Origin of the sequence: Cobetia crustatorum (genome assembly GCF_000591415.1) — a bacterium.
Classification (GTDB): Bacteria; Pseudomonadota; Gammaproteobacteria; order Pseudomonadales; family Halomonadaceae; genus Cobetia; species Cobetia crustatorum.
Map to the genome: position 1 here is coordinate 57,005 of NZ_JEMF01000021.1, position 57,671 is coordinate 114,675.

50 protein-coding genes, 1 other RNA gene and 6 pseudogenes (2 of these 57 running past the window's edge) are annotated in these 57,671 nt (G+C 58.3%); 19 read left to right on the plus strand and 38 right to left on the minus strand.

The features are described from left to right. Positions 1-72 carry the end of an Lnb N-terminal periplasmic domain-containing protein gene (locus BF12_RS0106090; protein ID WP_024951501.1) on the plus strand. Its footprint begins 1,002 nt before the window's first position, so only the last 72 of its 1,074 coding nucleotides appear in the window; its start codon lies off the left edge, out of view; it ends in the stop codon at positions 70-72. An 18-nt stretch (positions 73-90) separates the two neighbouring features. On the opposite strand, the gene BF12_RS0106095 is transcribed toward BF12_RS0106090, so the two are convergent. Beyond that, on the minus strand, positions 91-1,635 hold the full coding sequence (locus BF12_RS0106095; protein ID WP_024951502.1) for a YifB family Mg chelatase-like AAA ATPase: 1,545 nt from the start codon (positions 1,633-1,635) through the stop codon (positions 91-93). A gap of 934 nt (positions 1,636-2,569) precedes the next feature. Between BF12_RS0106095 and BF12_RS0106100 the strand changes: the two genes are divergently transcribed. After that, positions 2,570-2,848, plus strand: coding sequence for a CBU_0592 family membrane protein (locus BF12_RS0106100; RefSeq protein WP_035159267.1), 279 nt, complete (start codon positions 2,570-2,572; stop codon positions 2,846-2,848). Between the two features lie 95 nt (positions 2,849-2,943). Here BF12_RS0106100 and BF12_RS18945 read toward each other — a convergent pair whose 3' ends face one another. Beyond that, positions 2,944-3,297 carry an accessory factor UbiK family protein gene (locus BF12_RS18945; RefSeq protein WP_024951504.1) on the minus strand — a complete coding sequence of 118 codons (354 nt, stop codon included), beginning with the start codon at positions 3,295-3,297 and terminating at the stop codon, positions 2,944-2,946. 436 nt (positions 3,298-3,733) lie between these two features. On the opposite strand from BF12_RS18945, the gene BF12_RS0106110 reads away from it, so the two are divergent. From BF12_RS0106110 to glnK, 3 genes are all read left to right on the plus strand, one after another. After that, the gene (locus BF12_RS0106110; protein ID WP_024951505.1) at positions 3,734-4,072 is read left to right on the plus strand and encodes a P-II family nitrogen regulator; all 339 of its coding nucleotides are present in this window, start codon (positions 3,734-3,736) and stop codon (positions 4,070-4,072) included. Between the two features lie 32 nt (positions 4,073-4,104). After that, positions 4,105-5,352: an ammonium transporter gene (locus tag BF12_RS0106115; protein WP_024951506.1), complete on the plus strand. Its 1,248-nt coding sequence runs from the start codon at positions 4,105-4,107 to the stop codon at positions 5,350-5,352. A 150-nt stretch (positions 5,353-5,502) separates the two neighbouring features. After that, positions 5,503-5,841: a P-II family nitrogen regulator gene (glnK, locus tag BF12_RS0106120; protein WP_024951507.1), complete on the plus strand. Its 339-nt coding sequence runs from the start codon at positions 5,503-5,505 to the stop codon at positions 5,839-5,841. A gap of 142 nt (positions 5,842-5,983) precedes the next feature. Here glnK and BF12_RS0106125 read toward each other — a convergent pair whose 3' ends face one another. Further along, a complete protein-coding gene (locus BF12_RS0106125) occupies positions 5,984-6,760 on the minus strand; it encodes a ferredoxin--NADP reductase (RefSeq protein WP_024951508.1) in 777 nt (258 codons plus the stop codon). Positions 6,761-7,034: 274 nt separating this feature from the next. On the opposite strand from BF12_RS0106125, the gene BF12_RS0106130 reads away from it, so the two are divergent. Next, positions 7,035-8,006, plus strand: a complete 972-nt coding sequence (locus BF12_RS0106130) for a LysR substrate-binding domain-containing protein (RefSeq protein WP_024951509.1) — start codon at positions 7,035-7,037, stop codon at positions 8,004-8,006. 150 nt (positions 8,007-8,156) lie between these two features. On the opposite strand, the gene BF12_RS0106135 is transcribed toward BF12_RS0106130, so the two are convergent. Further along, entirely contained in the window at positions 8,157-8,585 is a 429-nt protein-coding gene (locus tag BF12_RS0106135) for a host attachment protein (protein ID WP_024951510.1), read from the minus strand. A 315-nt stretch (positions 8,586-8,900) separates the two neighbouring features. On the opposite strand from BF12_RS0106135, the gene BF12_RS18950 reads away from it, so the two are divergent. Beyond that, positions 8,901-9,434 carry a hypothetical protein gene (locus BF12_RS18950; protein WP_024951511.1) on the plus strand — a complete coding sequence of 178 codons (534 nt, stop codon included), beginning with the start codon at positions 8,901-8,903 and terminating at the stop codon, positions 9,432-9,434. A 148-nt stretch (positions 9,435-9,582) separates the two neighbouring features. Here BF12_RS18950 and BF12_RS0106145 read toward each other — a convergent pair whose 3' ends face one another. From BF12_RS0106145 to hemE, 7 genes and pseudogenes are all read right to left on the minus strand, one after another. After that, the gene (locus tag BF12_RS0106145) at positions 9,583-10,311 is read right to left on the minus strand and encodes an amino acid ABC transporter ATP-binding protein (protein WP_035159270.1); all 729 of its coding nucleotides are present in this window, start codon (positions 10,309-10,311) and stop codon (positions 9,583-9,585) included. 76 nt (positions 10,312-10,387) lie between these two features. Then, the gene (locus BF12_RS0106150) at positions 10,388-11,512 is read right to left on the minus strand and encodes an amino acid ABC transporter permease (protein ID WP_035159272.1); all 1,125 of its coding nucleotides are present in this window, start codon (positions 11,510-11,512) and stop codon (positions 10,388-10,390) included. A 10-nt stretch (positions 11,513-11,522) separates the two neighbouring features. Continuing rightward, the gene (locus tag BF12_RS0106155) at positions 11,523-12,713 is read right to left on the minus strand and encodes an amino acid ABC transporter permease (protein WP_024951514.1); all 1,191 of its coding nucleotides are present in this window, start codon (positions 12,711-12,713) and stop codon (positions 11,523-11,525) included. Positions 12,714-12,953: 240 nt separating this feature from the next. Continuing rightward, positions 12,954-13,979, minus strand: coding sequence for an amino acid ABC transporter substrate-binding protein (locus BF12_RS0106160; RefSeq protein ID WP_024951515.1), 1,026 nt, complete (start codon positions 13,977-13,979; stop codon positions 12,954-12,956). A gap of 404 nt (positions 13,980-14,383) precedes the next feature. Beyond that, positions 14,384-15,248, minus strand: a pseudogene (gene speE, locus BF12_RS18955) (polyamine aminopropyltransferase). A gap of 272 nt (positions 15,249-15,520) precedes the next feature. Then, entirely contained in the window at positions 15,521-15,859 is a 339-nt protein-coding gene (locus BF12_RS22170; protein WP_024951516.1) for a VanZ family protein, read from the minus strand. A 32-nt stretch (positions 15,860-15,891) separates the two neighbouring features. After that, on the minus strand, positions 15,892-16,989 hold the full coding sequence (hemE, locus tag BF12_RS0106175) for a uroporphyrinogen decarboxylase (protein WP_035159314.1): 1,098 nt from the start codon (positions 16,987-16,989) through the stop codon (positions 15,892-15,894). A 340-nt stretch (positions 16,990-17,329) separates the two neighbouring features. Between hemE and ribA the strand changes: the two genes are divergently transcribed. Both ribA and trhA read left to right on the plus strand, forming a co-directional pair. Further along, the gene (gene ribA, locus BF12_RS0106180; protein WP_024951518.1) at positions 17,330-17,965 is read left to right on the plus strand and encodes a GTP cyclohydrolase II; all 636 of its coding nucleotides are present in this window, start codon (positions 17,330-17,332) and stop codon (positions 17,963-17,965) included. Between the two features lie 123 nt (positions 17,966-18,088). Continuing rightward, entirely contained in the window at positions 18,089-18,820 is a 732-nt protein-coding gene (gene trhA / locus BF12_RS0106185) for a PAQR family membrane homeostasis protein TrhA (RefSeq protein WP_024951519.1), read from the plus strand. Between the two features lie 14 nt (positions 18,821-18,834). Here the strand turns inward: trhA and BF12_RS0106190 are convergent, their stop codons facing one another. The 6 genes from BF12_RS0106190 to xseB all read right to left on the minus strand — a co-directional run bounded on the left by BF12_RS0106190 (position 18,835) and on the right by xseB (position 24,709). Continuing rightward, the gene (locus BF12_RS0106190) at positions 18,835-20,112 is read right to left on the minus strand and encodes a DUF4172 domain-containing protein (protein ID WP_024951520.1); all 1,278 of its coding nucleotides are present in this window, start codon (positions 20,110-20,112) and stop codon (positions 18,835-18,837) included. Positions 20,113-20,710: 598 nt separating this feature from the next. Continuing rightward, positions 20,711-21,166 (minus strand): glutathione S-transferase family protein, encoded by a 456-nt coding sequence (locus BF12_RS18960; protein WP_248623630.1) that lies wholly within the window; start codon positions 21,164-21,166, stop codon positions 20,711-20,713. After that, the gene (locus BF12_RS22695; RefSeq protein WP_282705484.1) at positions 21,151-21,330 is read right to left on the minus strand and encodes a thioredoxin domain-containing protein; all 180 of its coding nucleotides are present in this window, start codon (positions 21,328-21,330) and stop codon (positions 21,151-21,153) included. Before BF12_RS22695 ends, BF12_RS18960 begins: the two co-directional genes overlap by 16 nt. A gap of 227 nt (positions 21,331-21,557) precedes the next feature. After that, entirely contained in the window at positions 21,558-23,480 is a 1,923-nt protein-coding gene (gene dxs / locus BF12_RS0106200) for a 1-deoxy-D-xylulose-5-phosphate synthase (protein WP_024951521.1), read from the minus strand. Between the two features lie 12 nt (positions 23,481-23,492). Next, a complete protein-coding gene (locus BF12_RS0106205) occupies positions 23,493-24,368 on the minus strand; it encodes a polyprenyl synthetase family protein (RefSeq protein WP_084488001.1) in 876 nt (291 codons plus the stop codon). A 56-nt stretch (positions 24,369-24,424) separates the two neighbouring features. Continuing rightward, a complete protein-coding gene (xseB, locus tag BF12_RS0106210) occupies positions 24,425-24,709 on the minus strand; it encodes an exodeoxyribonuclease VII small subunit (protein WP_024951523.1) in 285 nt (94 codons plus the stop codon). 319 nt (positions 24,710-25,028) lie between these two features. Here xseB and serA point away from each other — a divergent pair. Continuing rightward, a pseudogene (gene serA / locus BF12_RS18965) lies at positions 25,029-26,278 on the plus strand (phosphoglycerate dehydrogenase). 190 nt (positions 26,279-26,468) lie between these two features. Here the strand turns inward: serA and BF12_RS22310 are convergent. The 11 genes from BF12_RS22310 to BF12_RS0106270 all read right to left on the minus strand — a co-directional run bounded on the left by BF12_RS22310 (position 26,469) and on the right by BF12_RS0106270 (position 34,892). Beyond that, positions 26,469-26,855, minus strand: a complete 387-nt coding sequence (locus tag BF12_RS22310) for a tautomerase family protein (protein ID WP_211242399.1) — start codon at positions 26,853-26,855, stop codon at positions 26,469-26,471. Positions 26,856-26,872: 17 nt separating this feature from the next. Then, complete coding sequence (locus BF12_RS0106225) at positions 26,873-28,138, minus strand: dihydroorotase (RefSeq protein ID WP_024951525.1); 1,266 nt, start codon at positions 28,136-28,138, stop codon at positions 26,873-26,875. Then, a complete protein-coding gene (locus tag BF12_RS0106230) occupies positions 28,135-29,187 on the minus strand; it encodes an aspartate carbamoyltransferase catalytic subunit (RefSeq protein WP_024951526.1) in 1,053 nt (350 codons plus the stop codon). Before BF12_RS0106230 ends, BF12_RS0106225 begins: the two co-directional genes overlap by 4 nt. Beyond that, positions 29,184-29,732: a bifunctional pyr operon transcriptional regulator/uracil phosphoribosyltransferase PyrR gene (gene pyrR / locus BF12_RS0106235; protein WP_035159275.1), complete on the minus strand. Its 549-nt coding sequence runs from the start codon at positions 29,730-29,732 to the stop codon at positions 29,184-29,186. The genes BF12_RS0106230 and pyrR overlap by 4 nt, the downstream gene beginning before the upstream one ends. A gap of 83 nt (positions 29,733-29,815) precedes the next feature. After that, entirely contained in the window at positions 29,816-30,271 is a 456-nt protein-coding gene (ruvX, locus tag BF12_RS0106240; RefSeq protein WP_024951528.1) for a Holliday junction resolvase RuvX, read from the minus strand. Then, the gene (locus tag BF12_RS0106245; protein ID WP_024951529.1) at positions 30,264-30,821 is read right to left on the minus strand and encodes a YqgE/AlgH family protein; all 558 of its coding nucleotides are present in this window, start codon (positions 30,819-30,821) and stop codon (positions 30,264-30,266) included. The genes ruvX and BF12_RS0106245 overlap by 8 nt, the downstream gene beginning before the upstream one ends. Positions 30,822-30,836: 15 nt before the next feature. Continuing rightward, a complete protein-coding gene (locus tag BF12_RS21055) occupies positions 30,837-31,754 on the minus strand; it encodes a TonB family protein (RefSeq protein WP_024951530.1) in 918 nt (305 codons plus the stop codon). Between the two features lie 26 nt (positions 31,755-31,780). Next, on the minus strand, positions 31,781-32,746 hold the full coding sequence (gene gshB / locus BF12_RS0106255) for a glutathione synthase (protein ID WP_024951531.1): 966 nt from the start codon (positions 32,744-32,746) through the stop codon (positions 31,781-31,783). Between the two features lie 229 nt (positions 32,747-32,975). After that, positions 32,976-33,722, minus strand: coding sequence for a 16S rRNA (uracil(1498)-N(3))-methyltransferase (locus BF12_RS0106260; protein ID WP_084487993.1), 747 nt, complete (start codon positions 33,720-33,722; stop codon positions 32,976-32,978). Positions 33,723-33,870: 148 nt separating this feature from the next. After that, the gene (secB, locus tag BF12_RS0106265; RefSeq protein ID WP_024951533.1) at positions 33,871-34,377 is read right to left on the minus strand and encodes a protein-export chaperone SecB; all 507 of its coding nucleotides are present in this window, start codon (positions 34,375-34,377) and stop codon (positions 33,871-33,873) included. Between the two features lie 95 nt (positions 34,378-34,472). After that, positions 34,473-34,892 (minus strand): rhodanese-like domain-containing protein, encoded by a 420-nt coding sequence (locus BF12_RS0106270; protein ID WP_024951534.1) that lies wholly within the window; start codon positions 34,890-34,892, stop codon positions 34,473-34,475. Between the two features lie 384 nt (positions 34,893-35,276). Here BF12_RS0106270 and gpmI point away from each other — a divergent pair. The 3 genes and pseudogenes from gpmI to BF12_RS18980 all read left to right on the plus strand — a co-directional run bounded on the left by gpmI (position 35,277) and on the right by BF12_RS18980 (position 39,697). Beyond that, positions 35,277-36,837 (plus strand): annotated as a pseudogene (gpmI, locus tag BF12_RS18975) (2,3-bisphosphoglycerate-independent phosphoglycerate mutase). After that, on the plus strand, positions 36,809-38,116 hold the full coding sequence (locus tag BF12_RS0106280) for a murein hydrolase activator EnvC family protein (RefSeq protein WP_084487994.1): 1,308 nt from the start codon (positions 36,809-36,811) through the stop codon (positions 38,114-38,116). Before gpmI ends, BF12_RS0106280 begins: the two are co-directional and overlap by 29 nt. Before the next feature lie 196 nt (positions 38,117-38,312). Beyond that, positions 38,313-39,697 (plus strand): annotated as a pseudogene (locus tag BF12_RS18980) (S41 family peptidase). Between the two features lie 159 nt (positions 39,698-39,856). On the opposite strand, the gene BF12_RS0106295 reads toward BF12_RS18980, so the two are convergent. The 4 genes from BF12_RS0106295 to BF12_RS0106310 form a co-directional block, all read right to left on the minus strand. Then, positions 39,857-41,185, minus strand: a complete 1,329-nt coding sequence (locus tag BF12_RS0106295; protein WP_024951536.1) for a UbiH/UbiF/VisC/COQ6 family ubiquinone biosynthesis hydroxylase — start codon at positions 41,183-41,185, stop codon at positions 39,857-39,859. Positions 41,186-41,311: 126 nt separating this feature from the next. Next, positions 41,312-42,592 carry a 2-octaprenyl-6-methoxyphenyl hydroxylase gene (gene ubiH / locus BF12_RS0106300; RefSeq protein WP_084487995.1) on the minus strand — a complete coding sequence of 427 codons (1,281 nt, stop codon included), beginning with the start codon at positions 42,590-42,592 and terminating at the stop codon, positions 41,312-41,314. A gap of 4 nt (positions 42,593-42,596) precedes the next feature. Next, complete coding sequence (gene pepP / locus BF12_RS0106305) at positions 42,597-43,943, minus strand: Xaa-Pro aminopeptidase (protein ID WP_024951538.1); 1,347 nt, start codon at positions 43,941-43,943, stop codon at positions 42,597-42,599. Between the two features lie 190 nt (positions 43,944-44,133). Then, entirely contained in the window at positions 44,134-44,775 is a 642-nt protein-coding gene (locus tag BF12_RS0106310) for a UPF0149 family protein (protein WP_024951539.1), read from the minus strand. Between the two features lie 296 nt (positions 44,776-45,071). Between BF12_RS0106310 and BF12_RS0106315 the strand changes: the two genes are divergently transcribed. The 3 genes from BF12_RS0106315 (at position 45,072) to BF12_RS0106320 (ending at position 46,434) form a co-directional block, all read left to right on the plus strand. Beyond that, positions 45,072-45,437 (plus strand): cell division protein ZapA, encoded by a 366-nt coding sequence (locus BF12_RS0106315; protein ID WP_024951540.1) that lies wholly within the window; start codon positions 45,072-45,074, stop codon positions 45,435-45,437. A 73-nt stretch (positions 45,438-45,510) separates the two neighbouring features. Next, a non-coding RNA gene (gene ssrS / locus BF12_RS21585) (6S RNA) lies at positions 45,511-45,692 on the plus strand. A 22-nt stretch (positions 45,693-45,714) separates the two neighbouring features. Further along, positions 45,715-46,434, plus strand: coding sequence for a 5-formyltetrahydrofolate cyclo-ligase (locus BF12_RS0106320; protein WP_084487996.1), 720 nt, complete (start codon positions 45,715-45,717; stop codon positions 46,432-46,434). Positions 46,435-47,015: 581 nt separating this feature from the next. On the opposite strand, the gene ilvA is transcribed toward BF12_RS0106320, so the two are convergent. Next, positions 47,016-48,587, minus strand: coding sequence for a threonine ammonia-lyase, biosynthetic (ilvA, locus tag BF12_RS0106330; RefSeq protein WP_084488002.1), 1,572 nt, complete (start codon positions 48,585-48,587; stop codon positions 47,016-47,018). 169 nt (positions 48,588-48,756) lie between these two features. Here ilvA and rpiA point away from each other — a divergent pair, with 169 nt between their 5' ends. Further along, on the plus strand, positions 48,757-49,428 hold the full coding sequence (gene rpiA / locus BF12_RS0106335; protein WP_024951543.1) for a ribose-5-phosphate isomerase RpiA: 672 nt from the start codon (positions 48,757-48,759) through the stop codon (positions 49,426-49,428). A gap of 91 nt (positions 49,429-49,519) precedes the next feature. Further along, positions 49,520-50,175 (plus strand): annotated as a pseudogene (locus BF12_RS23740) (DUF3157 family protein). Between the two features lie 131 nt (positions 50,176-50,306). Here the strand turns inward: BF12_RS23740 and BF12_RS18990 are convergent. Together BF12_RS18990 and BF12_RS0106355 are read right to left on the minus strand one after the other, a co-directional pair. After that, positions 50,307-51,160 (minus strand): annotated as a pseudogene (locus BF12_RS18990) (outer membrane protein OmpK). 296 nt (positions 51,161-51,456) lie between these two features. Further along, on the minus strand, positions 51,457-52,725 hold the full coding sequence (locus tag BF12_RS0106355; RefSeq protein WP_024951546.1) for a NupC/NupG family nucleoside CNT transporter: 1,269 nt from the start codon (positions 52,723-52,725) through the stop codon (positions 51,457-51,459). A gap of 325 nt (positions 52,726-53,050) precedes the next feature. On the opposite strand from BF12_RS0106355, the gene BF12_RS0106360 reads away from it, so the two are divergent. Next, positions 53,051-53,842 (plus strand): DeoR/GlpR family DNA-binding transcription regulator, encoded by a 792-nt coding sequence (locus BF12_RS0106360; protein ID WP_024951547.1) that lies wholly within the window; start codon positions 53,051-53,053, stop codon positions 53,840-53,842. A gap of 93 nt (positions 53,843-53,935) precedes the next feature. Here BF12_RS0106360 and BF12_RS0106365 read toward each other — a convergent pair whose 3' ends face one another. The 3 genes in view from BF12_RS0106365 to BF12_RS0106375 are tightly spaced (at most 2 nt apart) and all read right to left on the minus strand, a layout consistent with a single transcriptional unit that may run on beyond the window. Then, positions 53,936-55,258, minus strand: coding sequence for a 3-deoxy-D-manno-octulosonic acid transferase (locus BF12_RS0106365; protein WP_024951548.1), 1,323 nt, complete (start codon positions 55,256-55,258; stop codon positions 53,936-53,938). 2 nt (positions 55,259-55,260) lie between these two features. After that, complete coding sequence (hldE, locus tag BF12_RS0106370; RefSeq protein ID WP_024951549.1) at positions 55,261-56,691, minus strand: bifunctional D-glycero-beta-D-manno-heptose-7-phosphate kinase/D-glycero-beta-D-manno-heptose 1-phosphate adenylyltransferase HldE; 1,431 nt, start codon at positions 56,689-56,691, stop codon at positions 55,261-55,263. Then, positions 56,691-57,671, minus strand: the 3' portion of a protein-coding gene (locus BF12_RS0106375; RefSeq protein WP_024951550.1) for a glycosyltransferase family 9 protein. The gene runs 192 nt beyond the window's last position; 981 of the gene's 1,173 nt are visible here — the last part of the coding sequence; its start codon lies beyond the right edge, outside the window; the stop codon is at positions 56,691-56,693. Before BF12_RS0106375 ends, hldE begins: the two co-directional genes overlap by 1 nt.

Here is a 57,671-nt window from a genome sequence, read left to right on the forward strand (position 1 = left end):
CAGCAGCCGGATGGTGACTTCTCGCGCTTGATTCGCGAAGGCATCCCCGGCGCGGACCGGCCATCTTTCTAGACGCGAACCCTGCTCGTGTTACGCAGAACGTCGCTCTGGCCCAGCCCCGGGGCGCGCAGGGTCACGCCCCATCATGCGATCCAGCTGTCGGTAACCGATAGCCTCCATCAGCTGGGCTCGCTGCACTCCCTCCTGCGCAATCAGATCACTTAACGTCAGCGCGACACGCAGCACGCGGTGGTAGGCGCGCGCCGAGAGATTCAGTCGCGACAGCACGCCAGCCAGCCATTGCCGCTCGGCATCATCGAGCTGACAGGCAGCCTCCAGGTCCGGCGTACTCAGGTGTGCATTGAGCCCTCCTCGTGCCAACTGGCGAGTACGCGCGGCCAGTACGCGGGCGCGCACCACTTCAGAGCCCTCACCGGGAGTCGCCGACGTCAGTTCTTCCGCTGGCAATCCCGGCACCTCGACCTGCAGATCGATACGATCCAGCAACGGACCAGATAAGCGGGCCTGGTAGCGCTGAATCTGCCCGGGCGTACAACTACAGTTGCGACGCGAGTCTCCCAGATAGCCACAGGGGCAGGGATTCATCGCCGCGACAAGCTGAAAGCGCGCTGGGAAGCGACGCTGATGACTGGCACGGGAGATCAAGATCCGGCCACTTTCGAGCGGCTCCCTCATTACCTCCAATACCCCCCGATCAAACTCCGCCAGTTCGTCCAGAAACAGCACCCCGTGGTGGGCAAGCGAAACTTCGCCTGGGCGCGGCTTTGAACCACCGCCCACCAGAGCCACCCCGCTGGCAGTGTGATGCGGTGCTCGAAAAGGTCGCTGCCCCCAGCGCTCCATGATCGGCAGACCACACACCGAACGCACCGCCGCCACCTCCAGCGCTTCGTTTTCGCCCAACGGCGGCAGAATGCCCGACAGACGACTGGCTAGCATCGTCTTGCCTGTACCCGGTGGACCTGCAAAAAGCAGATTGTGGCCGCCAGCCGCCGCGATCTCCAACGCACGTCGTGCCTGATGTTGCCCGCGCACCTCGCTGAGGTCTGGTTCCGGCAGTCGCGCCTGAGGCGTCACCGCACACACATGCGGCGTGATGCGCTCACGCCCCAGCAAATGAGCGACCAATTCCAATAGATGCCCCACCGCCAGCACTTCCAGCTGGTCTGCCAGTGCAGCCTCATCAGCATTCGCCATCGGCACCACCAATGCGCGCCCTGCTCTGCGACAACATAGTGCGGCGGGCAGTACGCCAGTCACGGGACGAATACTGCCATCCAGTGCCAACTCGCCAAGGCATTCCAGTTGAGCCACCGCTTCTTCGGGTATCTGCCCTGATGCCACCAGAATGCCAAGTGCGATCGGCAGGTCAAAACGACCGCCCTCCTTGGGCAAATCAGCTGGCGCTAGGTTGAGCGTGATGCGACGCGCTGGAAACTCGAACCCCGCATTGAGCAGCGCACTACGGACGCGCTCGCGACTTTCTTTCACCGCCGTTTCCGGCAGCCCGACAATCGATAGCCCCGGCAGCCCATTGGAGAGATGTACCTCAACCTGAACTTCTGGTGCCTCGAGACCGAGCGATGCTCGCGTGCGCAGCATTGCCAATGACATGAGCCTTCCCTTGCGTGATGCCGTCGCTACGTTGCACGGCGAGAGCGAAGCAGGGCATGTGCCCTCCGATATACCAGGATACTTACGTCACCCAGCCTCACAAGCATGGCAAAGCTCATGCTGATAAGAACCCTGCTGACTCAACGCTAGCCAAAACTCAATCAATGCCAGAACCCCGCTCAATATCAGAACACTGCTTCTGCTAACAGATAGCAGGCAAAATTGACGTGATACACACGTGACCTATTCTGAATGACTCATCGTTAGCGTAAATTCTCTTACGACTGCAAATATTGTCGCTACTGAATACGTAATGAATAAACCGACTGTGGATAACATTACATAAAGATATGAATTGTTCTTTCTACAGCGCTCAAATACCCATCAATTCCTCATGGCAACAGCCTGACAGACTAGTGATTTGAGGTGATTTTCGACTAGAGCCTCAACTAGGACGCTCATCAGCCTTTCAGAAAGATTCCAAAGGACGAAATATCAACGGAATGCATCTCAAAAGAACATCTCAGTAGCCGAACGTGATTGGTTGTCGAGGCGGTAATTTCTTTAAGAGCCATGATTTAACCTGCCATCAGCCATTAAACCCTCAAGAAATGGCGCCATTTTTTCTCTCGCACAGAAATATCTCCTCGAGCGAGCGTGTCCCTGCCATGCTTTAGTCCTTGCACCAGCTTGGCGACGTCAATGCGCCTCGTTTTCCATTTCTACCTCATCAAGCGCATCGTCCCCAAAGGTGCACCGCGACAGTGCCTATCTGGACAGCTGCTGGTATATTTGACCGGCTTTTCTAACCATGTGGTCAGGTAAGCCGCCAAGCTGTCTCACGGAATGTCGCTCTAGCGCGGCAGAGAATCGTCCAACCCACGGAAGGGCCAGCCATTCAGGGCGACTTTGGCTTGTTTCAGGAGCAATACCCATGCAAGACATGCTTGCCCCGCTGGCATCCTTTGCAGATGTCATTGGCATGCTGGGCACCACCCTGGTGGTCGGTGCCTTCTTCATGCTGCAGATAGGCAAACTCGATGCCCGCAGCCTGACCTATAATCTGGCGAACCTGAGTGGCGCCGTTCTGCTGCTCATCAGTCTGTGTATCAACTTCAATCTGGCCAGTTTCGTGATAGAAATCTTCTGGATCGTGGCCTCGATAGTGGGGCTGGTACGCTGGATGCTGGGGACGCGCCCGCACGCCGCCTAGCGGATGACGCGACCTGCAGATACGAAAAAGCCGCCACACCCTGAGGTGTGGCGGCTTTTTTCATCCCGATGGCATGCCGAACTGCGGCTCAGACTTCACGCATCACGCTGACGCTCGACTTCTGCAGCGTGGCTTGCGCTTTCTTCGCCTGCAACCGGTGTACAACTGTCTTCATCCGCGGTTTGCATACCTGTCACCAGTCCCTGCTTTTCCAGCAGCGATTCTAGCGCAATGACCTGCTTTTCCAACGACTCGACACGGCTACGCGTACGCGTCAGCACATCCATCATGATGTCGAAGTCTTCCCGCGATACCAGCTCCATACGATCAAAGGCACTGCGCATCACCCCCTGCACAGACTTCTGCAGCTCCTCCGGGCCATGAGAGGCATCTTGCAGGCGCTCACCAATTTGCTGGGCCATCCGCCCGATGACGTCATTCTTGAACATGCTTCACCTCAGACGTTGCGTGCCGATCGCCTGATGCCATCAGGGTCGACGCGGTAAAAAGGACACCCCCCTGATATATGGAGCGCCGGTTCTTGCTACAAGGATACGCAACCCGCTCGCAAGTCGCATGTTCAGAACACACATCATGCCCGCACGCCTTCTGATGACCCTCTCAGATGACTCCCTCTGCACCATATTAGCGTTACCCCCTACGTCGAAAGGCGCAAGGCCAGCACCAAAACAGTGCGCCCTTGAGGGCATGCTCATTCGCCTCTTTTCTTCGTCGCGGAAATGGGCCGCTCTCAGTCAATGCAACTGAATGAGTTAAAAGGTCTTTTCGCCAAATGGCACGCCTCCTGCGATGCACTTGGCAAGAACAAGGCACTTTGGAGTTGTGCTTCAGACAGATCATTCAGGTAGCGAACGGGGGCAGCACATGAAACTGATCACCGCCATCATCAAACCCTTCAAGTTGGACGACGTGCGTGAAGCGCTGGCAGATAACGGCGTTCAAGGCATTACCGTCACCGAGGTGAAGGGCTTCGGTCGGCAAAAAGGGCATACCGAGCTCTATCGCGGCGCTGAATACGTCGTCGACTTTCTTCCCAAAGTGAAGATTGAAGTGGCAGTCGATGACAGTGATGCAGAGAAGGTACTGGACGCCATCACCCAAGCGGCCAACAGCGGCAAGATTGGTGACGGCAAGCTGTTCGTCACTCCTCTGGATGATGTCATTCGTATCCGTACCGGTGAACGCGGCGCCGACGCTGTCTGATCACCGCGCACAATAATAAAGGAGAATCCCGCATGAACGAGATCATCGAGGTCAAGTACGCACTTGATACCTTCTACTTCCTGGTCTGTGGCGCACTCGTGCTGTGGATGGCCGCCGGCTTCGCCATGCTGGAAGCTGGCCTGGTACGCGCCAAGAACACCACGGAAATTCTGACCAAGAACGTGGCTCTGTTCGCCATCGCCTGCACCATGTACATGGTGGTCGGCTATCACATCATGTACTCAAGCCCTGAAGGCGGTTTCCTGCCGAATCTGGGCTTCTTGATCGGCGCCGAGAATACTGCAGAAGACGCGCTCGCTTCCGGTGGCGACATTTACTACAGCGCCCGCTCCGACTTCTTCTTCCAGGTCGTGTTCGTAGCGACCGCCATGTCCATCGTTTCCGGTGCCGTTGCTGAGCGCATGAAGCTGTGGGCCTTCCTGTTGTTCGCCGTGGTCATGACAGGCTTCATTTACCCGGTGCAGGGCTACTGGACCTGGGGTGGCGGCTTTTTGAGCGAAGCGGGCTTCAGTGACTTCGCCGGCTCCGGCATCGTGCACATGGCAGGCGCTTCCGCCGCACTGGCAGGCGTGCTGCTACTGGGCGCTCGTCAGGGCAAGTACGGCAAGAATGGTGAGATTAATGCCATCCCGGGCTCCAACCTGCCACTGGCAACCCTGGGCACCTTCATCCTGTGGCTAGGGTGGTTGGGCTTCAATGGCGGCTCCGAGCTAGTGCTATCCAACATCGATGAGGCCAATGCAGTCGCGCAAGTCTTCGTCAACACCAATGCTGCTGCCTCTGGTGGTGTCATCGCCGCCCTGGTGCTCGCTCGCCTGTGGTTCCGCAAGGCGGATCTGACCATGGCCCTCAACGGCGCACTGGCTGGCCTGGTCGCCATCACTGCTGGACCACTGACGCCGAGTATCGGTGAAGCTACGCTGATCGGGGCTGTCGGTGGTCTGCTGGTCGTGTTCGCTATCGTCGGCCTCGACAAGCTGAAAATCGATGATCCGGTCGGTGCCATCTCCGTCCACGGCGTCGTCGGCCTGTGGGGCCTGATGGCAGTACCGCTGACCAATAGTGATGCTACCTTCTCCGCACAGCTGCTGGGCGCCGCTACCATCTTCGCTTGGGTGTTCTTCGCAAGCCTGGTGGTATGGATGATCATCAAAGTCACCATGGGCCTGCGCGTCACTGCAGAAGAAGAATACGAAGGCGTGGATCTGGCAGAATGTGGTATGGAGGCTTACCCGGAATTCACCTCCAGCCGCAAGTAATCCAAGTCAGATGCTCACACGCACTCAAAAGACTCCCGCCATATGGCGGGAGTCTTTTTTCCTGATCGAATAAGCGGTGTATGCTTGAGCCATAGGCTGGCGTGGCGAGCAGGGCGTCGTCACCCGCACCATCACCCAAGGAGAGACACGATGAAACTGGTCACTGCCATCATCAAGCCATTCAAGCTCGACGACGTGCGCGAGTCCCTGTCGGAGATCGGCGTGCAGGGCATCACCGTGACCGAGGTCAAGGGGTTCGGCCGTCAGAAAGGGCACACTGAGCTATACCGTGGTGCCGAATACGTGGTCGACTTCCTTCCCAAGGTGAAGCTCGAGGTCGCGGTTGACGACGCCATGATCGATTCAGTCATCGAAGCCATCACCAATGTCGCGAACACTGGCAAGATCGGCGACGGCAAGATCTTCGTTTCACCGCTGGAGCAGGTCATTCGCATCCGTACCGGCGAAACCGGCAAGGACGCCGTCTAACGCCACGTTCTCGGAGCAGACACCTGTACTCTGATATTTCATGGCCAGACAAAAAAACCGCAGGCCAATGGCCTGCGGTTTTTTTGTGCTATCCGACAACTTACTTCTCAATCGTTACTGTTTGCCTACCAGTTCTCGATCATCACTTCTCGACAAAGGCACGCTCAATCACGTAATCACCCGGCACGCCCATCTTCGGTGAGATGGCAAAGCCACGGGTATCCAGCATGGCACTGATGTCGTCCAGCATCGCCGGGCTGCCACAGATCATGGCGCGGTCACGCTTCGGGTCCAACGGCGGCAGACCAATATCTTCGAACAGCTTGCCGCTTTCCACCAGATCAGTGATACGGCCCTGATTGCGAAACTCCTCGCGGGTCACTGTCGGGTAGTAGATCAGCTTCTCCGCGATATCTTCACCAAGATATTCGTGCTTCGGCAGCTCTTGCGCGATCACATCGGCATAAGCCAGCTCAGAGACGTGACGCACACCGTGCATCAGAATGATCTTGTTGTAGCGCTCATAGGTCTCCGGGTCCTGAATGACGCTCAGGAAGGGCGCAAGGCCCGTACCGGTGGAGAACAGGTAAAGGTTCTCACCCGGTAGCAGATCATCCAGTACCAGCGTGCCTGTCGGCTTGCGGGACACCATGATCTGATCGCCCGGCTTGAGGTGCTGCAGGCGAGAAGTCAGCGGGCCGTCCTGCACCTTGATGGAGAAGAATTCCAGGTGCTCTTCGTAGTTCGGGCTGGCAATCGAATAGGCGCGCATCAGTGGCTTGCCTTCGACTTCCAGACCAATCATCACGAACTGGCCGTTCTTGAAGCGCAGGCTATCTTCACGCTGTGTGCGGAAGCTGAATAGCGAGTCATTCCAATGATGGACGTCGATGACTTCTGTCGTGGTCAGGCTGCTCACTTGATGCCTCCCGGGGCACTGCCCCTCAAATTCAATATTCACTATTGGAATAAACAAATAACAGCTTATGACCCAATGAACTATGCGACGATTGTAGTCACTTGCGGGTTATGCGTTAAATGGTTTATCTGGATATAGGTTATCTATTTTATCAATATTGATTGCGAATGAATCTTATTTCAACCTTGTGATGGCAATAAACCTTCCGTAACAGCGATTTCTCGCGTTGCGCCCGTCACCACACTATCTACCTACGTGCGTCATAGGAGGCAAAATGCGCTACAGCCTGCGTCAGCTGGCCGTCTTTGTCGCCGTGGCTCGCCACGACAACGTGTCATTGGCCGCTGAAAGCCTGGCCATGTCGCAATCCGCTGCCAGCACGGCATTGGCAGAGCTGGAGCGTCAGTTCGACTGTCGGTTATTCGATCGTCACGGCAAGCGTCTGCGCCTCAATGGGCTGGGACGCGAGCTGCTGCCCAAAGCCATCGCGCTGCTCGATCAAGCCGAAGAGCTTGAGCAACTGCTCGGGCAGCAAGACGCGACTGGCTCACTGGAAATTGGCGCCACACTGACCATCGGTAACTATCTCGCACCACAGATCATCGGCAGCTTTCTGACCCAGCACCCCGCAAGCCGCGTCGAGCTGCACGTACACAACACACATCAACTGATCGACAAGCTGGTGAACTTCGAGCTCGATATCGGCCTGATAGAAGGGGAGGTAGAACATCCGCTGCTGGAAGAGGCGCACTGGGTCAGCGACCGATTGAGCATCTTCTGTGCGCCCTCACACCCACTAGCGCAGGGGCTGGCGCAGGGACTGTCCCAAGAGGGCATCACCCTGGACCGACTACTCGCCACCCACTGGATCATGCGTGAGAGAGGCTCCGGCACGCGCAGCACCTTTGAGCAGGCCTTGCGCCCGCACCTTGACGGCCCATCGACCAGTGTCGCCCAGCGGCTCGACATCATGCTGGAGCTGGAGCATACCGAAGCCATCAAGCGCGCAGTAGAAGCCGGCCTGGGCATTGGGTGCATCTCTCGTCTCGCGCTGCGTGACGCCTTCCGGCGTGGCAGCCTGATCGAGATTCCCACGCCCTGGCTGGAGCTCACTCGCGCCTATCGCTTCGTGCATCACCGTGACCGCTTCATCACCCAAGCCATGCGCGAGTTTGTCGCAAGTTGTCGTACATTGAGCGGCTCTGCCTCGCGCAGTGACGAGATCGTACTCCCACAGGTGTTGTAAATCAGCTATTTACAAGAGAGTGAGTACCCACATACAAAACACTACCGAGCAGCTGCTCAGTAGTGTTTCTAACATGCTATCCGAAGACTCAAGCCTTCTCTCGATGGCTAACATGCATGCTAGCCACTCATTACTTATAGCGTTCAGTAGTCAGTGCCGGAAGCCAGTCAAGCGCGCCTTGATCTGGTCTGCACTCTCATGGGAAAGATCCTTGTCGAGCGTCTCAATGACTAGCTTGGCCACCGACTTGTCTAGCTTGTCACGCAAGACACCGAGAAAGCTGGGAGCCGCTGCGATAATCAGTTCATCAAACTTGCCGCCATTGGCGGCCTGCTTGAGATAATGAGCCACCTCTTTGGCGAAGAAAGCCTGATGTTTATCGGAGGTGGCGCCGTCATCACCTGTCTGGTGGAGACTTCCGTGTCCACCACTGGACTCACCCTTACCGCCGGTTCTCAAGTCGCCAGTATGCTGACGACTCTCTGGATGGACGAGGCTTTCCACTTCGGTGATCTTACCAGCAGTACGGGCAAAAACACGGGCACGAGCGGCATCGGCAGCAACGATGTAAGTAACCATTTACACACTCCCTATCTCTTGCGAGGCGTTAGTGATGAAGCAGGTAACAACTCTCTTTCGCGTTCATTAAAAGGACATGCTGCCGACACAGCACACATTCAACCCCGAAGAATGTCCCCCCCCCATTTGCTAGCCAGACTCACAACACGTACAGAACCAGTTCGCCATCACGCCAAGCCGCCGACACCAACGTCGCCGCTCCCGGACATGACGTAACTGGCGGAGTGCGTGCTAACATCCGCCCATCGCCAGCTTCGGCCTGCTTTCTACCCTCTGGCCCTATTCATCTCGCTGTTATTTCCCGGAGAATTTCCGATGCGCAATCTACTCCTGATGCGCCACCCGCTGCCCCGCCGCGTGCTGGTCACTGCTCATCTCATGCTTCAGTTGGGCCTGCTAGCTGCCGCTACTGGCTGGACTCTGCAGCACCTCACGCCGATCGGCCCTGATAACTCGCTACTGGTCCAATGGCCGGTACTGGCACAGGGTATCGGCGGCTTTCTGCTGGCCTTCGTGCTGATTCGCCTGTTGTTCGAGCTGATGATGTCGCCCCACCACTTGGTAAGCGCACGCGGCTCCCTTCCGACACTGGATGCCGCAGCGCTGGTCACTCGCTCTATTTCACGCCGTCCCGCAGTGCATGACAACGATGATAGCTGGGTTGGCAAGCCGCGCAGCGTTACCTGGCCACGTGAAGGCGAGGAAGTACCGACGGAGCCCAGCCCTGCGACTGCCGCACCGCGTACGACGGCTCCAGCCAAGCCTCAGGAACCGAGTCTGGGTAACGATACTGAGTTACCTACAACGGTGGACGAGCAACCTACTAGTCGCACCGAGCCCAGCCTATAAAGGCCAATCAAGTATGTGGCCACTCACTTACTTGATTGTTTTTTCACCATGGAAAAGCCCCGCGTGAAATTCACGCGGGGCTTTTTGCTTTTCAGCGCACACCAGGTGCAGCTGATATGGCTCTTCTTGGCTTGGGGCTTGGCTTGGATCAGTGCCCCAATATCTGACTCAGGAACAACTGGGTACGCTCCGATTGAGGATTGTTGAAGAACGGTTCGGGTGCGTTCTCCTCAATGATCTGCCCCTGATCCATGAAGATGACCCGATCTGCCACTGTCTTGGCGAATCCCATCTCGTGGGTCACACACAACATGGTCATGCCTTCATTGGCGAGCTCAACCATGACATCCAGCACTTCCTTGATCATTTCCGGATCCAGCGCTGAGGTCGGTTCATCGAACAGCATCACTTCCGGGCTCAGGCATAGCGAGCGCGCAATCGCCACTCGCTGCTGCTGGCCTCCTGACAGCTGACCGGGAAATTTATGCGCCTGGTCAGCGATACGTACGCGCTCCAGATACTGCATCGCTTCAGCCTCAGCTTCCTTGCGCGGGCGCTTTTGTACCCAGATCGGGGCCAGGCAGCAGTTCTCCAGCACTGTCAGATGCGGGAACAGATTGAAGTGCTGGAACACCATGCCGACGTTACGGCGGATCGCTTCGATCTGCTTGATGTCCTGGGTCAGCGGCATGCCATTGACCACGATATCGCCTTCTTGGTGTTCCTCGAGATGATTGATACAACGGATCATCGTCGACTTGCCCGAGCCTGATGGCCCGCAAATGACGATACGCTCACCCTTGCGCACGCTCAGGTTGATATCGCGCAGTACGTGGAAGTCGCCGTACCACTTGTTGAGTCCCTTGAGTTCGATCATCGGGCGCTCGTTGTCAGTGGTGTTATCTCGGGAAGCGGTTGTTGTTGTCATGATAAGAGTTTCCTTGGCGCCGTGATCAGCGCTTCTTGTGACCGGTATGCAGCAGGCGCTCGAGATACTGGCTGTAGCGAGACATGCTGAAACAGAAGACCCAGAAGATCAGCGCCACGAAGGCGTACCCCTCGATGGAATATCCCAGCCACTTGGGATCCGCCAAACCAGCCTGCACGATGGCCAGCAGGTCAAAGAGCCCAATAATCAGTACTAGCGAGGTGTCTTTGAATAGAGCAATGAAGGTATTCACGATGCCGGGAATCATCAGCTTGAGTGCCTGAGGCAACACAATCAGCCCCATGTTGCGCCAATAGCCCAATCCCAAGGCCACACCCGCTTCCGTCTGCCCATTGGGAATCGCCTGCAGGCCGCCACGTACTACCTCAGCCATATAGGCACTCTGGAACAAGGTAATACCGATCAACGCGCGTACCAGCTTGTCCAGATTGACTTCGCCTGGTACGAACAGTGGCAGCATCACCGAGGCCATGAACAGCACGGTGATCAGCGGCACGCCGCGCCAGAACTCGATGAACACCACGCAGATGCTCTTGACGATCGGCATGTCGGAGCGGCGTCCCATCGCCAGCAGAATCCCCATCGGTAGTGCCGCCACGATGCCGACAACCGCCAGCACCAGCGTCAGCATCAAGCCACCCCACTCGTGGGTACCCACTACCTCAAGCCCAAAGCTGCCACCGTGCAACAGGAAGAAGGCAATGAAAGGGAACACCGCCAGCGTGGCAATGGCGACCAGCCCTTTGACAGGCATGTTCGGAATTGCCAACCAGGCCACCAACGCTGCGAAGATGGCAAAGACGATATCGACTCGCCAAGTCAGCTCTTCTGGATAGAATCCATAGATGAACTGATCGAGGCGTGCACTGATGAAGACCCAGCAGGCGCCTTCACCCGTGCAATCGGCACGTGTCGTTCCACTCCAGTTTGCATCGATCAATGCCCATTGCAGGCTAGGCACGATCAGCAGATAGATGAGATAGCACGCAAATAGGGTAAACAGCGTGTTGATCGGTCCGGCAAATAGATTGGTACGTAGCCAGGCAATCGTCCCGATGCTGTCGCTCGGTGCCGAGCGTGCATCGATCATTTTTTCGGTAACCCGTGAAGGGGTCTTTTCAATCGACATGGGCAGACCCTCAGCGCTCGACCAACGCCATACGGGCGTTGAACCAGTTCATGAACATGGAGACCAGCAGACTGATGGTCAGATATACCAACATCGTCATGGCTATGACTTCGATGGCCTGACCGGTCTGATTGAGCGTGGTGCCGGCAAATACCGAGACCAGGTCCGGGTAGCCAATGGCAGTCGCCAGCGACGAGTTCTTGATCAGGTTCAGGTACTGGCTGGTCAGCGGCGGAATGATGACGCGCAGTGCCTGTGGCACGACCACCAGACGCAGCGTCATGCTGTTTGTCAGTGATAGCGCACGCGAGACCTCTGTCTGCCCATGCGGTACTGCCTCGATGCCTGAACGCACAATTTCAGCAATGAAAGCAGCGGTATAGACCGACAGTGCCACCCATAACGCGAGGAATTCAGGAACAACCGTAATACCGCCACGGAAGTTGAAGCCCTTGAGCTCCGGCAGCTCCCACGTCAACGGCATTCCCATGACCACAAAGACCAGCAGCGGTACGCCGATGATAATCCCCAGTGAGATCCAGCCAGCCGGTAGACGCTGCCCTGTCTGGGCCTGACGCTGACGATTCCAGTAGATGAAGACGCCGCTGGCCACGATAGCCAGTACAAAGACCGCCAGCACGACGGAGAAGCCTGCTCCTGCGATCGGCGCTGGCACATACAGCCCGCGCACATTGAGGAAGATAGCCTCGCCCAGCGATAGCGAGCCACGCGGACTTGGCAGTGCCCGCAAGACCGCGAAGTACCAGAAGAAGATCTGTAGCAGTAGCGGGATATTGCGGAAAATCTCGATATAGACCGCAGCCAGCTTGGAGATAAGCCAGTTGGGCGATAAACGGGCGACCCCCATGACGAAACCAATCACGGTCGCCGCAATCACGCCCAAGGCCGAGATAAGCAGGGTATTGAGCAGGCCGACGATAAAGGTATCGCCGTAGGTGGACTGCTCGGAATAATCGATCAGGCTTTGCAGAATGCCGAAGCCTGCGGTGTTATCAAGAAACGCAAAGCCGGTGGTGATACCACGGCTTTCAAGATTGGTCAGGGTGTTGCTGACGATCAGCGCCAGCACTCCGAACACGCCTCCCAGCATCAACAGCTGAAAGATCAGTGCTCGCTTGGCCGGGTCACGCCAGAAAGGCGGTTTGACCTTGGCCGGCGGGCGAGAAGCAGGGTGTGTCATACAGGCAATCTCCGCCGGAAAGCTATGTGACTTCTGCCTGCCACCCTGTCGAGCGGCAGATCAGTTATCTCTCAGCACTCGGTGAATGGCTCAAACGGTCACGATGGGTAAGGCAGGCGGTGCCTTAATGACACTGACCAGGGAAGATAGCTTGGCGGCCATCTCTCCCTGGCCAGCGTCCTTGCTCAGCCTGCTGCACAAGACAGAGAACCCACTTCACGTCATGAAGCGGTCAGTGGGTCAGCGAACCGGCGGAGCGTACTGGATGCCACCGTTACTCCACAGGGCGTTCAAGCCACGCTCGATATTCAGCGCGGAACCGGTACCGACGTTGCGCTCAAACATCTCACCGTAGTTACCAACTTGCTTGATGACCTGATAGGCCCAGTCAGCCGGCAGCCCCATGGCCTCGCCATAGTTGCCATCGGCACCGACCAGACGCGCGACATTGGGATTGGTATCCGACTTCTTGGCTTCGATGTTGTCGGAGGTCAAGCCCATCTCTTCGGCGTTGATCTGAGCGAACAGAGTCCATTTCACGATGTTGAACCACTGATCATCGCCTTGGCGAACAACAGGCCCCAGCGGTTCCTTGGAGATGACTTCCGGCAGTACCATCGCGGCAGCCGGATCAGCAAGCTTGATACGCAGGGCGTAAAGCTGGGACTGATCGGAGGTCAACACGTCACAACGGCCAGCTTCAAAGCCCTTGACGGTCTGATCGGAGGTATCGAAAACGACCGGCTCGAACGTCATGTCATTGAGGCGGAAGTAGTCAGCCAGATTCAACTCGGTGGTGGTACCGGACTGGATGCAGATGGCCGCGCCATCCAGCTCTTTGGCACTGGCGACACCCAGGTCCTTGCTGACCATGAAGCCCTGACCGTCGTAATAGTTCACACCGGCGAAATTAAGGCCCAATGAAGTATCGCGCGTGGCGGTCCAGGTGGTGTTGCGTGACAAGACATCGATCTCGCCGGACTGTAGTGCAGTGAAACGTTCCTTGGCCGTCAGCGGTATATAACGCACCTTGCTGGCGTCGCCCAGTACCGCGGCAGCCACACCACGGCATACATCGACATCGAGACCCTGCCAGTTGCCGGCATCATCCGGTGCCGAAAAACCCGGCAAGCCGGTGCTGACGCCACACTGGACAAAACCCTTCTCCTTGACGCTATCCAGAGTCGCTGCGCTGGCACCACTGGCCACGGAGGCAGCCAAGAGGGCAGCACTCGCGATCAGCAGTGGCTTTTTATTGTTATGCATCATGAATCCCTCGCGTATGTCTGGGGTCCGCTCGGAAATCTCTCCGATACGGATGTAGTGCAATGCTATGCATGGCACCCCTCGACAATAGCAAGCCGCGTTCCAATTTCCGCCTATCGCGTAATTCACTACGTTCAACGCTTGAAAAACACCTGAAGTCCAGTGAAAAAGGCCAAAGCTGATAAAGGAGGCCATAGATCGTATGGCATGATTGGCGCGTAGATGGTGCCGTTATACGACGTGTTCGCTTCATATCGGTGCAAAATAAAAACGGCCGTTTCATGACGAAACGGCCGCTTGGGCTCTTCTAATAGTGCTCAATCAGGCAGCTGCGACCAATGTCTCAACCTGCCTGCATCAACGCTGACACGCCTGGAGGCATACTAAATGCCTCTGAAAATCGATCATTTTTCCAGCAGGCGCTGCATGAAGGGCGGTAACACCAGTGCGGCACGATGACCTTCAACTGTGTAGAAATCGCGCGCGAACGTCGCCGCAGCAGCGTCTTCTTCACGGAAGGCTTTTACATCACAGCCCTTGCCAGCGAGCGTGCAGCTCCACCAGCCGGACGGATACACCGGCTGCGGGAACGGCAGTGTCGCGACGCTATCAAAACCGGCCTCGCCCATGTCGTTGCGCAGGTCCTTGATGATGGAGTCGGTGTGATACAGCGGCGACTCGCTCTGCTGCACCATCAGGCCACCCTGCTTGAGGATGCGGTGACAACGCTTGAGAAAGTCGGTCTTGAACAGGCCTTCCGCTGGGCCAACCGGATCCGTGGAATCGACGATCAGCACGTCGATGCTCTCGTCCGGGCAGTTGTCGACCCACTTGACGCCATCCTCGAACAGCAGCTCGGCACGCGGGTCATCATTGGACTCGACCAGCGCCGGGAAGAACTGCTCGGAGGCACGCGTGACCGCCGGATCGATATCGATCTGCGTCACCTTCTCCACGCCCGGGTGCTTGAGCACCTCGCGCAGGGTGCCACAGTCGCCCCCCCCCGATGATAACGACACGCTTGGGGGCCGCGTGGGTGAACAGTGCCGGGTGCGACATCATCTCGTGATAGAGGAAGTTGTCGCGGTCGGTCAGCATCACGCAGCCGTCCAGCACCATCAGATTGCCGTAGGTCTCGGTGGCATAGACCTCAAGGTGCTGATAAGGCGTCTGCTCGTCATGCAGCTTGTGGCTGACCTTGAGCGAAAAGGCGCTGCCGTGGCGGTCGAAGATTTCGGTGAACCAGGAGCCATCGAGATGTTCGGTCATGAGAACCCTCACAAGGGATATCGGGAGTCGGATATCAAGGTATGAATAAGAGGACGGGACATCAGACCCTCAAGGCCTGAATCATCGACGCACGCGTCATCGGGCGATGCAGTCCTGATCAATCAACAGGACTCAGGCGCAGCACCATAGCCAAAGACACGCGGAGTGGAAAGAGCTTGTGCACGATCTCGAGGCACTGGGGCTGACGCGCGATGACCAACGACACACCCGCCAGGCCTCTTCTGGCGGGTAGAGGCCTGGCACACGGCCCGTCACAGGCGGCAGCCAAGCCCGGCAAGAATGCCGAGGAAATCCGCCAGCGCATCCAGCACTTCTGCCCCACGATAGGGAATCAAGAGCTGCAGAAATTCGATGCCGACACCCAGCAACAGCAGTGCCGGCAGAATAATCAGGCTGGAAATTCCCGATAGCCGTGTCATCAGCGCGAGTAGAACAAAAGCCGAGAAATGCTGCAGCTTATCCCACGGGAAGGTCTGCTCCGGATGCGGCTCGCCCGGAGAGAGCGTGCCGAAAAGGATCAGCAACAGGCATAGCAGCGCCACGAACGCCCAGCCACGGCGAGGAACGAGGCGCTGCGCGACAGGTGTCACTTACGCTTTTCTCTCTGCATCAACGCCATGAGTCAGCCACGTGCCAATGGCGTGGCGTTGGCGGTGTCGTCCTGATGGTACGCAGGGCTCAGCTCATGCAGAGCGTCCATCAGAGCATTGACGTTGCCTGGGTCAGTGAACTGGCTGATGCCATGACCCAGATTGAAGATGTGGCCCGGGCCCTGACCGTAACTGTCGAGAATACGGCCGACTTCGGCGCGGATAGCCGCCGGTGAACCGAACAGTGCGTTGGGATCAAGATTGCCCTGCAGTGCCACACGATGGCCGACGCGCGCGCGAGCGCTGGACATCTCGGTCGTCCAGTCGAGACCGACAGCATCACAGCCACTGGCCGCGATATGCTCAAGCCACTGACCACCATTCTTGGTGAACAGAATCACCGGTACACGGTTGCCTTCGCTGTCCGGCTTGAGACCAGCAACGATCTGCTCCATATAACGCAGCGAGAACTCGAGATAAGCCGGCGTGGACAACGTGCCACCCCAGGTGTCGAAGATCTGCACAGCTTGAGCGCCGGCGGCGATCTGGGCATTCAGATAGTCAGTAACGGCCTGCGCGAGTGTATCGAGCAGCTGATGCATGGCCTCCGGATTGGCATACATCAGGCCCTTCACATGGCGGAAGTCCTTGCTGGCACCGCCTTCTACCATATAGGTCGCCAGCGTCCACGGGCTACCGGAGAAGCCGATCAGCGGCACACGACCGTTCAGCTCACGACGAATCGTGGAGACGGCGCGCATGACGTAATCGAGATCACGCTCGACATTCGGCACGCTCAGTGCCTCGATTTCCGCCGCGGTACGCACCGTCTTGCGGAATTTCGGGCCTTCGCCAGTCTCGAAGTAAAGGCCCAGGCCCATGGCATCCGGAATGGTCAGAATGTCAGAGAACAGGATGGCAGCGTCGAGCGGGAAGCGCTCCAGCGGCTGCAGCGTCACCTCGCAGGCACGCGCGGTGTCCATGCACAGGTCCATGAAACCACCGGCCTGACCGCGAAGTTCACGGTACTCCGGCAGGTAGCGACCAGCTTGGCGCATCATCCAGACAGGGGTACGGTCGACCGGCTGACGGGCCAGCGCGCGCAGGAAGCGATCATTCTTCAGGGTCATCGGAATCACACATCAGCTCGGGAATGTGGGGGCATTCTATCAGAGCTTGAGCAAAATCCCGTCAATCGCCACGATGCAGCAAATGCATTGGCATTCCTGCAAATCTCCTTCCTGCTTCACATCACGTAGCCCTTGATGATGCGAGCCCCGCCTATTGTCGTGATGTCGGCAACAACGCTTTTCCATACTGAGCGATGAGTCATGCGCCACAGACTGGTAAACTCGGCGCATGACTGCATGCCGTCCACCGAATGCCTTGCACTTGCGCCTGTGCACTTCGAGAAAACGACATGCTCGCGCTTTTTTAGCCCGGCACGTGCTCGGGCGCTTGAGGTGAACAGTGACTATTCGATTCATCGCCGCCTCGCGGCTACCAACGCCCTGGGCGACCTTCACCATGCACGGTTTCGAAGACGAGACGACCGGCAAGGACCACATCGCGCTGACACTGGGTGAGATCGACGACGGTGCGCCTGTTCTCGGTCGCGTGCATTCGGAATGCCTGACCGGCGATGCGCTGTTCTCCATGCGCTGTGACTGCGGCTATCAGCTGCAGGAGGCGCTCAAGCGTATCGCAGCCGAAGGCCGTGGTGTGCTGCTCTATCTCCGCCAGGAAGGTCGTGGTATCGGGCTGCTCAACAAGATTCGGGCTTATGAGTTGCAGGATGGTGGTGCAGATACTGTCGAGGCCAACGAGCGTCTGGGCTTCGGGGCCGACATGCGTCGCTACGATATCTGCGTCCCGATGCTTGAACACCTGGGCGTCAGCACACTCAAGCTGATGACCAACAATCCGCGCAAGGTCGATGCACTCACTCGCGATGGCGTCATCATCAGCGAGCGTCAACCCATCACGACCGGCCTGAACCCGCACAATGAACAATATCTTTCGACCAAGGCCGACAAGCTGGGCCACATGATGGCACTGGGTGACTTCACTCAAGCCAGTGACGTGGATATTGAGCGTCGCAGCTAATGCCATTACACCACTGCTTTTTGCCAGATGGCCGCGTGGAATCAAGAGGGTTGTCGTGCGTGAAATGACGGAATTGCAGGTGGAGGAGTAATCTAGAGATGAACCCGCGTCAGAGGTCTTATCATGCGCAACGACTCTTCATCGCCCTCTTCTTTATCCACACCCTCATCGACACAGACTGATCAGATAATTGACGATAAGCCGTCCCCTGCGCTCTATAGCCAACTTGAAGAGTGGCTACATAGCGCAAGTCATGGCATCGGTGCCGTGATGGGGTTGATCGGCATGGTCGTGCTCATCGTGATGGCCAGCATCGCGGCAGACGCCGATCCGTGGAAGATCGTGAGTGTCAGCCTCTACGGTGTCACGCTGGTAGTGCTGTATGCCGCTTCGACGCTTTATCACGGCATCCGCCATCCGCGACTCAAGTACGCCTTCCAGCTGCTGGATCACTGCGCCATCTATCTATTGATCGCTGGCACCTATACGCCCTTTCTGCTGGTCAACCTGCGTGGCCCAACCGGCTGGACGCTGTTTGCCATCATCTGGTCGCTCGCACTCGGCGGCATCTTCCTCAAACTGCGTTGGCCGGAGCGCTTCAGCGCTCTACGCGTCAGCGTCTATCTATTGATGGGCTGGCTGATCGTATTTGCCTCACCCATGCTTGTAGACCAGCTTTCCGAAAACGGACTGATTCTGCTGGTGGCCGGTGGCATCACCTACACGATAGGCGTGATCTTCTTCTTGATGACACGACTGCGTTATCACCACGCGATCTGGCACCTGTTCGTGCTTGGCGGCAGCACCTGTCACTTCTTTGCCATCTACACTGGCGTACTGCCTTACAGCGTCTGAGGACTTGCTGGGCACTAGCCTTGCCCCGTGAAAACCGGCAAGCGATAACGCGTGCCTCGGCCGACACCATAACTTTCCAATACCTGCTTGGCTGTCAGATCTGCCAGATCACGCGCCGCCGTGGGATCTGAGGTCGTGACCAACGCACGGTATTCCGCACGCCCAACGCCCTCTTCATCATCACGCTCCAAAAGCGTCAGCACCAGCTCACGCTGACGTGTGTTCAGTGGCGTGCGGGCGTGCTCCAGCCATAACCTCTCGGCACGCTGAACTCTCTGATAGTGGAAAGAGGTACACCGCCCACCCTCGCGCAACCGTGTCAGCCACCACTGCACCCAGACATTCATGTCGCCGGGCAACGTCTCCACCGCCTCACCGTTCAAAGCGCGATCCAGCATCGGCGGCAACTGGCGCCCACTAGCAGATTCTTCTGGCTTTCCAAAACAGTGCTGCTCCAACTCGCGCAGCGCATCCTGCTGCTCGAGAACCACCGCAAACAATGACTGGCGACGCCAGCACAGCTGCTCCAACGCCTCTTCACCGAGCTGCTCGCCCACCTTCCCCGACCACTCACCTTGCTGCTGTAGTGCACCCAACGCATCGATACGCGTCAGCCAGCGCATCAATAGCAGGCGCCCGATCAGGCCATTGCCCAGTGCCAGCGGCGACAGCGCCTGCCAGTGCGCATGCAACTGCAGCGCATTCAAGACACCCGAGTTATCCACATCCGGTTCTTCCGATGCCAGACGCGCCCAGAAACCGGTGAGCTCTTCAGCCAGCTCTTCTGTCGTATTCGCTGGCGCGCGATAACGCAAACGTTTGATCCCGTAGCGTCCACTGATCGCCTCATAGGATGCGGCACGCCATTCGCCCAATCGCTGACCACTGCTGCGCGGCAGGAAAGGTCCCAGCCGCCGATGCCATTCCAACACCTGCTCTTGCTGTAGCGGCTGAAACGCAGTGCGAACAACCTCAAGCGTGACATCAGCAAATACCTCAACACCGGGCGCCAGCCCGCGTGGACTTTCCTGCTGGCCGGTTTCCAGCCCTAGCGCCTGATAAAGGGCATCTCGCAAAGCTGCCCGACCCAGTACCACGCCGGACAACTGGGCACTCGCTTCCATCTCCTCACTGAGCAGCGTTGCTTCAAGACGCAACCGTTGCCGTGGGTAGAGATGCTGTCCTTGGGCAACCAATGGCGACATCACTGCCTGCGTCGCTGCCAGCTCTCCCAACAGAGGCATGATCGTCAATCGGCCACGAGGCCAGTCGGATTGCTGCCAGATCCACATAAGTCGTTATCTCCATTGGTCTTTTCCTCTAGATGATAGCAAAAAGATCTGCAACAAGCCACATATCGAATCATATTAAGATACGAAAAATGGGTTAAATGAATGCATAGGTCAAAGTATAGCCAATACCATGTCAGACAAAGCTCCTGCACGTCACAACCACATGATTTTCCTCGTCTATACACGGGGCATTCCCCTGGATAGTCATCCAGCGCACCTTATAAGATTACAATTCATCCATCGAAACAAAAACAACCATCTTTCGGATCATAAAATGATGCAAAATATCGAAATAAGCGCCTCAATCAATTCCGCCGTGCCAATCGCATCATAAAAATCAGCCTTCACGACGAGTGTCGTGACGCGATTCACCCGACTGCACTCTCCCCATTCATGGAGCGGGCCATTTATCTCTTCGCTCCACTCCACAAGCTTCGCTGCGGGCCAAAAACGCAAAAGGCGCCACCCTGATATCAGGATGGCGCCTTGGCGCTTCAGCAGCCTTTTAAAGCCATTTCACTCACTCAATACTGAGTCGTTGTATCACTTGATAATGTGACACCTCATTTTCGGTACGTAGATGCTGGCATCAGGCCTTCTATCGCTCGCTGGCAGCGTGCGCTTCACGCTGTCGTGCACGCTCGCATGCCGGGCGCGCCAGCGTCTCTGTCGCCCACTTTTCCAGCACTTCGGGAATAGGCTGACCTGCTTTCTGCGCCCAGCCCAGCGTTTGTGCAAGGAAGAGGTCAGCAACGGTGAATTCATCACCCAGCAGCCAGCCACGTCCATCAAAACGCCGCGACAAAGCTGCCAGCGCTCGCTGAAATTCCCACTGCGCCGTCTGCTTTACTGCATCACAACGCTGCTCTTCCGGCAGCGCAAAGGTGTGCTTGGCCAACGTCCACAGCGGCTGCTCAAGCTCGGTAGTCAGAAAGCTGAGCCACTGATCAAGCTGTGCCTGCCCGGCTAGCGTTTGCGGCATCAAGCGGCCTTCACGGGCTGCCAGGTAACGGCAAATGGCGCTGGACTCAAACAGGGTCAGCTCACCATCCACGATTGCCGGGGCCTTGCCATCTGGATGAATCGCCAGATATTCAGGCTACGCCCCTCACCGCTCTTGAGGTCAAGACTGTGAATTTGATATTCGATCCCCAGCTCTTCCAGTGCCCAAGCAACACGTAACGAGCGGGAATTGGGATAGCTATAGAATGTCAGCATGCGAAATGATTCCTGAGTGAATGGCATGGCACGGCATGACAACGCGATGCAGCTACTAGCGCCCGAATCATCTTGCAAGAAAACCCGCTCAGCATGGCGCGATATCGCCGACGTTGCCACCTATAGCCTCAGCATCGGACTCATCTTGAGGGCATGAAAAAGCGCCTGTGGACAACTCGATGTGTCGAGTCATCCACAGGCGCTTCCAATATCACTCGAACAAGTACTCAGCAAGCGAGGCGTGCCTCGATACTGGCACGAATTCCGGCAGCATCCAGCCCACAGTCGCGCAGCAGCTCAACCGGCTTGCCATGCTCAACGAAACCATCCGGCAGGCCCAGCAGCAGCATAGGCTGTGCCAAACCCGCATTCAGATAGAACTCAGCCACTCCAGCACCGGCTCCGCCTGCAATCGCGTTTTCTTCGACAGTCACCACCAGATCATGCCCTTCGGCAATCTCCAGCAACGCCTCACGGTCCAGCGGCTTGATCGAGCGCAAGTTGAAGTGGGTAGCATCCAATGCCTCAGCAACATCCGTGACCGGCGTATTCATGCTACCGACCGCCACGATTGCCACCCGCACCTCTGGGTTGCCAGCGATGCGGCGACGATATTCACCGCGCCCGATCGATAATGGCTCAAGATCATCGCCCGTCGCTACACCCGGCCCGGTGCCACGCGGATAACGCACTGCTGCCGGCCCAGGGTGCGCCAGTGCCGCACTCAACATGCCACGACACTCTGCTTCATCGGCCGGCGCCATCAGTACCAGCTCCGGCACACAGCGCAGGAAGGAGAGATCGAGACTCCCGTGATGGGTCGGGCCGTCTTCACCGACAAGCCCAGCGCGATCAATCGCAAAAGTGACATCCAGCTTTTGCACTGCCACGTCATGAATCAGTTGATCGTAGCCACGCTGCAGAAAGGTGGAGTAGATCGCCACTACCGGCTTCATACCCTCACAGGCCATACCCGCCGCAAGCGTCACCGCATGCTGCTCAGCGATGGCGACATCGAAGTAGCGCTCCGGATACTCCTTCGAGAAACGCACCAGATCCGAACCTTCGCGCATGGCTGGCGTAACGCCAATGACACGCGAATCAGCGGCCGCGGCATCGCACAGCCAGTTGCCGAATACACTGCAATACTTCTGCGGTTTCGCAGCCGGTACATCGGAGACAGCTGGCGCTTCCTTGATCGCTTCCGTCGGCGCTTTCTCAAGCTTGGTAATGGCGTGATAACCGATCGGATCCTGCTCGGCAGGAATGAACCCCTTACCCTTGCGAGTGACCACATGCAGGAACTGAGGACCTTCCAGATCACTCATGTTGTGCAGTGTCTGCGCCAGCGTAGGCAGGTCATGCCCATCGATGGGGCCGATGTAGTTAAAACCCATCTCCTCGAACAGCGTTGCCGGGCTAATGAAGCCCTTCATGTGCTCTTCGGTGCGCTTGGCAAACTCAAGCGCACCCGGCAGATGCGATAGCACCTTCTTGCCATTGGCTCGCATCTGGGTATAGGGCTTGCTAGCCAGAATACGTGCCAGATAGCTGGCCATCCCACCGACATTCTCAGAGATGGACATCTCGTTATCGTTGAGCACCACCAACAGATTGGCTTTGACGTGCCCCGCATGCGCTAACGCTTCGAATGCCATGCCTGCCGTCAGTGCACCATCACCGATAACAGCGCAGGCACGCCGCTTCTCGCCCGCAGTGCGCGCCCCCAGCGCCATACCAAGCGCGGCACTGATCGAGGTGCTGGAATGACCCACCCCAAAGGTGTCGAACTCGCTTTCTGCGCGTTTGGGGAAGGCCGATAGGCCGCCGTACTGACGCATGCTATGCATGGACTCACGGCGACCGGTAAGGATCTTGTGCGGGTAGGCTTGATGCCCCACATCCCACACCAAGCGATCATGCGGCGTTTCCAGTGCATGGTGGAGCGCTACCGTCAGCTCAACCACACCTAGGCCGGCACCGAAGTGCCCACCCGTGCAGCCAACGCTGTAAAGCAGGTAGGCACGCAATTCATCAGCAAGCTGGCGCAGCTGTGCCACGCTCAGCGCTCGTAGAGCCTGGGGGGACTCGACGGCATCGAGCAGTGGCGTCGCAGGGCGCGCCTGAGGTATCTCGTCAAACAGCTTCATAGGCGTCAGGAATCAGTGGTCTCGCTCGATCATGTAGCGCGCCAACACCGCGAGTGGCGCTGCAGCCTCTCCCAACGGTGCCAGAGCATCCAGGGCCTCGTCCAACAGCTGACCAGCACGCTTTCGAGCACCTTCGAGCCCGAGTAGCGAGGGGTAGGTCGGCTTGTCACGTGCGGCATCCGCACCTGCGGTCTTTCCTAGCGTCACGGTATCGCCAGTCACATCCAGAATGTCATCCTGAATCTGGAAGGCAAGGCCAATGGCAGCAGCGTAGCGGTCAAGCGCCGCAAGGCGCGAATCCTGCTCTTCAGCTGCGACCAGGCCACCCAGACGAACAGCCGCGCGAATCAGCGCTCCCGTCTTGTAAGCATGCATCCTCGATAGCGCTTCGACCTCACGGAACTGACCCACGGCCTCGAGATCTAGCGCTTGGCCCGCGACCATGCCACGACGGCCAGAAGCCTCGGCGAGCGTGCGCACCAGTGCCGGTGTTCTGACGTGCCCAGTATCTGCCATCACCTCAAAGGCCAATGTCAGCAAGGCATCACCAGCCAAAATGGCGGTTGCTTCATCGAAAGCACGATGCACGGTAGGACGACCACGACGCAGGTCATCATCGTCCATGGCCGGCAGATCATCATGGACCAGCGAGTAAGCGTGTACCAGCTCGAGCGCAGCGGCGGCGGCATCCAACGCGGCACGTCCGGTCGCATCCTCGTCACTTCCCAGTGCACGGCCAACCGCATACAGCAACACTGGGCGCAGCCGCTTGCCGCCGCCCAGTACGCTGTAACGCATCGCCTCTTCAAGACGATTACTTACCGCACCACTGGCAGGGGTCAGCAACGCCTCAAGCACTGCCTCGCTACGCGCCTGTCCAGAACGGATCAGCTCACTCGCCTGCGATTCAGATGACGAGGTTTGTGGGTTCAATACGCCTGACGTCACCAGTCCTTCTCCTCATCCGTGTCACCCGCCACGCTGGCCGAGGTTGCAGGCGCAGCAAATGCTGCCGGCACCAGCTCACCATCAGGCCCTTCTATCAGCGCCTGCAAGCGAAGCTCGGCACTGTCGAGACGCTGCTGCGCCTCGCGGGCCAGACGCACGCCCTCTTCGAAAGCGCCCAGCGACGCTTCCAGCGACATATCGCCAGCCTCGAGCCGTGTCACCAATCCTTCAAGACGGGCAAGGGTGGCGGCAAAGTCCTGCGGCGCTTCCTGTTCGGCCATGAGTGCTCTCGCTCATCGGACCGGGCGGGCCCGGTGTGTCTGTGTGAAAAGCCAGTATAACCTGATGGGCTTCGAGACGCTGCCCACTCGGCACTTACCAATAACCACTATCAGCACATACCAAACCGCGGTTTTTTCATGTCCGCCACGCGGACATTTCATCCGAAGGCCCCGTCGGCTGTGATATTCTTTGCACCCCTGTTGACAGCACGCCTGCTGTTTTTCTGGCGTTTTCTTGAGGCGTGACACGCCAGCAGGTCACGAAAAAGACCAAACGAACAGAAACGCCGGCATGACCGGCGAGAGGGTTGATTCGACAATGGCCAAGACGTCTCTGGACAAGAGCAAGATCAAGATCCTATTGCTCGAGGGTGTCCACCAGTCCGCAGTGGATGACTTCCTCAATGCAGGCTACACCAATATCGAGCTACTTCAGACCTCGCTTGCCGAGGATGAACTGGTCGAGAGAATCCGCGATGTGCACTTCATTGGCATTCGCTCCCGCACTCAGCTCAACGAGCGTGTGATCAGCGCTGCAGAAAAGCTCACTGCCATCGGCTGCTTCTGCATCGGCACCAACCAGGTCAACCTGGAAGCCGCGCTCAAACGGGGGATTCCGGTCTTCAATGCGCCCTACTCCAACACTCGCTCCGTTGCTGAGCTAGTGCTGGCCGAAGCCATCATGCTGATGCGTGGCGTACCGGAGAAGAGTGCCAAGGCGCATCGTGGCCAGTGGATGAAGACTGCCAAGAATAGTCACGAAGTCCGTGGCAAGACGCTGGGTATCGTCGGCTATGGCAGCATCGGATCTCAGCTATCGGTACTCAGTGAGTCGTTGGGCCTTGATGTCATCTACTACGATGCCGTCACCAAACTTGGCATGGGTAATGCCCGTCAGGTCGCCAGCATGGAAGAGCTGCTGGCGCGCGCTGACATCGTCACGCTGCACGTGCCTGAGGTTCCCTCAACCAAGTGGATGATGGGTAAGCAGCAATTCGCATTGATGAAACAGAACAGCGTCTTTATCAATGCCGCACGCGGCTCCACTGTCGTCATTGAAGATCTTGCTGAGGTTCTCGCCAGCGGTAAGCTGCTGGGAGCTGCCATCGATGTCTTCCCTGTCGAGCCAAAGGGCAACGGTGAAGAGTTCGTGTCTCCATTGCGCGAATTCGACAATGTCATCCTGACCCCGCACGTCGGGGGCTCCACCATGGAAGCTCAGGAGAATATTGGCGTCGAAGTGGCGGAGAAGCTGGTGACCTATTCCGATAACGGCACCACCATCGGTTCGGTCAACTTCCCTGAAGTCGCCCTGCCGGCCCACCCGGAAAAGCATCGCCTGCTGCACATTCACGACAACGTGCCGGGTGTACTGTCGCGCATCAACCAGGTGTTGTCTGAGGAAGGTATCAACATCTCTGGCCAGTACCTGCAGACTAACAATACGGTCGGCTACGTGGTCATTGATGTAGACAAGCCTACGGCAAGAAAGCGCTTGAGGCGCTCAAAACCGTTGAGCACACTCTACGCATTCGCACACTCTACTCGGAAGCTGATTTCGAGGGTTGATGTGCACTGCTCATGGCTTAGCTTCATGCCATGACATATGCAGGATGTAAAAGCGCCGCAGCCTTCCCGGGCTGCGGCGCTTTTTATTTCTTCAGCCAATTCCACCTCAACAGAACACGCCAGCATGTTTCACGTGGAACATTTTACTTCAACCACATAAAACATATAAAAATCATAATGTTATAAATAATCAGCGATCGGATAATCGCTTTCCTGCAACGCCCCAGTTTTCCGCTTCCACTTCCTGCAACACTACCCAGACTGATTCCTCTCGCACTCCCAGCACACGAGCTGTCTCGCGAGTCAGTGCCTCGATAAGCTCACGTTTCTGTTCTTCACTCTTTCCACTGATAAATTCTGCACGAATCATTGGCATCAATCTGATCTCCTGAAACGATAATTTTGCTTTCTTGAGGCTGATGTTCCACGTGAAACATTGCCTTTTATTGTTAGCGCTCTCAGCATTGGCCCGCTCAAACAGCGACACTGTCTTGTCAAACCGCATGATTAAATTAACAGACTGATATATAACAACTTTTATTCTTTCGAACCGCTGATTCTCAAGCACGTGTTCCACGTGAAACATGCTCGTCTTCAGGCATAAGACACATTACCCAGAAGCACCTGCTGTACACGGCCTGACAGAGTCATCCCAAGTAGCGGTGTATTGTGCCCAGCACTCATCAGAGTATTGCTGTCGACTGTCCAATAACACTGCGGGTCAATAATTGCCAGATCGCAGCACTCGCCCTCCTTGAGCCTGCCACCTTCCAAGCCGAAGCGGCGCGCGCTAAAGGTCAGCGCTTCAATCAGCCTGGATATGCTGATCAGGCCTGCAGTGACCAGTACCAGCCCAAGTGGCAGCATGGTTTCCAAGCTAGTCATGCCCGGTTCAGAGACAGCGAAAGGCGCGCATTTGGCGGCTGCCTCATGGGGTAGATGATCACTGACGATGGCATCAATGGTGCCATCAGCCACGCCGGCACGTAGCGCATCTCTATCCTCTGAACTGCGTAGTGGAGGCTCCAGGTGGAAGTTGGCGTTAAATCCCTCTAATTGCTCATCCGTCCAATGCAGCTGAGCCATCGAGACATCGGCGGTGATATCCAGCCCACGAGCCTTGGCATCACGCACCAACGCGACCGCTCGCGCACTGGAAAGCAATGAAACGTGGGCACGCACGCCCGTCTGCTCAATCAACAGCAGCCACTGAGTCAGTGCAATCGTCTCGGCAGACTCGGGGATGCCGGCCAGTCCGAGTCGTGAGGCAATCGCGCCTTCATGCGCACAGCCATGCCCCGCCAGAGTGGCTTCCTGGGCTTGAAACACCACCGTGATATCAAAGGTATGGGCGTATTCAAGACAGCGACGCAGTACGCCAAGGTCACGTACCGGCTTGCGTAGATTGGTCAGGGCGACACAGCCAGCAGACTTGAGCGCTGCCATGTTGGCCAATAGATCACCTTCAAGCCCTTGTGTCAGGGCACCCAATGGAGCAAGCCTGACGCCAGCTACATCGCGAGCACGGTCGAGTAGTGTCCGTACGTGCGAGGCACTATCGAGTACAGGGCTGGTATCTGGTCGCGGCAAGATAGTGGCATAGCCTCCAGCGAGTGCTGCTGCTGACTCGCTCACCAGACTGCCCTTGTAGCGCGGCCCCGGGTCACGCAAATGAGCACCGAGATCGACGAAGGCCGGCGTGATCCATTTGCCGGTGAGATCTTGCTGCTGCTCAGCAACGAAGCCTAGTGGTGCTGCGCCAATGGCGACCAGGCGGCCGCCCTCAAGATGCAGGTCATGTTGGCCATCAAGGCCACTGGCCGGGTCGATCACCCGAGCATTGATCAGGCTGTGCTTCATGCGCCAGCTCCTCGTGAACGTTCACTTCTGCGCTCTGCGCGCGCCTTCATCTGGCCCGAGACAGCCATCGACAATACTGCCATGCGCACCGCGATACCGTTGGTGACCTGATCCAGAATCAGCGAGCGCGGGCCATCCGCCACGGCCGATTCGATCTCAACGCCACGGTTGATGGGTCCGGGATGCATCACGACCGCCTCTGGGTGGGCATGTGCGAGGCTTTCACGAGTCAAACCATAGCGACGGTAGTATTCGGATTCGGAAGGCAGTAGCGCGCCATCCATGCGCTCTTTCTGCAGGCGCAGCATGATCACAACATCGACATCCTTGAGGCCTGCCTCTAGTTCAGTGAACACGCGACAGCCCAGCGTCTCGATACCAACAGGCAGCAGTGTCTGCGGTGCCACCACTCGCACCTCTGCAGCGCCAAGCGTATTGAGCGCCAGAATCTGCGAGCGAGCGACACGCGAGTGCAGAATGTCACCCACGATAGCCACGCGCAGATTGGCGAATTCACCCTTGTGCCGACGAATGGTCAGCATGTCGAGCATCGCTTGTGTCGGGTGCGCATGACGGCCATCACCCGCATTGATGATCGCCACATGCGGCGTAATCTGACTGGCAATGAAGTGCGCCGCACCCGAATCACCGTGGCGCACCACGAAGGCGTCTGCCTGCATGGCTTCCAAGTTGACCAGCGTATCCATCAAGGACTCACCCTTGGCGGCCGAGGAGGTCTTGATGTCCAGATTGAGCACATCGGCCGACAAACGCTTGGCAGCCAGCTCGAACGTTGCACGCGTGCGCGTCGAGTTCTCGAAGAACAGATTGGCGACGGTACGGCCGCGCAGCAACGGTACCTTCTTGACCTCGGCATCTCCGATACCGCGGAAGTGATCAGCGGTATCAAGAATCTCGGTCAGGATGCTACGCGACAGACCCTCGATATCGAGAAAGTGACGTAGCCGTCCTTGGCTATCGAGCTGCACCTCGGCAGGAGACGCTGCGCGAGCGGCGGGACTGGCTTGAGAGAGATCCAGCAGATTCATGCAACGCTCTCCCCGGTATCTACCAATGTCAGGCGCAAGTTCTGTGGGCCTTCCAGCTTGATACGTTTACCTGGCTCCAACGCCAGGCTTGCCCCCAGAGCATCCGGCTGCACTGGTAGCTCACGGCCTGGCAGCTCCAGCAGACAGGCCAGCAATACCCGGCGCGGACGCCCATAGTCGAACAGCTCATTAAGCGCGGCACGGACAGTGCGACCACTCATCAGCACATCATCAACCAGCAGCAAATCGCGATTTTCGATATCCGGTAATTGCGAGCCCTGCCCTGCGTCTGGCAGGCCCTTGTGGCCGAAATCATCACGCCAGAAACCAATGTCCAATGTCGCCAGCGGAGCAGGCAGTCCCAGTCGCTCGCGCAGCGCCTGGGCGACCCATACGCCACCGGTATGAATTCCGATCGGAATCAAACGCTCACGATCGATCTCGCGGCGTTCGAATAACAGTTCGAGTTCTTCCGTCATGGACTCAAGCAAGGCCTCCACATCAGGCAGTGTCTCGTATTCGTCACGTACCTCAGATTCTTGCATGGGTATCGCTTCCTCTTTTCCCTGCCGGTCAGCGGCAGACAGACAAAAAAAACCCGCTTCCTGAAAGGAAACGGGTGAGATATTCAGTAACCGACAAGGTCGCCCTCGCCTCGCTGATTTGCAAACCAGCTCTCGAGAATCACCTGAGCGGCCAATCCATCCACTCCATCATCTCGGTAGTTGCCACGGTGGCCTCGCTCGCGAGCGAGGCTCTTGGCCGCCTTGGTGGAACCACGCTCGTCCCACATTTCCAGCGGCTTTCCATAGCGACCATACAGCCGCTTGCCGAACTTGCGGGCGCGGCTGCACATCAGGGTCTCACTACCGTCCAATTCCAATGGCAATCCCACCACAAACAGGTCTGGCTGCCATTCTTCAATCAGACGAGTGACAACATTCCAGTCGGGAATGCCGTCACGCACATGCAACGGCACTAGTGGTGACGCGGTGCCGAGCATTTCAGTGCCTACCGCGACACCGACGCGACGCGTGCCAAAATCAAACGCTAGTGCCGTGCGGCTTATTGCCCTTTCAGCCATGCCCGATCTCCCGCGACATCAGACTCATGTCGACACCGAGTTTGCGTGCTGCGGCATCAAGACGTGATTCGCTATCGGCATCAAAGAGGATGCCACTGTCGCCTTCGACGATCAGCCAGCTATTTTCTTTCAATTCATTGGTCAGCTGATCAGGCTCCCAGCCAGCACACCCCAGACATACCATGAAGTCTTCTGGACCTTGGTTGCCCGCAATGGCCTTGAGAATATCCAGCGACGTCGTCAGCGCCAGTTCTTCGGTGACTTGCAGACTGGAGTCCCACTCTTCTGCCTGACCGCGATGCAGAATAAACCCGCGGTCCTTGTGTACCGGACCGCCGTAATAGACGACATCGTCGAGGCATTCACAGCTATCGGCGGTAATTTCGAGCTGTTCAAACAGGCCACGCATGGTCAGCTTGATCGGCTTGTTGACGATCACACCGAGCGTACCTTTTTCATCGTGATCACAGAGATAGCTGAGCGAGCCGGAAAAATTGTCATCATCGAGATGCGGCATCGCCAGCAGGAAATAGTCTCGCAGACTTTGCATGGTCCTCCCGAGGCGTCAGGGCGCGCCAGAATCGTTGCCGGGGCCAAACCGCCAGATGCGAGTAATGGTCAGACGGCTCATCCCCTTGAGGCTCTCATCGAAGGAAGCGTAGGGGGCAGCGCCATAAACCGTATCCAATGCAGCCTGGTCGAGTTCGGCATGTCCCGAAGATTGTAACACTTCCGCGTACTCAAGCTGACCGTTAGGCAGCACGACCGCTCGGATACGCAATTCGCCACTCAGGTTGGCAGGCGCAGGGTAGTGAAGATTACCAAATGACTGAACAGCGCCGGTCCAGTCATTGATATAGCGAGCACGCGCTGAAGCACGCGCTGCCTTGCGCGATGCCAGCTCACCCACGACTTCGCGTGTCTGGCCGGAGGCCTGAACCTGGGCCAGCACATCGTCCTGCTCGCGGGCCTCCTGTTCACGATCAGGCGTATCCGGCAACAGCTCTGAGTGCGCCACCTGCTGTGGTGAATCTGTCTGTGTGGCGATTACTTCAGGGATATGTTGAGGCAGCACCAGTGATGCTGGCGCTGCCTCGGTCATCGTCGGTTGTGCCGCGGCGGCAGTCACAGGCTCTGCCTCGCCCTCTTGCGGTGGTGCAGGCGCCTCCGGTCCAGCATGAGCTATCGCTTCACGACCACTGCCACTGGCCTGCTGAGCCTGCTCGGCGATCACGTCACTCTTGACCGCAGCACTAGTGGCCTCACTCACCAGCGTGACATCCAGCATGACGGGCCGTGGTAGTGGCTGCACCTGTGGCGGTATCAATAACCCACTGCCCAGCAACCACCAGCCAATACCGACATGGATAGCCAAAGCTGCCCCCCAGGCCACGACACGACGATGCACCCGCGTCACCGGCACATAGGTGATCGGGTCGGTGACGCTATGAAGCGGCTCCCACCATCCGCTGGGTGCTGCCATGCCTTGTACTCCCTGTTAGCAAATCATCAAACGCGAGCGTCCAGCCGCGCCTCGATGGCATCCATCAGCAGACCCGCAATATCCGTACCGCGCTGAGAGTCGATCTCGCGTACGCAGGTCGGACTAGTGACGTTGATTTCGGTGATGTAATCGCCGATCACATCCAAACCAACGAACATCAGGCCCAGCGACTTCACGACCGGCTTGACCTGTTCTACCAGCCAGTAATCGCGTGCCGTCAGCTCACGTGATTCACCACGACCGCCAGCGGCCAGGTTACCGCGCGTCTCGCCAGCGCTGGGAATTCGCGCCAAGCCGAAGGGCACCGGCTCGCCATCGACCAGCAGAATACGCGTATCACCGGCGCTGATTTCCGGCACATAGCGCTGCGCCATGATCTGACGCTTGCCGCGCAGCGTCAGCTGCTCGATCACCGAACCCAGATTACGACCGTCTTCAGCGACGTGGAAGATGCCGCTACCGCCCATGCCATCGAGCGGCTTGAAGATGACGTTGCCATGCTCGGCATGGAAAGCACGCAGCACCTTGTCGTTGGCCGACACCGTCGTCGGCGGGATGCACTCCGGGAACTGCTGCGCGAACAGCTTCTCGTTGCACATCAGTAGCGCGGCGGTCGGGTTGACCACCAGTACACCTTCGCGCTCCGCAAAGCCCAGCAGATGGACAGCATTCAAGAAGTGTTCGTCGACGGGCGGATCCTTGCGCATCAGGATCACGTCCAGTTCCGCCAGCGGTGTCGCAACGACGTCGCCCAAGCGATAGAAGGCGTCGGGATCATGGAAGACTTCCAGATCGCGCATCCGGCCCATGGCGCGGCCATTCTCGAGATAGAGATCTTCCTGTTCGAGATAATGAAGCGACCAGCCACGCTGACTGGCAGCCCACATCATCGCGAGGGTGGTGTCCTTCTTGTAGGCGACAGTGGACATCGGGTCCATGACCACGCCGATCTTGAGCTTACGAGCTGTCATCGAGTCAACCTTATGACGACACCGCCGACATCCATACGCCGACAGTGATGAAAACGGGAGTCTTGCACCACCTCACGAACATCGGAGCGAGGCGGCAGAAGTGATATGACAAGTATGCAGCAGCACTTCGTTGCTCACCACTGGCGAGAAGGGCAATGACATCTCACGCTGTGTTGCCGGGATATCAACAATCCATCCCTTGCCGCTCTCTGCAGGAGAATGCCAGCCGCTAACGCGGCAGATCACCAAAGCGCTGCTGCAACAAGGCGAGCGCAACCACTGGTGCTGTCTCGGTACGCAGAATCCGCGGCCCTAGCCCCAGCACCTGGCATCCAGCTGCCGCCGCCTCGGCCACCTCGTCTGTCGTGAAACCGCCCTCTGGGCCGATCAACAGACTGGCTTGGATGACTCCCCCTGCAGCCTCGGCCGCATCAAGTGCTTCTGCCCCGCCCGGCTGCAAGATCAACTTGAGTGATTCATCACGCACGGCCAACCACTCCGCCATCGAGATGGGGGGATGCACGACCGGTACGACGCTGCGCCCGCACTGCTCACAGGCACTCGCCGCGACTCCTTGCCAGTGCGCCAGCTTCTTGTCGGCGCGCTCGCCCTTGAGCTTCACATCACCACGCGCGGTGTACAGCGGTGTTATTGCTGCCACGCCCAGCTCGCAGGCCTTCTGAATTGCATAATCCATGCGGTCTCCCTTGGAGATCGCCTGACCGAGATGCACCGCCAAGGGTGACTCGCGGTCATTGGGCACTGATGCGACCACTCGTACGCTCACGCCCTTGCGCGTGACTTCCTCCAGCGTTACCCGTATTTCCTGCCCCTGGCCGTCGAACAACTGCGCTTCACTGCCCACCTTGGCACGCAGTACCAGTCCGAGGTGGCGCGCAGGCCCCTCCGGAAGCGCAAAGGAAACACCCGCGCTGACGTTGAGGTCGAGATCGGGGCAGTGCAGACGAATGGCCATGGGCAAAGTCTCGTGGCAGTCAGGGGCGAGGGAAGCACGCCAATAAAAAATAACAGAGGGAACACAGGCCGGCATTGTGGCCAAAAACGCAGCGACGGGCCACTAGGGCCCGTCGCTGGAAGTACTATCTACCACCGGACTCACATGATCAGTGAGCAGTGGCCTCGGCACCCTGCTGCTGCGCTTCACGCTGCTTGCGCTGTGCATACATGGCTTCGAAGTTAACCGGTGCCAGCATCAGCGGAGGGAAGCTGCCGCGGTTGACCAGGTTGTCGATAGCTTCACGAGCGTACGGGAACAGCACGTTCGGGCAGAAGGCGCCCAGGGTGTGATCCAGCTGCTCAGCGGACAGACCTGCAATGCGGAACAAGCCAGCTTGCTCGACTTCGGCCAGGAAAGCAGTGGTCTGGTCTTCGCCGTTGGTGACCTGTGCGGTGACCTTGATGGACACCTCGAACAGCTCTTCACCGACTTGCTGGTGTTCAGTATCCAGCTCCAGGCCCACTTTCGGCTGGAACGGCTGGGAGAAGACAGCCGGTGAATTCGGTGCTTCGAAGGACACGTCCTTCACATAGATGCGCTGCAGGGCAAACTGGAGTTGATCCTGAGCCGGTTGATCGCCCGCTGCAGCCTGTGCGTTCTGTTCTTCAGCCATGAGACATATCCTTGAATTTTCGGAGAATTATTTTTTGGCTGCAAACCTGCTTCCAGCAGACCTGCAGGCTCGCCGTGGTACTCGGACCATTGTCCTTAGCGAGTCACGACCGGCAGGCTATCGGCTTGCCACTGGCCCATGCCGCCCTTGAGCTTGACGGCTTGCTTGAAGCCATCCTTCTCAAGGCGCGCCACCAGCGGACCAGCCGTCTGGCCATGCTTGCAGACAACGATGACCGGACGTTCCTTGTACTTGTCCAGCGGCGTAGTCGCGCTAGTCAGTTGGGCACTGGGGACGTTGACGGCACCGGCAATATGGCCGGCCTTGAATTCCTTGCTGTCGCGGATGTCGATGAAGACACCCTCTTCGCGATTGACCAGTCGCGTGGCCTCGCTGACGCTGACACCGTGATTGCCACGCATGGTTTCCATGACAATAAGGGCGACCAGCAAGGCGACAAAAGCGCCGACCAGCAAAGGATGATTCTGCGCGAACTGAAGCAGCTGTTCGATCATGAGACGGGCTAACTCCGCTGTGACGTGCATGCCAGCGCGTACGCGGCAAAGGAAATAGACCGCTACCCAAGGTAACGGAGCCAGCATTATACATGACAGGCCCAGCCATGAATGCCCGCAGGGTGGCATCTAAAAGGCGTATCTACGCGACATGCCAACGACAGCAGGACAGCGCCCTTCTGATCCCCGCATCGATACTCGCATCGGCGCTCTTGTCGATAGCGCGACACAATCCCTGCGATACACTACCAGCACTTGCACTTGGCCCCTTCCCGCCTCTCTAATAGGAGGCAGAATGAGCAGGTAGTTTTATCACCACATGATGCATCACTCCATTGTGGCCCTGCTCTCCCAAGATTCATTCGTCATTACAGCGAGGAAGTCATGGCAGCTCAAGCACAAGGTCCGCGTCCCGTCGCCTTATCATCCTGGATGGCTATGGTCACAGTGAGGAGGTGAAGGACAATGCCATTCTCGCCGCCAACACGCCGGTGATGGATCGCCTGCGTCGCGACTATCCCAGCGAGCTGATTCACACTGACGGTGGCTTCGTCGGCCTGCCGGACGGTCAGATGGGTAACTCCGAAGTTGGCCACATGAACCTCGGTGCTGGTCGTATCGTCTATCAGGACTTCACGCGCATCACCAAGGCCGTTCGCGAGAACGCGCTGAAGGACAATGCCGTACTGACCGCACCGATCGACGCTGCCATCGACGCAGGGCGTGCCGTCCACCTGATCGGCCTGCTGTCTCCGGGTGGCGTGCACTCCCACGAGGACCACATTCTGGCCATGGCCAGCCTGGCCGCTGAACGTGGCGCACGGCGCATCTTCATTCACGCCATCCTTGATGGCCGTGATACTGCGCCCAAGAGTGCCGAGGCCTCCATCGCGCGTGCCGACGAACATCTCGCTGGTCTGGGACTCGAAGAAGGTCGCGTCGCCACTCTCGTTGGACGCTACTTCGCACTGGACCGCGATAACCGCTGGGATCGTGTCGAACAAGCCTATCGCCTGATCGCCGAAGGAAAAGGCGCGCACGAAGCCGCCACTGGCGTCGAAGGCCTGGCAGCCGCCTACGAACGTGACGAGACCGATGAATTCGTCACCGCCACACGTATCGGCGACGCTGTCGCCATGCAGGACGGCGACGCAGCCTCTTCATGAACTTCCGCGCCGACCGTGCCCGCGAGCTGACGCGTGCCTTTGTCGAGCCTGAGTTTGCAGGCTTTGAGCGCACCGCGCCCACGCTAGCGCACGAGGGTCTGGTGATGTTGACCCGTTATGCGGCCGATATTCCGGCACCGTCAGCGTTCCCGCCGTCTGATCTGCACAATACGCTCGGTGAAGTGGTATCGGATCGTGGTCTGACACAGCTGCGCATCGCCGAAACCGAAAAATATGCTCACGTCACCTTCTTCTTCTCGGGTGGCCGTGAAGAAGAATTCCCTGGTGAAACACGCATTCTCGTGCCGTCTCCACAAGAGGTGAAAACCTACGACGAGAAGCCGGAAATGAGCGCCGAAGAGGTCACCGACAAGCTGGTGGAAGCCATCGAATCTGGCACCTTTGATATGATTGTCTGCAACTATGCCAATGGCGATATGGTCGGCCACACTGGCAAGTTCGAGGCTGCCGTCAAGGCAATCGAATTTTTGGACATCTGCGTTGGCCGTGTGGTCGAGGCACTGGAGAAGGTCGGCGGCGAATGCCTGATCACAGCTGATCACGGTAATGCTGAACAGATGGTGCACCCGGAAACTGGCAATCCGCAGACCGCGCACACCACTTTCGAGGTACCGCTGATCTATATCACTCAGCGCGACGCGACACTGGCTGCCGAGGGACGTCTGTGCGATCTCGCACCAACGCTGCTGACCATGATGGGTCAGTCGGTGCCCAACGAGATGGACGGCAATGTGCTGGTCGACTATGCCGGTGCCTGACAGCCCTTTGCATAATACTTTGCACGGCACTTCGCATCGCCCCTCCTGTTCGACCGCCGCCGCGGCAGCCGAGCAGGAGGGCTGCGACAGGCAGTACAAACGCCGGAGCCGAGTCTCCGGCGTTGTGCTGTCTGCCTGCCTGCTGGTACTGACACCGCTGCCCTTGGCTAGCGCGATGGCGGCTGACGATAGCGCCACGCTGACGCAGAAAAAACAGGCTTCTCAAGCAGATCTCAAACGCCTCAAGAACGAAATAACAGCGATGCAGGGCGAACTGAAAACCACTGCAGCGCGGCGCAGCGACACGCGCAATGGACTGGAAAAGATCGAGCGCCAGCTCAATGACACTCGCCAGCAAACCGGCAAGCTCGAAGATGAGCGCGACGATATCAAGCAACAGCTAGTCTCGCTCACCAAACAGCGCGATACCCTGAGCCGACAGCAGACGGCTCAGAAAGCGGCGGTAGCAGAAGAGATGGCAGCACTGTATCGCCTTGGACGTCAGCCAGAGTTGAAACTGCTGCTCAATCAGGATGACCCTGCGCGCCTCGAGCGCTTGCAGGTCTATCTGAATCACTTGAGCACGTCACGCCGTCAGGCACTGAAGAAGCTGGCGCAGCTGAATGACTCACTTGAGAAGACACGCAGCGCACTTATTACTCGCCAGACACGTCTTACTGATGTGCAGAAAGGCCTTGAGCGCCAAGCCAAGACCCTGATCGCCCAGCAGAATGAGCGTTCAGCCCTCTTGCGTACGCTGGATGCGCGCTATGCTAGCCACGAAGCGAGAATCGCCGAACTGGATCAGGATCGTGCGCACGCCAATCAGATGATTCAAACCCTCGAAAAACGTCTGAAGTCGATCAAGAGTGCACCACCGCCCAAGACACGCATTACGCGCGCCATGGGCAAGATGGATTGGCCAGCACCGGGGCGGGTCATCACGGCTTACGGGGGTGGCGAAGGGGTCAATCGCGATGGCGTTTTGATTCAGGCGACACAGGGCACTGCCGTGACGGCGCCGCATGCCGGCCGCGTGGTCTTTGCCGACTGGATGCGTGGCTACGGTAACTTGCTGATCATCGACCACGGCGACAATGTACTGACCCTCTACGCACACCTGGCCAGCTTCAGCGTGGGCCCGGGGGATAGTCTGTCACGCGGCCAGCAACTTGGCAGCGTCGGCAGCAGTGGCGGCCGCGATGGCCCCGCGCTCTACTTTGAAGTGCGTCGCGCCGGACAGCCCGCCAATCCGCAACGCTGGCTCTCGAGTCGCTGAATGATGGATGGTTCTGACGATGAGGCAGGCCGCAGGGCTGATGAGCCCGTTGTTAAGCTAGTCGCCAAGCACGCAGGCAAGCTATGCTCGCAATAAGCCTATCATTGCGAGCGTTTTGATCTGATCTCACCTCTTGCTCGCTGCCTTAATGTCAGGCCCGCCAGCGCGTTTCAGTATTCGTCGAGAAGGAAATCGCATGCCCGCATCGTCGTCATTCCACCCTGCCCCGCGCCGCCTGCGTCAGCTGGCGGTCAGCGTGCCTTTAAGCCTCGCCTTGCTGGGCGGCGGACTGCCGGCCGTGGCAGAAGAAATGCCACGCGAAACAGCTCCGACTCAGGCCGAAGGCCTACCACTGGATGAGCTACGTACCTTTGCCGAGGTGTTCGAGCGCATCAAGCGCACCTATGTCGATGAAGTCGACGACCGCACACTGCTGAAAAATGCCATGCGCGGCATGTTGGAAGGGCTCGACCCGCATTCCTCCTATCTCGACCAGCAGGACTGGCAAGATCTGCGCGAGAACACTGACGGTGAATTCGGTGGCATTGGTATTGAAGTCGGCATGGAAGACGACGGCAAGTTGACGATCATCGCGCCGATTGATGACACGCCCGCTTCTCGGGCCGGCCTGCAGCCGCGTGATGTCATTCTCAAGATCGACAACACGCCGCTGGATGGCCTACCGATGTCTGAGGCCGTGAAACTGATGCGCGGCGATGCCGGCTCACGCATTCGTTTGCTGATTCTCTCCGAAGGGGCCGACATGCCACGTGAGGTGGTACTGGAGCGCGCTATCATCAAGAGCAGCAGCGTGACTCATCGCCTGTTGGATCCGGGCTATGGTTATCTGCGTATCAGCCAGTTCCAGAGCGCGACTGGCGATGAAGCTCGCACTGCTCTGGCGCAACTACGCAAGGATAATGATGCGACATCGCTCAAGGGGCTCGTGCTGGACCTGCGCAACAACCCCGGCGGCCTGTTGTCGGCGGCGGTAGAGATCAGCGATCTTTTCCTATCCAACGGCCGCATCGTCTATACCCAAGGCCGCTTGCCCGACAGCGAGCTATCCTTCTCTGCCAAGCTGATACGCCGGCGGACGACATACCGTTAATCGTGCTGATCAATGGCGGCACCGCCTCGGCTGCAGAGATCGTCTCCGGTGCTCTGCAAGACCAGCGTCGCGCGATCATCATGGGCACCGACAGCTTCGGCAAGGGCTCGGTACAGACCGTCATGCCGCTGGGCAATGGTGATGGCCTCAAGCTGACCACGGCGCTGTATTTCACGCCCAGCGGTCGCTCCATCCAGGCCGAAGGTATCCAACCGGATGTCGAGGTCGTGCGCGGACGGCTGGAGCGCGATACGCGCCGCGACTTCAGCGTACGCGAGGCAGACCTCGATGGCCGTCTCGATAACGCCAACGGTGAAAGCGAAGCCGTACAGAGCAAGGCACCTACCAGCCCGGTCGTCGCTGAAAGCGACTATCAGCTGGGTGAGGCACTCAATCTGCTCAAGGGCATGAATGTGCTAGACCGCAGCGCAGCACTCGAGGCAGTGGCACCAGCGACACCTGATCAGTAACGATCACACACGTCGGCCGGTTCCCTGACTGGGCTCCAACACCTCCTCATGGAAATGCCTCTCACAAGAAGGCCCCGCCAATTGGCGGGGCCTTCTTGTCATCACACTCGTGAGCATGCTTTCAGCGATCATCGCGCTTCTGTCAGCGAGTACTTACTACTAACGAGGCTTGCAGCTATCGGGCAGTTCGCCACGTTCGCCCATCGCCTGGCGCATCAAGATACGTTTCAGTTCGCTGCGATTATCAACCCAGCCCAATCCGAGGTTGCGGATCAACCGCACGCCAGGCTGGCGGCTGCCGAACAGCAATCGGAAGCCATCCATCATCTTCAGCATCAGCGCGTTATCGCTCCGACGGCGGCGGCTATAGCGCTTGAGCCACCGCTCATCACCAAGTGCCACGCCGCGTCGATGGCCGGCTAACAGCTCCTCCGCCAGCACCGCAGCATCCATCAAGCCAAGATTGACGCCCTGACCGGCCAGCGGGTGGATGGCATGTGCAGCATCGCCGACCAGCGCCAGCCCCGGCAGAACATACTCCTCGGCATGACGCTGATACAGCGGGAAGCTGAAGCGCTCAGCTGCCCACTCCACGGTACCTAACGTGTCTTCAAATGCCGTCTGAAGCTCACTGTAGAAGGCGCGATCCGAGAGCGCCTGCAGACGACTAGCTTCCTCTGGCGTGGTCGACCACACGATGGAGCAATAACGCTGTGCGGCAGGGGCTGCTTCCGACGGCTGCGCCCATTCATCATTCACCGCCAGCGGCAGGAATGCCAATGGCCCTGTTGGTAGAAAGCGCTGACGCGCGATGGCTTGATGCGGCAAGGCGGTGCGTACCGTAGTGACGAGCGCCACCTGGCCAGTGTCGTGCTCACGCGTGGCAATGCCCGCCAGATCACGCAACCCGGAACGCGCGCCATCTGCCGCCACAACCAGCGCAGCACTGACAGAGCCGCCATCGCTAAGCGTCAGACTGACGGCTTTAGCATCTTCAAGTGAGTAAGCGCTCACTACTGATGCAGAGCCAGAAATTGGTAATACCAAATCATTGACACGCACCCCATAGCAGCGTGTGATCGCGGGGCAACGGTCAATCGCTTGCTCCAGCGCCGCCAGGGTGACGCGGTTCTCGACGATATGGCCCAGTCGTGCCACGCCGTTGTCCTCGGCACTGAAACGAATCTCGCCATTGCCTTCCGCGTCCCAGACCTGCATGCCGGTATAGGGCATCAGACGACTGGCGGCGACTGTCGACCAGACACCGAGCCCTGTCAGCAACTGTTGTGACACCGGCGTAAGAGCGCTGACACGCGGCTCAGGGGCGGAGTCTGCTTGCCAGCTGGCAGGAGATTCACGGCCTTCGATCAGCATGACACGCAGACCCGCCTGCCCCAGCAGCAACGCCAGGGTAGCGCCGACAATACCGGCCCCGACGATGGCGACATCCGTGTCCCGCTCTGCACCCGCTGCCCGACTGTCCTTCATGCCTGCTCCCTCGTGAAATATCCGCATTGTGCTGCCTGATGCCTTCAAGAAACGCTTACTCCTCGACACAAGAAGTGAGCACCTACTCTCAGCATGATCACCATTGAAGAGAGGCCTGGGTATTGATCAGCGTTCAATGCCCATCGAACGTCTGGCCAGCAGACGCTTGAGCGGGGAAATCAGATTGAGCCCAATCAATCCCGCTGCGCGTGCATGCCCCAGCCAGCGACTATCAACACCGAACAAGCGAATCAGTCCATCACTGAACAGCACCACGTTATCGCGATCATCACTGCGTCGTGTCTCGAAATCACTCAGCACGCTGCTGGCACCGGCAGGCTCACCACGTGCCTGCCCTGCCTCAATGGCAGCTACCAGATCCGTGACGCCACGTAACGCGAGGTTGAAGCCCTGCCCTGCCACCGGGTGCAGCGAATGCGCGGCATTGCCGAGCACTGCAAGTCCGGGGCGCGTGCCTTCGCTGGCACGCACCAATGACAGCGGATAAGTATGCCGCTGACCGACGCGACGAAAGCGCCCTGCCCGTTCACCGAAGGCACGCTGCAATGCCGTCAAGAAATCGCTGTCCGGCAGGGTCATCAGGTGCTCGGCATCATCTGGTTCCCGCGTCCAGACCAGCTCCATGCGTCGTCCGGCCAGCGGCAGCAAGGCCATGGGGCCTTCGCTGGTAAAGCGTTCGTACGCCACGCCCTGATGCGGCTGGCTCATCTCTACCGTGGCGATCAATGCGTGTTGCTCATAAGACTGCGCTGCACTGTGAATACCGAGTCGCTCCTTGAGACCCGAGCGGCCACCATCTGCCAGCACCGTCAAACCGGCCACCAACTGGCGACCATCCTCCAGCATCAGATGGTGGCCATCGGCAGTGACGACAATCTCGGCCACGCGGGCTGGGCAATACCAGGCCAACGACAGCTCAGCCAGTCGTCGATGTAGCACCTGCCCCATCCAAGCATTCGGGATGACATGGCCAAGCGCCGGTACGCCAATCTCTTCGGCCCGCATGCGCGTCGCACCCAGATGTCCGCGTTCGCTGACATGAATGGTGCGAATGGGCGTGGCATGCTCCTGCATGGCCTCCCACAGCCCGAAGGCCGTGAAACGCTGGCGCGAACCCGCGGCAATCGCACTGGCGCGGGCATCAAAACTGGGCTGAAAACGCGGCATGTCCGCCGCAGAAGACAACTCGTTCGCCTCCACGACGGCAACACGCAACGGGGCCTGAGGTGAGCACGCCTCTGAATGACGCTCCATCAGGGGTGCCAATGCACAGGCCAGGCTCGCGCCGACCAGGCCACCGCCAATGATCACGACGTCAAAGTGTTCTGCCTGCGCCTCGATACCGTCAGCGCTCTCTGCCGGATGACCTGCCTCACGCTCGCTCATGTGACTACGCTCCTTCGCGCATCAGGGCCTCGATGGCCGCGACGGATTTGGGCACGCCATGACTCAGCACCTCATGGCCGTTACCCGTCACCACCACATCGTCTTCGATACGAATGCCAATGCCGCGATATTCACGCGGAATATCTGCCTCGTCAGGAATATAAAGCCCCGGTTCGACGGTCAGCACCATCCCCGGTACCAGCGGACGCGGTTCGCCATTCTCGCGATAGCTGCCGACATCGTGCACATCCAGTCCCAACCAATGAGAGGTGGAGTGCAGATAGAAGCGGCGATAAGCCTCATCACCAATCAGTTCATCAACATCGCCTGTCAGCAGCCCCAGTTCAACCAGGCCTGTCGTCAGGTCATGCACCACCTGCTGATGAATGCCGACCAGGGTTGCACCCGGCACGACAGCCGCGATAGCGCGCTCCTGTGCTTTGAGTACCACGTCGTAAAGAAGGCGTTGCGGCTCGCTGAAGCGGCCGTTGACGGGGAAAGTACGCGTGATGTCACCGGCATAGAGCGCGAACTCAGCGCCTGCATCTATCAGTACCAACTCACCCTCGACCAGCGGGGCGCGGTTCTCGATGTAATGCAGCACACAGGCGTTCCCCCCCCCACCGACGATGCTGGTATAGGCTGGCGCGGGTGCACCCTGCCACTGGAATTCATGCTCGATCTCGGCTTGCAGATGATACTCATGCAAGCCGGCACGGCTAATCTGCATGGCACGCACATGAGCGCGTGCCGAAATTTCAGCCGCGTGGCGCATGAGCGCAATCTCACGCTCGTCCTTGATCAGACGCTGCTCATGCAGCAAGGGAGCGAGGTCTTCAAAGGCGGACGGTGGGCGCGCACCACGACGTACGCCAGCGGCCAGCTCCTCACGCAGCGACTGAGCCAGTACGAGTGCCTCCTCGTCTTCAAACAGCACGTAAAGACGCTGGCGGCCATCCAGAAGCCCCGCCAGCACCTCATCACGCGCGTCATTGGTAAAGGCTTGGTCGAAGCCTGCCTCGGCGACAGCACCTTCAGCACCGACACGAATGCCCGTCCAAGCTTCGGCCAGCGGATCCTTCTCCTGACAGAACAGCACACTTTCGCCCTCGGCGCGGCCAGGCAACAGCAGCAAGGCTGCTTCAGGTTCCGGCCAACCCGTCAGGTAGTGGAAATCGCTGTTCTGACGGAAGGCGTATTCGCTGTCGCGATTACGCTGGGCAAGTCCGGACGACAGTACCAACGCAGCAGCATCTTGCGGCAGCTGCGCCATCAGCCGCTGACGGCGGGCGTGAAAGTTCTCCGCCGTCAGGGCGGCAGGCGCGGTCAGGATGGCAGGGGCAGTCGTCATGGCAATCTCCGTCGAGAACCCGCCGGGCATGGCCCGTCCGAGTCGCAAAAAGGCAAGATATGTTTGATGGGGTCAGCGGCCTCGTAAATCCAGACCGCTGACGAGCTCTGCATGCAGTCAATCAAGTGGCGATGAGCTCAGTATTGGGCATGGTCGACTTGGCACGCGATCGACCTGGTGCGTGACAGGCTTAATGCGTGTCCTGCCGAGAACTCATGCCGAGGCTACCTTCGAGGCCGCCTTCCGGCAGCTGGTCATCGCTCGGCTTCTCGACGTCCGGCTGACCCAGGTGCTGCTCGGTATAGAGCAGCAACGCGGCCATGCGCACGTGATCAGCCAGTGCAAAGAGATCCGCTTCGTCCTCGGCGTTGTCGTCGTCAAGATCAATGCCGTTTTCCAGCCCGGCCGAGATAGACTCGACATCGCTTAGTGCGTCCTTGAGCGCTCGGCTCCAGCCCTCACGAGCTTCGCTATCAGCGCTGGATAGCTCTTCCTGAAACCCAAGTGTCCATTCACGCAGACTCTGGGCACGCTCAGCCAGTGAGAACATCTCATCCGGCAGTAACGGTTCAAAGCTCATCTCGCTGGCGGCCAGACGCTCTTGATTGCGCGTGCGCCAGACAAGAAAGACTTCGCCAGCCTCACGCGTGGCGGGCTGTTCGACGCCGAGCGCCGCACACACACGGTTCAACCAGTCATCAGCACTGATGTCATCCAGCGCCAGTGCGGCAACCAGCTGGCCATCAAGGAAGGAAGGATTATTCAGGCTGCCGTGAGCCAGAAATTGGTCAGCGACAAGAGAGAAATCGAAGGTGTCATTGATGATTGCCATGGAGCGGGTCCGTTGAGTCAGTGAGTTAGGAATATGAGCAGAATACCTGCCAAGCCAGAAGGTACAGACTGAGTGCATAGACTGAACGCGACAAAATGAGTAGAAGCTCGAAGGCGGCCGCGCTACGTAGCGCGTTGACCCCCTAGAAGCGGCTCTCTATAGTGGCTCGGGAATGCCCCCATCTTACCGCACTGGCCCTCCTTCTGGCTTGCCGTCCTCGCTGCGACGGTGTCGCGCAGTCAGCAGGACGCCGCCGTCAATCTGGACGACGCCGGACATGGCCCGAGAGGACCGACATGAGCGAACCTGCCAAGCCCCGCAACACCACCGAGATCAGCCTGCTCGGTCGCAGCTATACCATCAGCTGTCAGCCTGGCGAGGAAGACGGCCTGACCCGTGCGGCGGCCTATCTGGATCTCGCCATGCAGGGTATCCAGCAGCGTGGCAATACCATCAGTGCCGACAAGGTCGCGCTGATGGCGGCGCTCAATATCTCGCACGAGCTGATCAATAGCCGTGACAGCGAGCGCGCCCTGCAAAACGACTTCGAGACACGCCTTGCCGTTCTTGATCGTCAGCTTGATGCCGCACTGAATCAGCTGCCGGCAGATTACGCCCAACGTGCTTCCGAGCGAAAAAATTCTTCAGAATCAAATAGCTGATCTTCATCAAGACCAGAATAGTCCGGGCAGGATTAGTCCTTGGGCCAACAGGCGGGGTTTGGTAGACTGGAAGAGTTCTCTGGGGTGTACGTCAGTTGCCGATGTCCCTCGAGCTTATAAGCTATTCCCAGGGAGTCCACTGTGCAGCACTGTGTGCATGTCCGTGCGTCGGAACGCCTAATGTACTGCGCGGGACTACCCACCTTGAACCGCTAGGTTCAGGGCCCCCGGTAACAACGGCATCTTGGAGAACCCTGCCTGACGGAGATTGTCAGGCATGCGCAAGCCCCCAACGGTATACGCCGCACCTGCGAGCCTCTACTCGCCCTCGCTTTCCCCTTCTGCACCCAGCACGACTCTCTGGCCTCTGCCGGCCGAGTTAAGTCATTCTGAGGCTGACCGCCGCGCCCTGCGCCGGTTGTTGCGCCAACGCCGACGTCATCTATCACTACGCGAACGTTGCAGTGCAGAACATGCTCTATTTCGCCAGCTGAAGCGCCTGCCTGAGCTAATGCGTGCCCGCACCGTCGCCCTCTACTTGCCAAACGATGGCGAAATCGACGCGACGCTTCTCTGCCAATGGCTGACTCGCCGCGGCGCACACGTCTACCTGCCAGTATTACGCCCCTTCGCCGATAACTCACTCTGGTTTGTGCGTTATGACAGCAGCACGCCACTGGTCAAGAACCGCTTCGGCATCGCCGAGCCCGACACCCGTTTTGGTGCACATAAACGTCGCAGACTACCGGCTTGGGCGCTGGATGTGGTGTTGATGCCACTAGTCGGCTTCGATGCTACCGGCGCGCGTATCGGTATGGGCGGTGGCTTCTACGATCGCAGCTTTGCTTTCACTCGCCGTCCAGGCCCGCGACCACGATTGATCGGGTTGGCGCATCATTGTCAGAAGGTGCCGGCCTTGCCGGTGCAGCCCTGGGATGTCCCGCTGGACGCCATCGTGAGTGATCGCGAGATAGTGCGACCCAGCCGTCAAGACTGAAGGCATGCGAGTCGAGTCGTGAAGGGGAGCGGGGGAAAAAGAAATGGTGCGAGAGAGTCACACACAGAGAGGGGCCAGAGAGAAGCCTTCCTCTAGAAACACCACTGCCGCCAGAAAGGCGGCAGTGCGGGATTCAGGACCCCATCACAGTCTGGGCGTAGCCGGTTGCGACAACACCAATCCCGAAGATGAACACCAGGGCCATGACCAGGTCGGGCTTACGTTTCATGAGAGCGGACTTCTTTTTATATCGTCGGTGGCTTTCGCGTGACGGTTGTCGATGACTGTCATCCTGACAGTGCTCAGATGATAGGCATCTGATCGCAGCATGACAATCGCCAAGCAACCGTTTGAATGAACGTTTTTCCACGTAGCCTTCCGCAGACTGCCGTCAATAGCCGCAAGGCCTGAAGAAAAAACAGCGTTCTGTATCATTTCCACTGATCACAGAAGAATTCTATGCGGCATTGCTGACAATCACACATAAAAAATCCCCCGCCTCCACATAGGAGAAGCAGGGGATTTTCTCATTCAAGACTTAACTAATAATCGCTGGTTCAGTGATACTCAAAACAGAAAACTTAAGCCAGGAACAGTCGATAAGCAGGATTGTCACTCTCTTTCCAAAAGCGATAACCAATTTCGGTGAAATACTCTTCGACCCGTTCACGATCTCCATTGGGCACCTGCATACCAATCAGGACACGGCCATGCGAGGCACCATGATTACGGTAATGGAATAGCGAAATATTCCAGTCTGCCGGCAAGTGAGTCAGGAAGTTCATCAACGCTCCCGGACGCTCCGGGAACTCAAAACGATAGACCTCTTCAGGCAAGCTGCTTGATGTGCGACCGCCCACCAGATGACGCGTATGCAGCTTGGCCAATTCATTATCGGTTAGGTCCTCAACCGCATAGCCCGATTCACGCAGCTTGGCCACTACTGCCGCACGGTCTTCACCGCCCGGCTTGACCTGCACGCCGACAAACACATGTGCCTCGTCAGGATTGGCATAGCGATAGTTGAACTCGGTCACCATGCGCTTGCCAATCACCTTGCAGAACTGCTTGTAAGCCCCGGGACGTTCCGGCAGCGTCACCGCGAGAATTGCCTCGCGCTGCTCGCCCAGCTCAGTCCGCTCGGCAATATGTTGCAGGCGGTCAAAGTTGGTATTGGCTCCGGAATTGATGCAGACCAACGTCTGCCCTTCCACTCCCGTCTGCTGCACATACTTCTTGAGACCCGCCAGTGACAGCGCGCCACTGGTTTCGGAGACAGCACGAGTGTCCTCGAAGATATCCTTGACCGCCGCACATATCTCGTCAGTGTTGACAGTGATCACTTCATCGACGGTATGACGGATGATCTCAAAAGGTGCTTCACCAATCTGCGCGACTGCAACGCCTTCGGCAAATACGCCGACCTGATCCAGAATCACACGTTCACCGGCCTCCATTGCCGCCTTGAGACAAGCAGCGTCTTCCGCCTCTACGCCAATGATGCGAGTCTCAGGACGCAGATACTTCACGTAGGCGGATACACCCGCAATCAGGCCACCACCACCTACCGGTACAAAAATCGCATCGATGTGACCGGGATGCTGGCGCAGAATTTCCATGCCGACCGTGCCCTGACCCGCGATCACGTCCGGGTCGTCAAAGGGCGGAATGAAGGTGTAGCCATGCTCATCGATGAGCGTACGCGCATGTGCCAGCGCTTCAGGGAAGGCATCGCCCTTGAGAATGACGCGGGCGCCACGCTCACGCACTGCCTGAACCTTGATCTCTGGAGTCACGCGCGGCATCACGATGACGGCCTTCACGCCCATCAACTTGGCGGCCATCGCCAGTCCTTGCGCATGATTGCCCGCTGAGGCTGCAATCACGCCGCAGGCCTTCTGAGCCTCCGTCAGCATGGCCATCTTGTTGTAGGCGCCGCGAATCTTGAAGGAATACACCGGCTGCAGATCTTCACGCTTGATGAAGATGTTGTTGCCGAAACGACGGGATAACAAAGGCGCCGGAGAGAGCGGTGTTTCATGAGCGGCTTCGTAAACACGAGCCGACAGGATTTTCTTGACGTAGTGTTCGAGCATTATGGGAATGTCCTGATGTGTCACAGCGCGGGCCGCATTGGCGCGACCGACTCCCATTGTTATCAGACCGCTGGCGAGAGCGTCCAGCGCCATCGTGACGTTTACCGTTATAATATGGCGTTTTCTGACGTTGCGTTACGTGTTTTCCATGCGATGTGATGGCACGTCATCGCCCTGTTACGCGTTTGATGCCGACTGATCCATCTCCCCCGACCCGAGGTATGACATGACCCAGGATGAGCTGAAGCAGGCCGTGGCCCGCGCTGCACTTGACGAGATTCGCCCGCTATTGAACCGCGACACCATCATCGGCGTCGGCACCGGCTCTACTGCCAACCTGTTCATCGATGCCCTGGCCGAGGTCAAGCATGACTTCGCCGGTGCCGTCGCCAGCTCCGAAGCTACCGCTCAACGCTTGAAAGGCCACGGTATTGATGTCTTCGAGCTCAACCATGTCGGCACCGTACCGGTCTATGTCGATGGTGCTGACGAAATTGATCCGCGCCTGGCGATGATCAAGGGCGGCGGTGCTGCGCTGACTCGCGAGAAGATCGTCGCTGCCTGTGCCGAGCGCTTCGTGTGCATCGCCGATGGCTCCAAGCAGGTCGATATCCTCGGCGGCTTCCCGCTGCCGGTCGAGGTCATCCCAATGGCCCGCTCCTACGTGGCGCGTGAACTGGTCAAGCTGGGCGCTGACCCTGTCTATCGCGACGGTGTGCTGACCGACAACGGCAATCGTATCCTCGACTGCTACAACTTTCTCATTGAAGATCCGATCACCATGGAAGCGCGCATCAACGCCATCGTCGGTGTGGTCACCAATGGCCTGTTTGCCGCCCGCGGTGCTGACGTACTGCTCATCGGTCGCGAAAACGGTGTCGAACGCATCACCGCTTAAGGAGGCTCGCATGATGACTTCGCTTCTCAAACGCAGCATGCGCATGGCGAAGCTGGCACTGCTGGCCAGTGCAGTAATGAGCCCAGCACTGATGGCCGACAGCAATCTGCCCATCAGTACGCCAGTCACCGTGACACTCGCTAATGGCGTCAAGGTACTGCTCAAGCCAGACCACAGCTGGGAATACCAGCTGGATGCGCCCGATACCGCAGCGTCGCAAGTCACCTCCGGCAACACGATACCAACCTCGGCGGCCATCCCGGTCACTGCGGCCGTTGCACCTGTCGGTAGCGCTCCTGTTGACAGTGCCTCAGTCGGTCGTGGCGGCGACTCGTCAGACAGCATCGCTGTTTCATCGAGTGCCAGACAGGCTCAGCCCGCTTCGCGCCTTAACGACAGTGCACTGGCCAACCCTCAGTTATTGAGCGAAGGTCATCGTGATGGTCTGGTGGCTCGCCTTGCCAAGGTGAACGTGAAGATGATGAGGCCGTGCTGCGATTCGAGCTCGACAATACCGCGGGACAGAGCATCATTGGTGTGCAGGCCAAGCTGCGCCTCTATGCTGATGATGGGCGCCTGCTGGCGACGCGCGAGGTACCGCTGTGGGTCGGTGAGTATCGCTTGCCGCAGACCTATCTGCGCCCCGGCCAGACACGTGACAGTCGCGAGGTACGCGTCACGGTTCCCGAAGGAGAATGGAGTCGCAAGTTGGTACGTGTCGAGGTGACTGAGGTCGAATTCCGCTAGCTGTCTCTTGGTATCGCCCGCGCGTCAACAAGGCATTCGTGGGACGTAAAACGCAAAGAAAACGGGAAGCCCGATAGGGCTTCCCGTTTTTCATACTGATTCAATAGCATCATCAGAACATGACGCAGCGATCAGAACTTATAGTTGATACTGAAGTAGTTACCGAAGCCAGTGGTGTCTTGGGTCCCAACGGGCGATGGAGATCCATCGACAAAGAACGCCATGTTGTTGTAGTACTTCAGGCCATAACCCAGCGCAAAGCGCTGAGTATGGTAGTAGATGCCGTTGAACCACTCGAGCTACTGTCACTACGCCCCACCTGGCTGCCCACTTCATCGGCCGCGAACTTGTAATCCAGATAGCCCTGATAGGCGATGAAGCTGCCATCCTCGAAGTTGACGAACGGCTTGAACCAGTTGGTGGACGCCATGTAGCCGTCCCACTTGCTTTCGTCTTCACCACCGTAGTTCTCACGCACGTAGCGGGCGTAGAGATTGAACCCCATCTTGCCGAACCACGGCACCTGAACATCACTGCCCAGACCCACGTAGTGCTCCCACAGACCGCCAAATTCACCGTTGTCGCCGATATTGGTGACGGTCGCGATATACAGTTCATCCACCGGACCGAAGGACAAGTCATAGCCGGTCATGGCGTCCAGTGAGAAGCGTGGGGCCAACTTGGCGAAGAAGTTGTCGCCGCCATTCTGGTCATCAGAGCTGTCATCGAAGATGTCGAAGAAATCGACGTAGCCATAGAGGTCGACGATACCCGAGCGGCCACCGAACTCCATCTCCAGGTAGGTATCTTCGCTATTGCGGAACGGAAGGCGGTTGTCTTCGCTGCGCATCAGATTGAAGGTCAGCCACTTGTAATCATTGGCATGGATATCGCCATTGAAATCGGTGGCCTGTGCCGGCGCCGCGGCGGTCAGCAGGGTAGTAGCGGCCAGCGCACTGGCTGCGACGGTCTTGAGCATAGTCATCGCGTAACGATCCTGTCTTGAATGATTCGACTGTTCGAATTCTTGTGGTTATTGCCCGCTGAACGGGTCTTGTCACTATCGGTCTGATCGAGCATGCAGAGGGCAAAACACTCGCAGGGCCCAATCTAGAAAGGCGGCGATGTTAGCACTTCCTCGCAAAAACGACAGACCGACATTTGGAGGGTTTTCAACTAGCCAATGCCATGGGTGTGAATATTTTCACACCCATGTCGATCAGCGCACCCTCCTCTCCAACTGCCGCCAATACCTTTCAGGCAGAGGCGGCAGCTTGACGATCAGGCCGCCAGTGCGAGGAAGAAGCCAGCGATCGCCGCTGACATCAGGTTGGATAATGTCCCCGCCAGTACCGCTTTGAGACCCAAGCTTGCGATCTCGTGACGACGCGTCGGTGCCAGGCTACCGAGCCCCCCAAGCAGAATGGCGATCGACGACAAATTCGCGAAGCCACACAATGCGAAGGACAGCACCGCCATGGTATAGGGCGTCATGATCGCCCCCGTGGCCGCGACAAGAGTGTCGCCGCTGAGGTAAGGCGCAAGATTGATGTAGGCAACAAACTCGTTCACGACCAGTTTCTGGCCAATGAAGGAGCCGGCCAGCGTTGCTTCGCTCCACGGCACCCCCAACAGGAACGCCAACGGCGAGAACAACCAGCCGAGAATCATATCGAGACTCAGGCTACCCATGCCAAACCAGCCACCGACACCACCGAGAATGCCGTTGATCAGTCCGATCAATGCAATGAAGGCCAGCAGCATCGCACCGACATTGGCGGCAAGTTTCAAGCCGGAAGATGCACCAGATGCCGCAGCGTCCAGCACGTTGGATGGCGCATCATCATCCTTGAGCGTGGCGTCAGCCACTGCGATGGAATCATCCGGCTTCTGCGTTTCCGGCAGCAGCAACTTGGCGAACAGCAGACCACCCGGCGCTGCCATGAACGAGGCCGCAACCAGATATTCCATCGGGATACCGAGTGCTGCGTAACCGCCCAGCACGGAGCCTGCAACCGATGCCAGCCCACCGCACATCACGGCAAACAGCTCCGAACGCGTCATGCTGGCCAGATATGGCTTGACCACCAGCGGTGCTTCGGTCTGTCCGACGAAGATGTTGGCGGTCGCGGACAATGACTCGGTACGCGAAGTCCCCAACAGTCGCTGCAAACCACCGCCCAGCAGGCGGATCACCCACTGCATGATGCCGAGGTAGTAGAGCACTGCAATCAGCGAAGAGAAGAAGATGATGATCGGCAGCACCTTGATCGCGAAGATGAAGCCAACGCTGCTACCGGGATTGGCCAGGCTGCCAAACAGGAAGCTAATCCCCTGATCGGCATAGTTGACTACCTGACTGACCCCACCGGACACCGCCGCCAATACATCCTTGCCAAAAGGCGTGTAGAGCACAAAGGCACCGATAGCCAGCTGGATGGCAAAGGCGCCACCCACCGTACGAAGCCGAATAGCACGTCGATTCGATGACAGTGCCACGGCGATAAGGATGAGCGATGCCATCCCGACCAGACTCATGAGGGGATTCATTGGAAGGATCCTGAATGTTCTTGTGGTTGTTATGGGAAATGCTGTGCAGATACGACATCAACCGAGCGTTTCTCAACGGATGACAGTGTTACTCTGCATTCTCAACATGTTCAAAAAGTCACATACTGACCAAATAGTCAATACGTTCGTTTGAACATTTTCCGACTTGCCATACAGTGGCTTCGTGAGACCTTTGCCATCGATTTACAGGTTCTCCCTGTATGTCAGTGGTTTATCATCTCTGCGCGACACATCGCGTGACTCGACAGCGCCACGCTTCGGCCAACGCTTCATCATCGTTATCGGCAAAAAAGGACACTGCCGCATGAACAATCACAGCGCTGTACGTCTCGATCGCCTACAGGCCATCCTGCGTGAGGGTAGCCCTCTACCACTGAGTGACGCGGCACAGTTATGTGGTGTCTCGGAGATGACTATTCGCCGCGATGTGGCCCACAGCAACGGCCTATTGGAGATTCTTGGCGGCCGTCTGCTATTGGCAGAGGCTTCCGCTGGTAGCGTCTATCGCCTGGAGCGTGAAATCGATGCCAGCGCTCCGATAAAGCAAGCACTATGCCAGCAGTTGGCGAGTCATATCGAGGATGGTGACACCTTGTATGTCGATTGCGGCACGACGCTGGTCCACTTGGCTGCAGCACTGAACCGCCAGCAGACATTGACGTTAGTGACCTGCGCTCTGAATGTTGCCAATGCGGTTGGTCATCTGCCCGGCGTTCGGTTGGTCATGCTCGGTGGGCTGTTTCACGCCGCTACCCAGTCCTTTACCGCCACCGATATGCCGGAAACGATCCGTCGCCTCGGGATCAACAAGGCCTTCATCTCGGCCGGCGGCGTACATGCCAGCCGTGGCGTCAGTTGCTTTCACTTCCATGAAGTGGCCGCCAAGCAGGCGGCGCTGGAAAGTGCCATGCAGCGCTTTCTGATCGTCGATGCCCGTAAATTTGAAATGGTGCGGCCCGCCTTTATCGCGCCACTCAGCGACTTCGATGTGGTGATCAGCAATAGCCATCCGGCAGCGCGTGATTGCCTGGGCACACTGGACCCAGAGCTGTGCGTGACAGCAGAGATGGTTGATTGCCACCCAAGCATCGACTGAGCGAAGGGCTATAAAAACAAAAGCGCCGCACAATTGTGCGGCGCTTTTGTTTTGAAAAATCGGTTAGTGCCCGCAAAAGGCGCGCTAACCAACTCATGCGGGCAACAAGATGGCAATCTCCGCCAAGGAGCCTGACAGTGCGCCACGATTACGTGCAACTACCTGACGGGCCGCTTCACCGGCCTGCTTACGCATTACGTTATCCGCGAACAGTGCGGCGACGGCAACCGCTAATGCCTCACTATCAGCCACCACCTGCAACGCACCTTCTTCCGTCATCACTTCAGCGATCTCGTTGAAGTTAGCCAGCGACGGGCCACTCAACAGGGGTAGTCCCAGCGCAGCAGGTTCAAGCATGTTATGGCCACCGACAGGCACCAGACTGCCGCCCACAAAAGCGATGTCACTGGCAGCGTACAGTGTGAGCAACTCTCCCAGAGAGTCACCCACCAGTACCGAAATGGCCGGGTCGCTCAACGAGCTTGCAGCATGCATGTGGCTGCGACGTAGATTCGTTTCTTCTCGTGACTGACACCACGTGTCGCTCTGAGCCGCTACCGCCTCGAAACGCTGCGGATGGCGTGGCACCAGCAGCAGCAACGCGTCAGGGTGCTGTGCTCGTACCGCCGCATGCGCCGTCAGTATCTGAGCATCCTCACCTTCATGCGTTGAAGCCGCAATCCAGACTGGGCGCCCATCAAATTGCACCTGCAGTGCCTGTCCGCTGGTGATCACCTGTGGAGAGACCTCAAGTTCAAACTTGAGTGACCCCACCGTGACGCCGCGAGCAGCCGGTAGCCCGAGTGCAATGAAGCGCTCCAGGTCTTCTGGCGCCTTGGCGCCCAACCAGCTGACATTCGCCAGACTCTCGCGCATGACGCTCGCCACCTTTCGATAGCGATCGAAAGCGCGCGGTGATAGACGTCCATTGACGACGCCCAATGGCACCCCCTCTCTGGCACATGCCGCCATCAGATTCGGCCACAGCTCGGTTTCCACCAGGATGGCAAGCGCCGGACGCAGGCGTGTGACGAAGCGCCGTGCGGTGCACGGGAAGTCCAAGGGTAGATAGTGATGACGAGCAGGCGCCAGCACCGCACTGCCTTCAGGACTGTGCAGAAGCCGCGCGGCCTGTGCGGCGCCTGTGGCAGTCATGGTCGTCATTACCAGCGGTCGCGTGGGATAGCGACGGCGCAGTGCCTCGACAAGACTCGCTACCATCACCACCTCACCCAGTGAGGCAGCATGTAGCCAGATAGGACTCTCGAGCGCGGGTGTGCTTGAAGGGGTTGCTGGAATGATGCCCAGCCGCTCGCAACGCGGATGCTGGTCATCATGCTCGCGCCAGACCCGCTGCCAGATCAATGGCGACAGCAGGGTCAGGGCAGCACTATAGAGGCCACGGGCAAGGCTCACACCTAGTCCTCGCGATCAAGAATAGTGGCGATCATCGCGGTGGTGGAAACGCCATCCTCGAAACCAAGCACACGCACCTCACCCCCATTGGCAATCACGGCCTCGCCCCCGGCGATTTCTTCAGGCAGATAATCGCCACCCTTGACCAGCACGTCGGGGAGCACAGCTTCGATCAAGCGCGCTGGCGTATCTTCCGCAAAGGGCACCACCCAAGCGACCGCCCCGAGACCGGCCAATACCTGCATACGGCGCATTATCGGATTGATCGGACGTGTCGGGCCCTTGAGGCGTGCGACGGACGCATCATCATTGACCGCAACAATCAGGCGATCACCGAGACGCGCGGCCTCCTGCAGGTAGGCCACGTGGCCAGCATGCAGGATGTCGAAACAACCGTTGGTCATGACCACGCGCTCACCGCGTGCCTGTGCGGCACGTACTGCGGGAATCAACGTATGCTCCTGAATCGCGCCAAACTCTGCCAGCTTGTCGCCATGCAGCGCGGTATAGAGCTCAGCGACCGACAGTGTTGCGGTACCCGGCTTGGCGACGACAAGTCCCGCCGCCAGGTTGGCCAGCATCACAGCCTCCGGGAAGGCATGGCCCGCCGCCAGTGCCAGCCCGAGCACACCAATGACGGTGTCACCGGCACCCGTGACGTCATAGACCTCACGCGCATGCGTCGGCAGATGCAGCGGCGCATGACCTTCGCGAATCAGGGTCATGCCCTTTTCACTACGCGTGACCAGCAGCGCTTCCAGTGCCAGTTCAGCGCGCAGTTTCTCGCCCTTCTCCGCTAGCTCTTCATCGCTACGGCATGGGCCGACGATGGTCTCGAACTCGGTCAGATTGGGCGTGATGATGCTGGCGCCACGATAGCGTGAGAAATCACTGCCCTTCGGATCGACGAGCACACGCTTGCCCGCAGCTCGCGCTGCGGCAATCAGTACCTCGACCTGGTTCAGCGTACCCTTGCCGTAGTCGGAAAGAATCATCACGCCGCTGGCGCCCAGCTCCGCCTCGACATGACTCACCAGCTCATCGGTATCCACCTCATGCAGCGGCTCCTCGAAATCGAGCCGCAGCAGCTGCTGGTTGCGGCTCATCACGCGTAGCTTGGTGATGGTCGGTACGCTGTCACTGGACTGAAAACGCGTGATGACATTGGCGTTTTCCAGCGCGCGCGTCAGGATGGCGGCGTTGTCATCCTGGCCCACCACGCCTGCCAAGGTGGCATGCGCTCCCAGCGAGGCAATATTCAGCGCAACGTTGGCGGCACCGCCGGGGCGATCTTCGCTTTCGTTGACACGGACCACCGGCACCGGCGCTTCCGGCGAGATACGTGAGGTACCGCCGTGCCAATAACGATCCAGCATCACATCACCCACGATCAGCAGGCGAGCCTGTTCCAGCGCAGTCAGGTCAAGCTTCATCAGGCGTCTCCGCGTGCAGAGGGGGAATCAGAAGGGGCGGCATCAACAAAGGTGTCTGTTGAGACAGTGGGCACCGGGAGTCGTTCGCAGCTTTGATGGCTCACGACGCCGTCAGTATCCGCCAGCAACTCGGTCAGCCGCGCGATGACATCCTCAGCACGAATCAGGCTCATCGCGTCCTGATGGCGTACCCGCTGGCCCCAGTTGATCTCATCCATGCGCTTGTGCAGATACGTCTCCACCGCATCCGGATAGCGATTGGCCACCAGATGCTGCCAGCAATAAGGCGCGGCGCGCTCAGGATTGGTCGTGGCGTACAAACCGATCACCGGCGTATTCAGGGCATTGCCCATATGCACGGGGCCGGAGTCCGGCGCGATCACGGCGACGGCGCGGTCGATCAGTGCCAGCAAGCCCTTGAGCGAGGTTTCGCCGATCGCATCAATGACGGCGCCCTCACTGACCATCGCCTTGATGCGTGCGCCCATTTCTCGCTCCTGTGGGCTACCGCCTCCTGTCATCACGCTGCGGATGCCGTATTGCTGCCAGGCGTGATCCACCACCGCGGCATAACCTTCAGCTGACCAGTTACGGAAGTTGCGCAGACGCGGATTGGCGCAGGGACTGATCACCAGATACGGCGCTTCCCCCGTCACTCGCGCGGCTTCGACGTAAGCTTCATCAGGTACGTCAAGATGCCAATCGAGACGACAGTCCTCAACGCCCAGTGTGCGCGCGAAGTCCATGAACGACTCCAGGACATGAGCACGCTCACGCGGCGCCAGCTGATGCGAGGTGAAAAGGTACTGCCAGTCCTTGGCGCGTGCACGGTCGTAACCGATGCGCACATCAGCCTTGAGGCCGAGCGACAACGCACTCGCACGCAGCGCCTGCTGCATGTGCAACAGCACATCGAAACGAGTGTCCTTGAGCTGACGCCAGATGGAGCGCATACCGGCAAGCCCGGTAGACTTGTCGTA

What these genes read in the sequence shown, in the direction of transcription:
- BF12_RS0106095 (WP_024951502.1), bottom strand. Translation starts at nt 1,635, where the DNA reads ATGTCATTGGCAATGCTGCGCACGCGAGCATCGCTCGGTCTCGAGGCA.
- BF12_RS0106100 (WP_035159267.1), top strand. Translation starts at nt 2,570, where the DNA reads ATGCAAGACATGCTTGCCCCGCTGGCATCCTTTGCAGATGTCATTGGC.
- BF12_RS18945 (WP_024951504.1), bottom strand. Translation starts at nt 3,297, where the DNA reads ATGTTCAAGAATGACGTCATCGGGCGGATGGCCCAGCAAATTGGTGAG.
- BF12_RS0106110 (WP_024951505.1), top strand. Translation starts at nt 3,734, where the DNA reads ATGAAACTGATCACCGCCATCATCAAACCCTTCAAGTTGGACGACGTG.
- BF12_RS0106115 (WP_024951506.1), top strand. Translation starts at nt 4,105, where the DNA reads ATGAACGAGATCATCGAGGTCAAGTACGCACTTGATACCTTCTACTTC.
- glnK (WP_024951507.1), top strand. Translation starts at nt 5,503, where the DNA reads ATGAAACTGGTCACTGCCATCATCAAGCCATTCAAGCTCGACGACGTG.
- BF12_RS0106130 (WP_024951509.1), top strand. Translation starts at nt 7,035, where the DNA reads ATGCGCTACAGCCTGCGTCAGCTGGCCGTCTTTGTCGCCGTGGCTCGC.
- BF12_RS0106135 (WP_024951510.1), bottom strand. Translation starts at nt 8,585, where the DNA reads ATGGTTACTTACATCGTTGCTGCCGATGCCGCTCGTGCCCGTGTTTTT.
- BF12_RS18950 (WP_024951511.1), top strand. Translation starts at nt 8,901, where the DNA reads ATGCGCAATCTACTCCTGATGCGCCACCCGCTGCCCCGCCGCGTGCTG.
- BF12_RS0106145 (WP_035159270.1), bottom strand. Translation starts at nt 10,311, where the DNA reads ATGATCGAACTCAAGGGACTCAACAAGTGGTACGGCGACTTCCACGTA.
- BF12_RS0106150 (WP_035159272.1), bottom strand. Translation starts at nt 11,512, where the DNA reads ATGTCGATTGAAAAGACCCCTTCACGGGTTACCGAAAAAATGATCGAT.
- BF12_RS0106155 (WP_024951514.1), bottom strand. Translation starts at nt 12,713, where the DNA reads ATGACACACCCTGCTTCTCGCCCGCCGGCCAAGGTCAAACCGCCTTTC.
- BF12_RS0106160 (WP_024951515.1), bottom strand. Translation starts at nt 13,979, where the DNA reads ATGCATAACAATAAAAAGCCACTGCTGATCGCGAGTGCTGCCCTCTTG.
- hemE (WP_035159314.1), bottom strand. Translation starts at nt 16,989, where the DNA reads ATGACCCTGAAGAATGATCGCTTCCTGCGCGCGCTGGCCCGTCAGCCG.
- trhA (WP_024951519.1), top strand. Translation starts at nt 18,089, where the DNA reads ATGCGCAACGACTCTTCATCGCCCTCTTCTTTATCCACACCCTCATCG.
- BF12_RS0106190 (WP_024951520.1), bottom strand. Translation starts at nt 20,112, where the DNA reads ATGTGGATCTGGCAGCAATCCGACTGGCCTCGTGGCCGATTGACGATC.
- BF12_RS22695 (WP_282705484.1), bottom strand. Translation starts at nt 21,330, where the DNA reads ATGCTGACATTCTATAGCTATCCCAATTCCCGCTCGTTACGTGTTGCT.
- dxs (WP_024951521.1), bottom strand. Translation starts at nt 23,480, where the DNA reads ATGAAGCTGTTTGACGAGATACCTCAGGCGCGCCCTGCGACGCCACTG.
- xseB (WP_024951523.1), bottom strand. Translation starts at nt 24,709, where the DNA reads ATGGCCGAACAGGAAGCGCCGCAGGACTTTGCCGCCACCCTTGCCCGT.
- BF12_RS0106225 (WP_024951525.1), bottom strand. Translation starts at nt 28,138, where the DNA reads ATGAAGCACAGCCTGATCAATGCTCGGGTGATCGACCCGGCCAGTGGC.
- BF12_RS0106230 (WP_024951526.1), bottom strand. Translation starts at nt 29,187, where the DNA reads ATGAATCTGCTGGATCTCTCTCAAGCCAGTCCCGCCGCTCGCGCAGCG.
- pyrR (WP_035159275.1), bottom strand. Translation starts at nt 29,732, where the DNA reads ATGCAAGAATCTGAGGTACGTGACGAATACGAGACACTGCCTGATGTG.
- ruvX (WP_024951528.1), bottom strand. Translation starts at nt 30,271, where the DNA reads ATGGCTGAAAGGGCAATAAGCCGCACGGCACTAGCGTTTGATTTTGGC.
- BF12_RS0106245 (WP_024951529.1), bottom strand. Translation starts at nt 30,821, where the DNA reads ATGCAAAGTCTGCGAGACTATTTCCTGCTGGCGATGCCGCATCTCGAT.
- BF12_RS21055 (WP_024951530.1), bottom strand. Translation starts at nt 31,754, where the DNA reads ATGGCAGCACCCAGCGGATGGTGGGAGCCGCTTCATAGCGTCACCGAC.
- gshB (WP_024951531.1), bottom strand. Translation starts at nt 32,746, where the DNA reads ATGACAGCTCGTAAGCTCAAGATCGGCGTGGTCATGGACCCGATGTCC.
- BF12_RS0106260 (WP_084487993.1), bottom strand. Translation starts at nt 33,722, where the DNA reads ATGGCCATTCGTCTGCACTGCCCCGATCTCGACCTCAACGTCAGCGCG.
- secB (WP_024951533.1), bottom strand. Translation starts at nt 34,377, where the DNA reads ATGGCTGAAGAACAGAACGCACAGGCTGCAGCGGGCGATCAACCGGCT.
- BF12_RS0106270 (WP_024951534.1), bottom strand. Translation starts at nt 34,892, where the DNA reads ATGATCGAACAGCTGCTTCAGTTCGCGCAGAATCATCCTTTGCTGGTC.
- BF12_RS0106280 (WP_084487994.1), top strand. Translation starts at nt 36,809, where the DNA reads ATGTGCTGGTCGACTATGCCGGTGCCTGACAGCCCTTTGCATAATACT.
- BF12_RS0106295 (WP_024951536.1), bottom strand. Translation starts at nt 41,185, where the DNA reads ATGAAGGACAGTCGGGCAGCGGGTGCAGAGCGGGACACGGATGTCGCC.
- ubiH (WP_084487995.1), bottom strand. Translation starts at nt 42,592, where the DNA reads ATGAGCGAGCGTGAGGCAGGTCATCCGGCAGAGAGCGCTGACGGTATC.
- pepP (WP_024951538.1), bottom strand. Translation starts at nt 43,943, where the DNA reads ATGACGACTGCCCCTGCCATCCTGACCGCGCCTGCCGCCCTGACGGCG.
- BF12_RS0106310 (WP_024951539.1), bottom strand. Translation starts at nt 44,775, where the DNA reads ATGGCAATCATCAATGACACCTTCGATTTCTCTCTTGTCGCTGACCAA.
- BF12_RS0106315 (WP_024951540.1), top strand. Translation starts at nt 45,072, where the DNA reads ATGAGCGAACCTGCCAAGCCCCGCAACACCACCGAGATCAGCCTGCTC.
- BF12_RS0106320 (WP_084487996.1), top strand. Translation starts at nt 45,715, where the DNA reads ATGCGCAAGCCCCCAACGGTATACGCCGCACCTGCGAGCCTCTACTCG.
- ilvA (WP_084488002.1), bottom strand. Translation starts at nt 48,587, where the DNA reads ATGGGAGTCGGTCGCGCCAATGCGGCCCGCGCTGTGACACATCAGGAC.
- rpiA (WP_024951543.1), top strand. Translation starts at nt 48,757, where the DNA reads ATGACCCAGGATGAGCTGAAGCAGGCCGTGGCCCGCGCTGCACTTGAC.
- BF12_RS0106355 (WP_024951546.1), bottom strand. Translation starts at nt 52,725, where the DNA reads ATGAATCCCCTCATGAGTCTGGTCGGGATGGCATCGCTCATCCTTATC.
- BF12_RS0106360 (WP_024951547.1), top strand. Translation starts at nt 53,051, where the DNA reads ATGAACAATCACAGCGCTGTACGTCTCGATCGCCTACAGGCCATCCTG.
- hldE (WP_024951549.1), bottom strand. Translation starts at nt 56,691, where the DNA reads ATGAAGCTTGACCTGACTGCGCTGGAACAGGCTCGCCTGCTGATCGTG.